The sequence below is a fragment of the Halobacteriovorax sp. RT-2-4 genome (genome assembly GCF_047085445.1).
Lineage (GTDB): Bacteria > Bdellovibrionota > Bacteriovoracia > Bacteriovoracales > Bacteriovoracaceae > Halobacteriovorax_A.
In genome coordinates this window covers 1,220,719-1,277,107 of sequence record NZ_JBKIXY010000001.1, presented here as the reverse complement: position 1 = coordinate 1,277,107, position 56,389 = coordinate 1,220,719, and the positions used below count along the sequence as shown (strand labels likewise).

General features: G+C 35.9%; 57 protein-coding genes and 1 riboswitch (2 of these 58 running past the window's edge). Of the genes, 32 read left to right on the top strand and 25 right to left on the bottom strand.

What is annotated here, in order from left to right; genetic code table 11:
- A protein-coding gene (locus tag ACMAYL_RS06055) for a cation:proton antiporter (RefSeq protein WP_412469873.1) crosses the window boundary here: on the top strand, positions 1-1,097 show its 3' portion. The gene continues 46 nt to the left of window position 1, outside the view; only the last 1,097 of its 1,143 coding nucleotides appear in the window; its start codon lies off the left edge, out of view; its stop codon occupies positions 1,095-1,097.
- Here ACMAYL_RS06055 and ACMAYL_RS06050 read toward each other — a convergent pair.
- Together ACMAYL_RS06050 and ACMAYL_RS06045 are read right to left on the bottom strand one after the other, a co-directional pair.
- On the bottom strand, positions 1,094-2,194 hold the full coding sequence (locus ACMAYL_RS06050) for a porin (protein WP_412470871.1): 1,101 nt from the start codon (positions 2,192-2,194) through the stop codon (positions 1,094-1,096). The genes ACMAYL_RS06055 and ACMAYL_RS06050 overlap by 4 nt on opposite strands.
- Before the next feature lie 85 nt (positions 2,195-2,279).
- Positions 2,280-2,750: an FKBP-type peptidyl-prolyl cis-trans isomerase gene (locus tag ACMAYL_RS06045; RefSeq protein WP_103216426.1), complete on the bottom strand. Its 471-nt coding sequence runs from the start codon at positions 2,748-2,750 to the stop codon at positions 2,280-2,282.
- Between the two features lie 84 nt (positions 2,751-2,834).
- Between ACMAYL_RS06045 and ACMAYL_RS06040 the strand changes: the two genes are divergently transcribed.
- Both ACMAYL_RS06040 and ACMAYL_RS06035 read left to right on the top strand, forming a co-directional pair.
- Positions 2,835-4,988, top strand: a complete 2,154-nt coding sequence (locus ACMAYL_RS06040; RefSeq protein WP_412469872.1) for a UvrD-helicase domain-containing protein — start codon at positions 2,835-2,837, stop codon at positions 4,986-4,988.
- A gap of 21 nt (positions 4,989-5,009) precedes the next feature.
- On the top strand, positions 5,010-6,164 hold the full coding sequence (locus ACMAYL_RS06035; RefSeq protein WP_392990974.1) for an MFS transporter: 1,155 nt from the start codon (positions 5,010-5,012) through the stop codon (positions 6,162-6,164).
- Here ACMAYL_RS06035 and ACMAYL_RS06030 read toward each other — a convergent pair.
- The 3 genes from ACMAYL_RS06030 to ACMAYL_RS06020 all read right to left on the bottom strand — a co-directional run bounded on the left by ACMAYL_RS06030 (position 6,146) and on the right by ACMAYL_RS06020 (position 9,268).
- Positions 6,146-7,921 (bottom strand): TonB-dependent receptor plug domain-containing protein, encoded by a 1,776-nt coding sequence (locus tag ACMAYL_RS06030; RefSeq protein ID WP_412469871.1) that lies wholly within the window; start codon positions 7,919-7,921, stop codon positions 6,146-6,148. The genes ACMAYL_RS06035 and ACMAYL_RS06030 overlap by 19 nt on opposite strands.
- Positions 7,877-8,003: riboswitch (adenosylcobalamin-variant (AdoCbl-variant) riboswitch) on the bottom strand. (Overlaps the previous gene by 45 nt.)
- 71 nt (positions 8,004-8,074) lie before the next feature.
- Positions 8,075-8,581: a hypothetical protein gene (locus ACMAYL_RS06025; protein WP_103216430.1), complete on the bottom strand. Its 507-nt coding sequence runs from the start codon at positions 8,579-8,581 to the stop codon at positions 8,075-8,077.
- A 102-nt stretch (positions 8,582-8,683) separates the two neighbouring features.
- Positions 8,684-9,268 carry a hypothetical protein gene (locus ACMAYL_RS06020; protein ID WP_412470870.1) on the bottom strand — a complete coding sequence of 195 codons (585 nt, stop codon included), beginning with the start codon at positions 9,266-9,268 and terminating at the stop codon, positions 8,684-8,686.
- A gap of 142 nt (positions 9,269-9,410) precedes the next feature.
- On the opposite strand from ACMAYL_RS06020, the gene ACMAYL_RS06015 reads away from it, so the two are divergent.
- From ACMAYL_RS06015 to ACMAYL_RS05980, 8 genes are all read left to right on the top strand, one after another.
- Positions 9,411-9,737 (top strand): winged helix-turn-helix domain-containing protein, encoded by a 327-nt coding sequence (locus ACMAYL_RS06015; protein ID WP_158246756.1) that lies wholly within the window; start codon positions 9,411-9,413, stop codon positions 9,735-9,737.
- A 150-nt stretch (positions 9,738-9,887) separates the two neighbouring features.
- Complete coding sequence (locus ACMAYL_RS06010) at positions 9,888-10,199, top strand: winged helix-turn-helix domain-containing protein (protein ID WP_158246757.1); 312 nt, start codon at positions 9,888-9,890, stop codon at positions 10,197-10,199.
- A gap of 85 nt (positions 10,200-10,284) precedes the next feature.
- A complete protein-coding gene (locus tag ACMAYL_RS06005; protein ID WP_103216434.1) occupies positions 10,285-11,292 on the top strand; it encodes a putative zinc-binding metallopeptidase in 1,008 nt (335 codons plus the stop codon).
- On the top strand, positions 11,289-12,323 hold the full coding sequence (locus ACMAYL_RS06000) for an ATP-grasp domain-containing protein (protein WP_412462935.1): 1,035 nt from the start codon (positions 11,289-11,291) through the stop codon (positions 12,321-12,323). Before ACMAYL_RS06005 ends, ACMAYL_RS06000 begins: the two co-directional genes overlap by 4 nt.
- Positions 12,324-12,330: 7 nt before the next feature.
- On the top strand, positions 12,331-13,173 hold the full coding sequence (locus ACMAYL_RS05995; RefSeq protein WP_103216436.1) for a LysR family transcriptional regulator: 843 nt from the start codon (positions 12,331-12,333) through the stop codon (positions 13,171-13,173).
- A gap of 81 nt (positions 13,174-13,254) precedes the next feature.
- Positions 13,255-14,388, top strand: coding sequence for an efflux RND transporter periplasmic adaptor subunit (locus ACMAYL_RS05990; protein WP_412470869.1), 1,134 nt, complete (start codon positions 13,255-13,257; stop codon positions 14,386-14,388).
- 10 nt (positions 14,389-14,398) lie between these two features.
- Positions 14,399-17,554, top strand: a complete 3,156-nt coding sequence (locus ACMAYL_RS05985; protein WP_412470868.1) for an efflux RND transporter permease subunit — start codon at positions 14,399-14,401, stop codon at positions 17,552-17,554.
- On the top strand, positions 17,547-18,947 hold the full coding sequence (locus ACMAYL_RS05980) for an efflux transporter outer membrane subunit (RefSeq protein WP_412470867.1): 1,401 nt from the start codon (positions 17,547-17,549) through the stop codon (positions 18,945-18,947). The genes ACMAYL_RS05985 and ACMAYL_RS05980 overlap by 8 nt, the downstream gene beginning before the upstream one ends.
- Here ACMAYL_RS05980 and rlmN (ACMAYL_RS05975) read toward each other — a convergent pair.
- Positions 18,925-19,971, bottom strand: coding sequence for a 23S rRNA (adenine(2503)-C(2))-methyltransferase RlmN (rlmN, locus tag ACMAYL_RS05975; RefSeq protein ID WP_412470866.1), 1,047 nt, complete (start codon positions 19,969-19,971; stop codon positions 18,925-18,927). The genes ACMAYL_RS05980 and rlmN (ACMAYL_RS05975) overlap by 23 nt on opposite strands.
- A 51-nt stretch (positions 19,972-20,022) precedes the next feature.
- Between rlmN (ACMAYL_RS05975) and ACMAYL_RS05970 the strand changes: the two genes are divergently transcribed.
- Positions 20,023-20,796 (top strand): dienelactone hydrolase family protein, encoded by a 774-nt coding sequence (locus tag ACMAYL_RS05970; RefSeq protein ID WP_103216438.1) that lies wholly within the window; start codon positions 20,023-20,025, stop codon positions 20,794-20,796.
- A gap of 51 nt (positions 20,797-20,847) precedes the next feature.
- Here the strand turns inward: ACMAYL_RS05970 and ACMAYL_RS05965 are convergent, their stop codons facing one another.
- Positions 20,848-22,101 (bottom strand): hypothetical protein, encoded by a 1,254-nt coding sequence (locus tag ACMAYL_RS05965; protein WP_412462934.1) that lies wholly within the window; start codon positions 22,099-22,101, stop codon positions 20,848-20,850.
- Positions 22,102-22,214: 113 nt separating this feature from the next.
- On the opposite strand from ACMAYL_RS05965, the gene ACMAYL_RS05960 reads away from it, so the two are divergent.
- Positions 22,215-22,601 carry a thiol-disulfide oxidoreductase DCC family protein gene (locus tag ACMAYL_RS05960; protein ID WP_392990988.1) on the top strand — a complete coding sequence of 129 codons (387 nt, stop codon included), beginning with the start codon at positions 22,215-22,217 and terminating at the stop codon, positions 22,599-22,601.
- Here ACMAYL_RS05960 and rlmN (ACMAYL_RS05955) read toward each other — a convergent pair.
- Both rlmN (ACMAYL_RS05955) and ACMAYL_RS05950 read right to left on the bottom strand, forming a co-directional pair.
- A complete protein-coding gene (gene rlmN / locus ACMAYL_RS05955) occupies positions 22,581-23,579 on the bottom strand; it encodes a 23S rRNA (adenine(2503)-C(2))-methyltransferase RlmN (RefSeq protein ID WP_412471060.1) in 999 nt (332 codons plus the stop codon). The genes ACMAYL_RS05960 and rlmN (ACMAYL_RS05955) overlap by 21 nt on opposite strands.
- A 44-nt stretch (positions 23,580-23,623) precedes the next feature.
- Positions 23,624-23,983 (bottom strand): hypothetical protein, encoded by a 360-nt coding sequence (locus ACMAYL_RS05950; RefSeq protein WP_392990989.1) that lies wholly within the window; start codon positions 23,981-23,983, stop codon positions 23,624-23,626.
- A 51-nt stretch (positions 23,984-24,034) separates the two neighbouring features.
- On the opposite strand from ACMAYL_RS05950, the gene ACMAYL_RS05945 reads away from it, so the two are divergent.
- The 3 genes from ACMAYL_RS05945 to ACMAYL_RS05935 all read left to right on the top strand — a co-directional run bounded on the left by ACMAYL_RS05945 (position 24,035) and on the right by ACMAYL_RS05935 (position 27,043).
- Positions 24,035-24,907 (top strand): RsmB/NOP family class I SAM-dependent RNA methyltransferase, encoded by an 873-nt coding sequence (locus ACMAYL_RS05945; RefSeq protein ID WP_158246759.1) that lies wholly within the window; start codon positions 24,035-24,037, stop codon positions 24,905-24,907.
- A gap of 6 nt (positions 24,908-24,913) precedes the next feature.
- Positions 24,914-25,291, top strand: coding sequence for a Kazal-type serine protease inhibitor family protein (locus ACMAYL_RS05940; protein ID WP_103216444.1), 378 nt, complete (start codon positions 24,914-24,916; stop codon positions 25,289-25,291).
- Positions 25,292-25,450: 159 nt separating this feature from the next.
- Positions 25,451-27,043 carry a methyl-accepting chemotaxis protein gene (locus tag ACMAYL_RS05935; protein WP_412470865.1) on the top strand — a complete coding sequence of 531 codons (1,593 nt, stop codon included), beginning with the start codon at positions 25,451-25,453 and terminating at the stop codon, positions 27,041-27,043.
- 7 nt (positions 27,044-27,050) lie between these two features.
- Here ACMAYL_RS05935 and ACMAYL_RS05930 read toward each other — a convergent pair whose 3' ends face one another.
- The 4 genes from ACMAYL_RS05930 to ACMAYL_RS05915 are packed head-to-tail and all read right to left on the bottom strand — an operon-like array spanning position 27,051 to position 30,162.
- Positions 27,051-27,851 carry an ABC transporter permease gene (locus tag ACMAYL_RS05930; protein ID WP_103216446.1) on the bottom strand — a complete coding sequence of 267 codons (801 nt, stop codon included), beginning with the start codon at positions 27,849-27,851 and terminating at the stop codon, positions 27,051-27,053.
- Complete coding sequence (locus ACMAYL_RS05925; RefSeq protein ID WP_103216447.1) at positions 27,851-28,648, bottom strand: ABC transporter permease; 798 nt, start codon at positions 28,646-28,648, stop codon at positions 27,851-27,853. Before ACMAYL_RS05925 ends, ACMAYL_RS05930 begins: the two co-directional genes overlap by 1 nt.
- A complete protein-coding gene (locus ACMAYL_RS05920; protein WP_412470864.1) occupies positions 28,641-29,633 on the bottom strand; it encodes an ATP-binding cassette domain-containing protein in 993 nt (330 codons plus the stop codon). Before ACMAYL_RS05920 ends, ACMAYL_RS05925 begins: the two co-directional genes overlap by 8 nt.
- A 7-nt stretch (positions 29,634-29,640) precedes the next feature.
- Complete coding sequence (locus tag ACMAYL_RS05915; protein WP_412469865.1) at positions 29,641-30,162, bottom strand: TrmH family RNA methyltransferase; 522 nt, start codon at positions 30,160-30,162, stop codon at positions 29,641-29,643.
- Between the two features lie 37 nt (positions 30,163-30,199).
- Between ACMAYL_RS05915 and msrA the strand changes: the two genes are divergently transcribed.
- A complete protein-coding gene (gene msrA / locus ACMAYL_RS05910) occupies positions 30,200-30,679 on the top strand; it encodes a peptide-methionine (S)-S-oxide reductase MsrA (protein ID WP_412462930.1) in 480 nt (159 codons plus the stop codon).
- A gap of 239 nt (positions 30,680-30,918) precedes the next feature.
- Positions 30,919-31,173 carry a hypothetical protein gene (locus ACMAYL_RS05905; protein ID WP_103216451.1) on the top strand — a complete coding sequence of 85 codons (255 nt, stop codon included), beginning with the start codon at positions 30,919-30,921 and terminating at the stop codon, positions 31,171-31,173.
- Positions 31,174-31,185: 12 nt separating this feature from the next.
- On the opposite strand, the gene ACMAYL_RS05900 is transcribed toward ACMAYL_RS05905, so the two are convergent.
- Positions 31,186-32,142, bottom strand: coding sequence for a DMT family transporter (locus ACMAYL_RS05900; RefSeq protein WP_412470863.1), 957 nt, complete (start codon positions 32,140-32,142; stop codon positions 31,186-31,188).
- 269 nt (positions 32,143-32,411) lie between these two features.
- On the opposite strand from ACMAYL_RS05900, the gene ACMAYL_RS05895 reads away from it, so the two are divergent.
- Positions 32,412-32,666 carry a hypothetical protein gene (locus ACMAYL_RS05895; protein WP_103216453.1) on the top strand — a complete coding sequence of 85 codons (255 nt, stop codon included), beginning with the start codon at positions 32,412-32,414 and terminating at the stop codon, positions 32,664-32,666.
- 34 nt (positions 32,667-32,700) lie between these two features.
- Here the strand turns inward: ACMAYL_RS05895 and ACMAYL_RS05890 are convergent, their stop codons facing one another.
- Positions 32,701-34,704, bottom strand: a complete 2,004-nt coding sequence (locus tag ACMAYL_RS05890; RefSeq protein ID WP_412462929.1) for a urocanate hydratase — start codon at positions 34,702-34,704, stop codon at positions 32,701-32,703.
- A 163-nt stretch (positions 34,705-34,867) separates the two neighbouring features.
- On the opposite strand from ACMAYL_RS05890, the gene ACMAYL_RS05885 reads away from it, so the two are divergent.
- Complete coding sequence (locus ACMAYL_RS05885) at positions 34,868-35,341, top strand: CarD family transcriptional regulator (protein WP_103216455.1); 474 nt, start codon at positions 34,868-34,870, stop codon at positions 35,339-35,341.
- A gap of 2 nt (positions 35,342-35,343) precedes the next feature.
- Here ACMAYL_RS05885 and ACMAYL_RS05880 read toward each other — a convergent pair whose 3' ends face one another.
- The gene (locus ACMAYL_RS05880) at positions 35,344-36,219 is read right to left on the bottom strand and encodes a trypsin-like serine peptidase (RefSeq protein ID WP_103216456.1); all 876 of its coding nucleotides are present in this window, start codon (positions 36,217-36,219) and stop codon (positions 35,344-35,346) included.
- Between the two features lie 190 nt (positions 36,220-36,409).
- On the opposite strand from ACMAYL_RS05880, the gene ACMAYL_RS05875 reads away from it, so the two are divergent.
- On the top strand, positions 36,410-37,699 hold the full coding sequence (locus tag ACMAYL_RS05875) for a hypothetical protein (RefSeq protein ID WP_412470862.1): 1,290 nt from the start codon (positions 36,410-36,412) through the stop codon (positions 37,697-37,699).
- A complete protein-coding gene (locus tag ACMAYL_RS05870; RefSeq protein WP_103216458.1) occupies positions 37,692-38,162 on the top strand; it encodes a hypothetical protein in 471 nt (156 codons plus the stop codon). Before ACMAYL_RS05875 ends, ACMAYL_RS05870 begins: the two co-directional genes overlap by 8 nt.
- Positions 38,163-38,198: 36 nt before the next feature.
- Here the strand turns inward: ACMAYL_RS05870 and ACMAYL_RS05865 are convergent, their stop codons facing one another.
- The 6 genes from ACMAYL_RS05865 to ACMAYL_RS05840 all read right to left on the bottom strand — a co-directional run bounded on the left by ACMAYL_RS05865 (position 38,199) and on the right by ACMAYL_RS05840 (position 42,783).
- Positions 38,199-38,702: an NADPH-dependent FMN reductase gene (locus ACMAYL_RS05865; RefSeq protein ID WP_103216459.1), complete on the bottom strand. Its 504-nt coding sequence runs from the start codon at positions 38,700-38,702 to the stop codon at positions 38,199-38,201.
- Positions 38,703-38,718: 16 nt separating this feature from the next.
- Positions 38,719-39,702, bottom strand: a complete 984-nt coding sequence (locus ACMAYL_RS05860) for a succinylglutamate desuccinylase (protein WP_412470861.1) — start codon at positions 39,700-39,702, stop codon at positions 38,719-38,721.
- A gap of 8 nt (positions 39,703-39,710) precedes the next feature.
- Complete coding sequence (gene ilvA, locus ACMAYL_RS05855; RefSeq protein WP_412469859.1) at positions 39,711-40,931, bottom strand: threonine ammonia-lyase; 1,221 nt, start codon at positions 40,929-40,931, stop codon at positions 39,711-39,713.
- A gap of 9 nt (positions 40,932-40,940) precedes the next feature.
- Entirely contained in the window at positions 40,941-41,459 is a 519-nt protein-coding gene (locus ACMAYL_RS05850) for an FxsA family protein (RefSeq protein ID WP_103216462.1), read from the bottom strand.
- A 103-nt stretch (positions 41,460-41,562) separates the two neighbouring features.
- Positions 41,563-42,312 (bottom strand): SH3 domain-containing protein, encoded by a 750-nt coding sequence (locus ACMAYL_RS05845; protein ID WP_392991008.1) that lies wholly within the window; start codon positions 42,310-42,312, stop codon positions 41,563-41,565.
- A 51-nt stretch (positions 42,313-42,363) separates the two neighbouring features.
- Positions 42,364-42,783, bottom strand: a complete 420-nt coding sequence (locus ACMAYL_RS05840) for a TerB family tellurite resistance protein (protein WP_158246760.1) — start codon at positions 42,781-42,783, stop codon at positions 42,364-42,366.
- Positions 42,784-42,987: 204 nt separating this feature from the next.
- On the opposite strand from ACMAYL_RS05840, the gene clpS reads away from it, so the two are divergent.
- From clpS to ACMAYL_RS05805, 7 genes are all read left to right on the top strand, one after another.
- The gene (clpS, locus tag ACMAYL_RS05835; protein ID WP_255407607.1) at positions 42,988-43,344 is read left to right on the top strand and encodes an ATP-dependent Clp protease adapter ClpS; all 357 of its coding nucleotides are present in this window, start codon (positions 42,988-42,990) and stop codon (positions 43,342-43,344) included.
- Between the two features lie 17 nt (positions 43,345-43,361).
- The gene (gene clpA, locus ACMAYL_RS05830; RefSeq protein WP_103216465.1) at positions 43,362-45,695 is read left to right on the top strand and encodes an ATP-dependent Clp protease ATP-binding subunit ClpA; all 2,334 of its coding nucleotides are present in this window, start codon (positions 43,362-43,364) and stop codon (positions 45,693-45,695) included.
- 379 nt (positions 45,696-46,074) lie between these two features.
- Positions 46,075-46,530: a histidine biosynthesis protein HisIE gene (locus ACMAYL_RS05825; protein WP_103216466.1), complete on the top strand. Its 456-nt coding sequence runs from the start codon at positions 46,075-46,077 to the stop codon at positions 46,528-46,530.
- A gap of 262 nt (positions 46,531-46,792) precedes the next feature.
- Positions 46,793-48,298 carry a tRNA (N6-isopentenyl adenosine(37)-C2)-methylthiotransferase MiaB gene (gene miaB / locus ACMAYL_RS05820; RefSeq protein WP_412470860.1) on the top strand — a complete coding sequence of 502 codons (1,506 nt, stop codon included), beginning with the start codon at positions 46,793-46,795 and terminating at the stop codon, positions 48,296-48,298.
- Positions 48,299-48,392: 94 nt separating this feature from the next.
- Positions 48,393-49,019 (top strand): hypothetical protein, encoded by a 627-nt coding sequence (locus ACMAYL_RS05815; RefSeq protein WP_103216468.1) that lies wholly within the window; start codon positions 48,393-48,395, stop codon positions 49,017-49,019.
- Positions 49,007-50,050, top strand: a complete 1,044-nt coding sequence (locus ACMAYL_RS05810; protein WP_412470859.1) for an aminopeptidase — start codon at positions 49,007-49,009, stop codon at positions 50,048-50,050. The genes ACMAYL_RS05815 and ACMAYL_RS05810 overlap by 13 nt, the downstream gene beginning before the upstream one ends.
- A gap of 16 nt (positions 50,051-50,066) precedes the next feature.
- Positions 50,067-51,017, top strand: coding sequence for a hypothetical protein (locus ACMAYL_RS05805; protein ID WP_392991013.1), 951 nt, complete (start codon positions 50,067-50,069; stop codon positions 51,015-51,017).
- On the opposite strand, the gene ACMAYL_RS05800 is transcribed toward ACMAYL_RS05805, so the two are convergent.
- Complete coding sequence (locus ACMAYL_RS05800) at positions 51,018-51,848, bottom strand: hypothetical protein (protein WP_103216471.1); 831 nt, start codon at positions 51,846-51,848, stop codon at positions 51,018-51,020. It abuts the gene before it with no gap.
- A gap of 121 nt (positions 51,849-51,969) precedes the next feature.
- On the opposite strand from ACMAYL_RS05800, the gene ACMAYL_RS05795 reads away from it, so the two are divergent.
- Both ACMAYL_RS05795 and ACMAYL_RS05790 read left to right on the top strand, forming a co-directional pair.
- Positions 51,970-52,392 carry a hypothetical protein gene (locus tag ACMAYL_RS05795; RefSeq protein WP_392991017.1) on the top strand — a complete coding sequence of 141 codons (423 nt, stop codon included), beginning with the start codon at positions 51,970-51,972 and terminating at the stop codon, positions 52,390-52,392.
- Complete coding sequence (locus tag ACMAYL_RS05790) at positions 52,373-52,771, top strand: hypothetical protein (protein ID WP_103216473.1); 399 nt, start codon at positions 52,373-52,375, stop codon at positions 52,769-52,771. The genes ACMAYL_RS05795 and ACMAYL_RS05790 overlap by 20 nt, the downstream gene beginning before the upstream one ends.
- On the opposite strand, the gene ACMAYL_RS05785 is transcribed toward ACMAYL_RS05790, so the two are convergent.
- On the bottom strand, positions 52,751-53,548 hold the full coding sequence (locus ACMAYL_RS05785; RefSeq protein WP_103216474.1) for a hypothetical protein: 798 nt from the start codon (positions 53,546-53,548) through the stop codon (positions 52,751-52,753). The two genes, ACMAYL_RS05790 and ACMAYL_RS05785, sit on opposite strands and share 21 nt — an antisense overlap.
- Positions 53,549-53,727: 179 nt before the next feature.
- Here ACMAYL_RS05785 and ACMAYL_RS05780 point away from each other — a divergent pair, with 179 nt between their 5' ends.
- Positions 53,728-55,179, top strand: a complete 1,452-nt coding sequence (locus ACMAYL_RS05780; RefSeq protein WP_103216475.1) for a hypothetical protein — start codon at positions 53,728-53,730, stop codon at positions 55,177-55,179.
- Here the strand turns inward: ACMAYL_RS05780 and ACMAYL_RS05775 are convergent, their stop codons facing one another.
- On the bottom strand, positions 55,180-56,389 hold the 3' portion of the coding sequence (locus tag ACMAYL_RS05775) for a ChaN family lipoprotein (RefSeq protein ID WP_412470858.1). It continues 419 nt past the right edge of the window; 1,210 of the gene's 1,629 nt are visible here — the last part of the coding sequence; its start codon lies off the right edge, out of view — the gene reads right to left on this strand; the stop codon is at positions 55,180-55,182.

Genomic DNA, 56,389 nt, shown 5'->3' with positions numbered 1-56,389 from the left:
CAATTCTTCTCATTCTTCCAAAACTTTTACTTCGATTCCAAATCCCAATTGGTATCTCATCAATCTTCTTAGGGATTGCTGCTGGTCTTGGGCTTGGATGGTTTCAAAATGATGATCTACTACTAATGCTTTCTCGCTTGGGGATCACATCTTTATTCTTATTCGCTGGTTTTGAAGTTGAATTTGAAGAACTGAAGCAGAATTGGAAAGAGCTCCTATCCGGGGTTACCCAGACTATCTCCATCACACTTATAGTTGCTTTTGGGATTCACTTCTTCTTTTCAATTAGTTTCCGTGCAGCAACTTTAATTGCACTTGGTATCATGACTCCTTCAACAGGCTTCATCTTAAACTCACTAAAGAATTATGGATTTAGTGAAGGGCAGGAGTACTGGATTAGATCAAAAGCAATTTCTAAGGAGATCTCTGCCATCTTACTGCTATTTATTACTCTTCAGTCGGAGAGCTTAGTTAACCTTGGTAGTTCTACCTTTATTTTAGTTGCCCTTAGTGTCTTTTTACCCCTTTCTTACAAATTATTTTTCAAATATATCGCTCCATATGCAAAGGATTCAGAAGTTGGTTTCTTAATTCTTACTGCACTTATTTGTGGTGTTATCACAAAGAAAATTGGAACTTACTATCTAGTAGGGGCATTCCTTGTTGGATTTATTGCTTCAGAGTTTAAGCACTTTGGAAAATCTGAGAAGTCAGAAGAAATTTTAAAGAACCTACAGATGTTCTTTTCTTTCTTCATTCCATTCTACTTCTTTAAGGCCGGTGTAGGCTTTACTGAAGATCTATTTACAATGGATGGACTATATATTGGATTAGCATTCTTAGGAATTTTCATTCCTCTTAGAATCTTCAATACATACTCAAATATGAAATTCTTTATGCAGGATTTCTGGCCAGACCGTAAAGAGATTACTGTTTCATTACTACCGACACTTATCTTTGGTTTAGTAATGGCCCAGATTGCTAAGGAGCGCTTTGAAGTTCCTTTAGAGATTATTTCAGGTCTTGTTATCTACACTCTTGTTTCAAGTGTAATACCGGCCTTTATGTTTAAAAAAGTTCCACCTGAAAATTATTAGAAATACATGGTTGCGCCTAAAATGAGCTGATTGTTCTTTGGGCGCATTCCACTGACATCGACACTATCATCAAATACATACTCAATACCTAATTCATACTGATCATTTGTATACATATATGATCCAAGAATTTTAGACATTTCATAATCATCCAGTCCATCGTCATCAGAAGTTTGCCAATTGTATCCAATCATTATCTGGTGAAATGGGTTGAAGCGCCAACCCATAATTGCCTCGAGATTATCAGTTCTTACGAATCTGCCATCAATTAATTCGAGGTCTTTTGTGTCACCGTAGACTGCGGCGATAAAAAGGTTTTTAAAATAATAATTTGCTCCAACGGTAACTGAAAGTTTCGCAATTTCAACTCCATTATTATTTGAATTTAAATTAATCGCTGCAATTCCAACTTTGTAATTTTTTTTAACAATTCTTAGAGAAGCGGCAATAGAATGCTCAAGAGTGAGGACTGCATCGTCAATTCCATCGCCATCAGAATCGTATTCGGCCGTTTCATCTCCTGTAAACTTCGTTTGGGCCCCAAAATGTAGGTCACCAATTTTGTAGCGAAATTCCAAAAGATCTACACCACGAGATGTTCCAATGACTTCACTATTAGCAGTAAAAGTAGAGGAGGCAAAGGCACCAGTGACCATAAAGATATCAGTCATTTCTGTTACGTCATACCAGACAGACCAGTTCTTTCCTATTGTGGCATTGAAATCTCCGTTTTCAATCCAAAGATAAGCTAGCCTAGTAGAAAAGGGCCGGTCGCTAGTATTGTCAACTTGAAAGCGTCCCGTGGTGTTGGGGATGCTTTGTATGCTCTGGCTCGTATTGCTGGTATTGATTCCAAACTCAGCACGAAGACCAGTGGTGAATTTCTCGATTAGGCCATCTCTCTTATATTTAAAACCAAATCGAGAAGAGTTATTATTTAATGATTGAGCTCCATCTTGACCAATGGCCGCCATGGATATTTTACCGTAGAGACTGAAGTCATCGCCGAGGTTCTTAGCTGTGATTGTACTTGAATAAAGAAATGAACTCGCGCATATAGAAAATGCGAGAGACCTTCTTAAATTATTAACCCACATAGAATCCTCACTCAAATCAATAATCGATAAATTAATTTTAGTAAGGTTCTATGCGATATTCTAACTTAAAAAAGGTAAAGATTGATTAGTGGCCACATCCACCTTGTCCATGAGCATGTCCATGAGCAAGTTCTGTTTCTGTTGCTTCTCTTACTTCAGTGATTTCAATATCAAAGTTTAGGTCTTCACCTGCAAGTGGGTGGTTACCATCTAAAGTAATTTCATCGCCTTCAATTGCAATAACTGCAAATGGAGGAAGTCCTTGGTCTTGGTTAACTTGGAATACGTCACCAATATTAAGTTGTGCATCCTCTGGGAATTGTGAGCGTTGCACAGTAATAACTAGTTCATCATTTATATTACCGTATGCGTCAGCAGCAGGTACATTGATAACTTTCTTATCACCAACATTCATTGCTACGATTTCTTTTTCAAGACCTGGGATGATCTGACCAACACCTTCTAAGAAAACTAGTGGACCATGTTCAGCAGAATTGTCTAAAACTTCGTTCTTTGAGTTCGTTAATGTGTAGTGAAATCCGATAACTTTTGGCATAATAGGGCCCTCTAATTGTTGATTATTAATATAAAAAATTAAAGGTCAACACTAACAAGCTAGATGATTAAAGGCAAATAAAGAATGAGTGAATTAGTAAATCAAGAATATATCCAAAAGATCAATGATTTCCTTGCGCAAACTGTTGATTTAATTAATAGAGTTCCAGATTTGAATGCTGCAGCATTAGCCGATATTGCAGCGAATATTAAGGCCCTTAGAGATGAATCTCTTAATTGTAAGGAAGATGACCTTCCTGGAATTATCCAGCAAATGAACCTTCTTAATCAATTAGCAGATCGTTATGAGCAACACCAGAGTTTACCTAATGCAGAGTCGCCGTTCTTTGGTCATTTTAAGATTGAACAAAATGGAAAGTTAAAAGACTTTCTTATTGGGCATACGCCTTTTTCACATAAAGAGTTAAAGTTTAAAATTATTGACTGGAAAAAGTCACCGATGGCGAGAATCTTCTATCAATTTGGTGAGGGGGATGATTTTGATTTCGACTTAGATGATCGAATTATCGAAGGGCATATATTAGAAAAATCAATCCTAACTGTTAGAGACAAGCAACTTGTGCGAATTGATCGAGAAGGAAACACAAATGTTCTAAGAGATAGAGAATGGATTTCTTTAAGTGAATCAACACAAAAACTTGCTGGTGGAGAAGGGAGTGCTAACCAGAGTCTTGGTAGTGGACGCACTGGATTTGATGGGCCAGAAGTTATTTCTCTACTTGATAAGACTCAGTACGATCTCGTTAATCAAAGTGCTAAAAAACCTCTTCTTATTACAGGTGGTGCTGGTAGTGGTAAGACGACAGTTGCTTTATATCGAATTGCAAAGCTTTGTCGTGAAGATGGAATTCGCCAAGAAGAAGTTATGGTAATCGTTCCAAATAACGGACTTGTGAAATTATCAAAGAAACTCTTAATTGAATCACAACTTGAAAAAGTACGTGTATCGACTCTTGATGATCTAATTAAAAAGATTGTCTTCCAAAATATGCGCTCGGTTCCTAAGAAGATCGAAGATAATCCTCTTGATTCAATCGTTACAATAAAAAGAAATCCAAAGCTACTAAAGCTTATTGATGAGTACTTAGCAGAAAAAGAATTAAATATTGAAAAGAAGCTTAAAGGGACAGACCTTGAGTTTTTTACTAAAGATCGCACTCGTCCACTTTATGTTCGTGTTAAGAACCTTTATGAAAATACACGTGACTCTGTTTTAAAAGTTGAAGTGAAAAAGATTTTAAATGGCTTTAAAAATGTAAGAGAAGAATTACTTAATATCTTTTCTGATTCAAAGCGTATGGAGAGGCTACCTGAGATGACAAATCGTATGGTAACGACTCACATGTTAAATGATTTAAAATTTTATACGGCCAAACAAATTCAAGGACTAGATAAAGATTCGGATTATGCAAATCATGGACAAGATGTTTCAGGATTTGTTGATAAGTATGATCTTCCACTATTTAATTACTTAATTGTTAAGCAATTTGGTCACCTTCGCTACTTTGGACGTGAGTTTAAATCGTATCGCCATATCTTCTTAGACGAGGCACAAGAGCTTTCAAAATCAGAACTAATTATGCTTGGGCAAATTAAACATCAAGAAGGAAACTTCACGATTGCAGGAGATAGTGTTCAACAAATTGATAGCACTTTTGAATTCACTTCATGGCACGATGTTTGTCATACACTTGAGCTTGATGTGGATGATATGCAAGTTGAAGAACTTAATGTTTCATATCGTTCTCCAAAAGAAATTGTTTCTTTTGCACATAATGTTCTTGGGCCATTGGCTCCAAAAGAGCTTCCTGAATCGAAAAGAGATGGAGGACCGATCATTGAAACGTCTGTGCAGCACCTTGAGCATGCTTCAATGCTCATCAGTAGTGCACTTGTAGAACTAATGAACCGTGAACCGAAAGCTTCAATTGCTATTATTTGTTCGAAAGAAAGTATTGCAAGAGAGCTATACTCAGAGATTGAAGAAGTTGGAAGCATTAGACTTGTACTTGATGAGAACTTTTCGTTGAGACCAGGTGTAGATGTGACAACAGTTGAGCAAATTAGAGGTCTTGAGTTTGATTACGTTATTATTCCTGACTGTGATAAGGATGTTTATCCAGTTAATAATACTGCAAGAAAAAGACTGCACCTTGCTGCAACTAGAGCAATTCATCAGCTTTGGATTCTATTCAAAGATAAGTCACTAATTGCTTAATTGATTTAGAAGGAAGTTGATTTGAAAAATTTTGGTTATGTCTCTTTAGGATACTTATCACTTGTGGCCTTAAGCCTTATTGATAATGGACGCGGTAGTGTTTATCCTGAGCTTTTACAATATTTTCAAATCAGACCTGATAAAGGTTCATTGATATTCTCTTTGATGTCCATAACTTCTTTCATTGCATACCTTACTACTTCATTTTGGCTTCCGAGTTTTGGCCCTGTGAGAGCAACTCGAATGGCCATGGTTATGATGGGGATAGGGACGTTTGGAATTGGACTAGGTGGAGACTTTTTAAATTTTGACTTGAGTCTCTTCTTTGGTGCGTGGGCCGGATTCGGTTTCGGTATTACTGGTATCACCATGAATTTCATGGTTGATAATGGTGCACCTTCAGAACATAAAAGGCGCTACTTATCAGGACTTCACGGTGTCTACGGTGTAGCCTCTTTATTGGCCCCACAAATTCTTTCCCTATTTTATTTCTTAAATTCTGATTGGATTCACTTCTTTAAATTCTTATTAATACCATGTGCATTAGTATTTATTTATTCTTTCTTTATTGAAGACACTCATCATGACGAAATAAAAGAGAACGATGGTTCAATGCCAAATGCTTTTTTAATGAATTTGATGATTGGTTTATTTGCTGGTTTCTATGTTGCATCTGAAATCATGCTCTCTTCTCGATTGAAATTCTATCTTGTTGAAGCTCATAATTATTCAGATATTAACGCTAATAATTATCTGTCTTACTTCTTTTTATTTCTTATGTTAGGAAGGCTAGGCTTTGCCTTCTTAAATATTAAATTATCATCGAATAAGTTAATCTACATTTCATTATTAACAAGCTTGATATGTTTTAGTTTAGGACAATTTCACCATATCTTTTATCCAATGACGGCCTTGTTCATGTCTTTTTGTTTTCCTGTTATCGTTGATTGGGTTTCAAATAACTTTCCAAAAAAGAATCACGTGGTATTGGCCCAGACGATGAGTTATATCGGAGTAAGTATTGCTATTATGCACTTTGTTTTTGGTGTTATTGCTGACAATTTTGGCGCAAAGGATGCGATTAATTTCTTCTACTTTTTAAATATTGGATCAATAATATTCTTTACCATCGCTATTGCGATGGTAAAGAAATATCATCAGAAGTCGAGCTTGTAGCCTAGGAAATAACTACGTGCCATCGTTCCGTAGTAACGAATATTTTCATAATCCTTGTCGAGGATATTAATGATTTTGAAATTAAAGTTCTGATATTCATAGTTAAGATTTCCGATTACATAAGAAGGCATACTTCCAAAGTCTTCTCGTTTTCCTACATATTGCCACCAGTTTGTAATTCTTTGAGAATCGTTTATTCTGTATCCTAACTCTACACTTGCAAGTGCCTTTGGTGTTCTAGCAAGATCCAAATTAGTAACCTTATTTGTCGCTTTCTGAATTGTTAAAGAAGTTGCGAGTGTAAATGAGTTTTGAAACTCTTGATTAAAGTTAAATTCAATACCCTGAATCTCAGATTTTGCAATATTTAGATAACCCATATTGATTGCATCGTAGTCAATTTGGTTCTTTAAATCATAGTTGAATAGTGTAAGTTCAACTTGATATGTGATTTTCTTATAAGAGAGCGTTAGTTCGCTATTAATACTGTCTGTTGGATCTAAATTTTCTAGTTGATTTGCTATCTGATAAAGAGTTGGAAGTTTATATCCACCAGAGAAATGACCCTTTAGAGAAAGTTCTCTTGTGAAGTTATAACCAAGGCCAATACTAGCGATAGTATTTAAATCAAAAGTTGAGAATTTATCAAAGCGTACACCTAGATCTGAAAACCAGTTCTTGTAAGCGTAATTGAAAGTTGTATAAACAGAGAAGAGCTCACTATAGTTTCCAAGTGTTAAGTCATCTTGTTTGAGATATTGGATACCGTAGAATGAATTTAAGCTCTTAGAGAATTCATAAGTGGCATCTAGCTTTACATCAGTTTCTTCACCGCGAAATAGTGGAGTGAAGCCTTGAGGATCCTCTCTTCTAATTGTCGAATACCTAATGCTTGGAGTAAGGCTGAATCTCTCATCTGAGCTATTATAGCGAAGCCCCAGATAGTTATTGTACTGCTTGTACTTATTTAGATCATTGTCTGCCACATCAATAGGGTTAAATGGTGGAACAAAATTGAAGCCATCAATTTCGATTTCTGAATCAATGAACTGACCTTGGTAGTTTAGTTCCATTTGATTACTTATTAGATAGCTCGTGTTTAATGAGAAGCTTAGGTTCTTATAAGAGTCATCTTCAGCATTTGTTAATCGATCTTCATTTACTGAAGAATATCCATCTGATTGAAGATATGAAAAATTAACACCGTAACTAAGCCTTTCCATGTGACCACTCGATTGGGCCGCAAGCTTTGCCGTATTATAACTTCCATACTCAGCTCTAACACTAGAGCTCTTTATACCTTTCTTTGTATTGATCTTTAAAACACCACCAATGGCATTTGATCCGTATAGAATTGACTGACTACCTTTTAGAATTTCAATACTCTCAATATTATCCAGATTAAGATGATTAATCTGATATGAATTATTGATATCAGTAGGATCAGTTAGTTCAATATTGTCGATGAGAACTTTTGAGAAACCGCTAGGCAACCCACGTAGTCGAAGACTAGAAGCAGATCCAATTTGACCTGTCTGGCCAATAAAGATAGCTGCTTTACTTTGTAAGAGCTGTTGAAGTGTTGTGGCATCAGTGTTTTCAATTTCTTCACGAGTGATTACAGTAACAGCACTCGTTATTCTTTCTGAACTTGTGTCGAGCTTTGTGGCCTTAATTGTAATCTGTGCAATTGATGTTAATGGTAAGAATGCAGTGGCGTAATAAAGTAGTGTTTTTATGATCTTCCTCCGAGACATAATAAAATTGAAGGGCTCGGACTCTAACCGTTGCGGGACAGTCTCTGAATTTCACAGAGTTCACCTTTATCTTTATAAATTATTTAGGAAGATAGTTACAAGAAGCCCATTATCTGTCAATTAAACAGATAACGGGCCAACTCAATATTTGTTTTAAATATTATGATAATACTGAGAATCAACAACGTTCTGGTACATCTTTGGATCTTTCTCTTTTAAATCAGATAGAATTATCATATCTGGTGCATCGAGATCATTCGTGTGTGTATGAATCTGGTATTTAAATAGCCAATTAAATAATTTTCGATGTTCGCGGTAAACAATAAGTTCGCAAGCGATGAGAATAATCGGTGCAATTAAATATGAATTACAAAGAAAAAGCTCAAAGAATAAAATGTTAATTACTAATGGTGCAGCGATAACAGCGGTTAGTGGAACAAATAAGTTTAACAAGAACATTGTACCTAAGACAATCTCAAGTGTTTTAATCATGTAGTATAAATATCCGGTGTCTTGAAGCGAATTAATGAAAGCTAACGCTTCAGGTGTGTATTGAGATTCTGTAAGTAAGCCAAGTCCTGGAGTAACTCCTCCCAAAAGTAGGGTGGCTCCCATAAGTATTCGCGCACCTACAAATAAGAATTTTCTTTTATTCTTCATAAGACCTCCAAATATGATCACTAACGATTATATGACTGAAGGGGCAAGCAAGTATGATAGTAATGTTAAAGAAATTTCAAAGTCTCTGATGATACTTTGGCATTAGACATTTCTTATTTTACAAATAAAGTGGTTATCTTTTTCGATAATGATATTTTTAGAAAAAGGAATACGAATTCTCATGAGTGGGTCAAAAACAACAAAAGTATCAATATCCATCTCATCAAAATTTATCTCAATATCTTTAAGTTCTTTTCCTAGAAAACGTTGATGATCTTCTCTATCCACACTTGTTAAAATTGCTCGATTAATTTGATCTTCAAGAAGCTTTGTATAAGATAAACCGAGAAATGGTGTATTTATTTTTAGATTTGCAATAATAGGATTTTTTGAAAATTTATCATTTCTTTGGCCACTATAAAAATTGTAACCCTGTTCACTCAATTTATTTAAGACCTTAGAACTTATTTCATCATTGTAGAGCCTGACAAGCTTGATGCCCATATACCTGGCTTGAAGAGATATGATTTCCTCTGGTATACCAGTATGGCCAACTTCATTACCTTCTTTTGAAAGTAGAGTAATGAGAACAATATCACTTTTGCTTGTGCCTTCTTTTATTAAAAGTTTTAAGCAACTTAGTGAGCTAAGCCCACCACTCCAAAAAAGTGCCTTCTTGTTTTCCATCAAACTCTCTTATCTTTTGATTAATAATATTTAATATAAATTAATAACTGAATATTCTTTATGTGTCTTTTTTTACCTCAAAAACATGGACTTGTTCAATGGAATAAAATTCTCTCAACTACAGTTTTAGAGGAGAATGAATATGCACGCTTATGACAATGACAAGGCCACGGGTGAAAAGCAACTTAGTTTTCGAAATTTAACTCTCGATCCACAAAATCGTTTTGCTCTAGTGGATGATCGCAAAATCGAATTAACAAAGACGGAATATAAAATACTATATTTCTTATTAAGTGGCGGAAAAAGAATCTATCCGCGTGAGCAACTAGTTGAATATATTTGGGGTGATGTGGAAGTGGCAAATAAAACTGTCAATACTCACTTAACTCATCTTCGTCATAAAACAAAAGGCGTTGACTTTAGAATAAGAATTAATCGAAATAATCAAATCTGTTTGCACGATCTCTAAAGAATAAAGCGTCAAATGGCTAAAATTGTTAGCCTAAACAAACTTATTTTAATTAGTAGCGATAAGATTCGTAACTTGTTGATTTTACAGCTTGTGTAATATCTCACTTGCCCTTAAGGTAAATAAATGAGGGGGGAGGAGAAAAGAAATATGTCATTTGTTTTTCAAAATGAGTGGATCGGATTTCGTAATTTACGAATCAACACCAACACAAAGACAGTCTTTGTTGATGATGGAGAGGTTTCATTAACTAAGACAGAATTCAAAGTTTTAAATTTCTTAATTTCAAGTCAAAAGCGAATCTATACATTAGAAGAGCTAGTTCTTGGTACATGGGGCCCTGTTGTTGTTACAAACAAGACAATTAACACGCATTTATCTCATATTCGTGCAAAGATTAAAGGCGTTGATTTTAAAATAAAAATCAATCGCAACGGCCAAGTTTGTATAAACGACTTATGAACTGATAAATAATTCATAGGTCGCTAAAATCTCTTTAATTTCTTCTGGTTAGGGCTATAATCGCCACTACTTTGAAGAGATTAATATGATTAAATTGAATTTGGACCTCGCTTGTCGTGAAGACATTCTCAACGCTCAGTTGTGGGAGCTTGATATTTGCTTTGAAAAAAGTAAATTTGCTCCTTGTTTAGATCAACTTACTGGCGAGCTCTCGGCAAAGAAATTACTCGTAAAGCCAAAAGTTTGGCTAAGTGACGAGTGGTTTTGTCCAGATTCAATCTCTGGCATTGCCGTTCCTTTCACCCTCATGCATCCAAAACTAATTGAATTAGAAAAAGAATTTACAGGTGCTTGTGAGGGGGAGACTCATGACTGGTTCATGAAGCTTTTGAGACATGAATGTGGTCATGTCATGGATAATGCATATTTTCTAAAAGACGACAAACAGAGAAAATCAATCTTTGGCGATCATGAAATCGCATATCCTACTTTTTATGAACCCAAGAAGTTCTCAAAGAAGTTTGTGTACCATCTCGAAGACAACTATGCACAAGCTCATCCAGAAGAAGATTTTGCTGAAACATTTTCAGTATGGCTAACTCCACGTTCTAATTGGAAACGAGTCTATGAAAATTGGCCTGCTCTTAAAAAATTAAAGTATGTTGATAATATGATGAAGGCCTTAAGTAATAAAAAGCCAAACGTCATTTGTTATAAAGAGATTGATAGTATTGAAGAAAGTGAATTAACAGTAAGAGAGTATCTTAAGCTTAAAAGAAAGAAATTACGTAAAAGCTCTCAAGCACGTCGTAGTATACATCATATTCAAAAGTACCTTATCCATAATGAAACGACAGGAATAGAGCTAGATAAAGTAATCGGTGGTTTAAGGAGAGAGCTCGTTAGGGATATATCCTTGCTGACAAAAGAATATCAATATAAAATAGAATCTGTTGTAAATGATTTGGAAAGTATCTCAAGTTCTAAAAAGCTTATGATTCCAAATAAGTATGGCCCTCAAATCATACAAAATATTGTGTTATCGCATGCTGATAAATACTTTAGAGAGGGGCGCGACAGGATAGTCATGTGAGCCAGAAAGAAAAAAGTCATAAAAGAAAGAAAAGAGTGTTAGTTCTTGTTCATTCTGATCTCATTCCTCCAGCTGATATATCTAAAGAAGATAAGAAAAAAGACGACTTTGAATTTAAACCGTGGATTACGGAATATAATGTTATTTCAACACTAAAAGAAATAGGTCATGAAGTTAATATCGTTGGTGTCTACTCTGATCTTATGCCATTAAGAGAGGCCATTGAAGAGTTTAGGCCACACGTTGTGTTTAATCTCTTAGAGGAATTTGATGGAAAAGTACTCTTTGATCAAAACGTTGTTTCTTACCTTGAATTACTGAAAGTTAAATATACAGGGGCCAATCCACGCGGGCTCATGATAGCAAGAGATAAGGCGTTGGCCAAAAAACTTCTTTCGTACCACAGGATTAAGACACCTGGGTTTCAGGTTTTCACAAGCCGCTCAAAAGCCAAAGTTACGAAAATATCGAAGAAATTAAAGTATCCATTAATTGTAAAATGCCTCTATCAAGATGCATCTCTTGGAATTAGTTCGGCATCTATAGTTAAATCTCCTGAAAAGGCAATTGAGCGCATTATTTATCTTATGGATAAATATGAGGAAGATGTAATTATTGAAGAATTTATCGAAGGTCGTGAGTTCTTCGTTGGAGTAATGGGAGCAAAAAGACTGAAGGTTCTTCCCATCTTAGAGCTTGCTTTTAATAATATCGATAATCCACTTGCTAAGCTTTACTCTGAAAAAGCTAAATGGAGTCTTAAATATAGACAGGATAAAGGTATTGAGACTGGAAAAGCTAAGATAACAAAAGAGCTGGAAGATAAGATTATAAAAATTTGTAAAAGAACTTATAAAGTATTAGAGCTAACAGGTTATGCACGAATTGATTTGCGAGTATGTCCAGAAGGTATTCCTTATATAATTGAAGCCAACCCCAATCCAAATGTCGCAACAAAAGATGAATTTGCCATGGCCGCAAAATTAGCAGGAATGGATTATAAAAAATTAATTAATGAATTAATAAAGTAGGTATCGAATGTCTTTGAAATTAGATGACTTAAGAAATTTTCTTATTGTTTCCAAGCTTAAGAATGTCACTAGAGCTTCAGAACAACTTGGGTTAACACAACCGGCATTAAGTTATTCAATTAAAAGATTAGAAGAGGAACTTGGTGCTCCTGTTTTTATTCGACTTAAAAGCGGAATTGAACTTACTAAATTTGGTGAAGAATTTCATCATCGTGCAAATAAGCTTTTACAAGACTGGCAAGATGCTAAGAATATCTTTAATCAAGAAGGTGGAGAAATTATTGGAGAGTTCAAGGTTGGTATTCATCCTTCAGTTGCAATATATTCTCTCCCACATATTCTACCTTCGATATACGAGAAGTATCCTCGTTTAAATTTCAATTTAATTCACGATTCTTCACGCATCATTACTGGAAAAGTTATTGATTTTGAAGTTGATTTTGGAATTGTCGTTAATCCTATAAAACATCCAGACCTTATTATTAATGAGATGGGTCTCGATGAGGTTAAGCTTTTTGAGTCGAGCCGACCAAAAAGAAAAAATAATAAATTAATTTTTAATCCTCAATTAGCACAAAGTCAGGACTTACTAAGAAAGCTTAAAAATGACTCGATTGAAATCGATGGTCATGTTGAAAGCGATAACTTAGAAGTGATTGCCAAGCTCACAAATGAAGGGTTTGGTATTGGTCTTCTTCCAAGTCGTGTGGCCTCTAATTATAAGAACCTCGTTCCTGTAAATAACTCACCGATAGTTAAGGACCAAATTGCGTTAGTTTATCGAGTAGAGAAGAAGAACTCTTTGCTTGTTAAGGATATTCTTGCACTTGTTAAAGACTCTTTAATTTAATTTACTATAATTTGAACTAAGCATACTTTAAGAAAGTAGCTGTTCTTTCGATAGGCTCATTTGAAACCAAAGAGGTAACAAGTGAGCAATCCGTATAAAATAATTTTACTTCTTTCTGTTTTGAGTATTCTAATCTCATGTCAGAAAGAGAGAGTGAACTTTTCTCCTCCTGTCGTTGAGGTTTACCAAGTAAAACCTGAAACTGTCTCTCTTTATAATAGCTTTGTCGGTCAAGTATACGGTGAAAAAGATATTATTATACGTGCCCGTATAGAAGGCTATATTCGTTCGATAAAATTTCGTGAAGGAATGTTTGTTGATAAGGATCAATTACTTTATGAAATCGAATCTGATAGTTATAAGGCCGCTGTACAAGAACAAATGGGGCGAGTTGCAAAAGCACAAAGCCAAGTTGTAAAGACGAGAAATGATCTACGAAGAGTTCGTCCACTTGCTGAACAAAATGCTGTTGCTCGCTCTGATCTTGATGCGGCAATCGCAAGTTATAATGCTGCAAAGTCCGCCTTAAAAGCAGAAGAAGCTAATTTAGAATCGGTTAAGGTACGTCTTGGTTATACAAAAGTTTATTCTCCGATTAAAGGTGTCATCGGAAAAACAAAGTTTAAAGTAGGGGATCTCGTTGGAAGCTCTTCAAATAATAGTGACTTAAATACCGTCTCTTCTCTAGAAAATGTTAGAGTCGAGTTTTTTATTTCTGAAAATACGTATTTAGATGTTATTCAATTAAGAAGAGATAAGGCCAGTGTTAATAGTACTCGAAATATTGAATTAACTCTTATTCTAGCAAATGGGGTTGAATATCCATATAAAGGAAAAATTGATTTCCTGGATAGAAATGTGGACCCATCAACAGGAACAATACTTATTCAATCTACATTCCCAAACCCTGATGGGATTTTAAGGCCTGGGCTATTTGCTACTGTTAAGGCCAAAGTTGCGACTTCAAATGATAGTATCTTGGTTCCACAAAGATGTATTACTGAGCTACAAGGGATCTATCAAGTTGCCGTGGTTGATAAAAATAATAAAGTTAAAATTAAAAATGTAGAAGTCGGACGAAAGATTAGTGCCTTCTGGATGATTCTAAATGGTTTAGATGATGGCGATATGATCATCTATGAAGGTCTACAAAAAGTTCGTGACGGCATGCTAGTTGCACCAATGCAAGCTTCTGTAGAATTCAAGCAAGAATAAGGCGCTGCTTATGAATAGTAATGATCATAAAAAGCATATCTTCTTTGTCAGACGGCCAATATTTGCATTTGTTATCTCTCTTTTTACTCTCATACTTGGCGCTATCTCTATTCTCGATCTGGCCACTGAGCAATATCCTGATATTACACCTCCTGTCGTTTCTGTAACAACTGCCTACACAGGTGCAAATGCAATGAATATGGAAAGCTCTGTAGCATCTCCTCTCGAACAAGAGATTAATGGTGTTGATAATATGCTCTATATGAAATCAACGAATGCAAATGATGGAACAATTAATATCTCAACATCGTTTGAAGTTGGTAGTGACCCTGATATGAACACTGTTTTTACGCAAAATAGAGTTGCTTCTGCTACTGCTAAGTTACCTGAAGAAGTAAAGCGCTTAGGGGTTAATACAAGAAAATCATTGCCAACCATATTAATGATTATCACATTAACTAGTGATAACAATCGTTACCCTAGAGAATTTCTTTCTAATTATGGAATATTAAATATCAAGGACGTCATTGCAAGGCTTAGAGGAATTGGACGAGTTGATATGTTAGGTTCGAGTGATTACTCAATGAGGTTTTGGATCAAACCCGAACTACTAGCTAAATATGGACTGACTGTACCTGAAATACTAAATGCCGTAAGAGAGCAAAACGTAATTGTTCCAGGAGGTAAGTTTGGCGCAGAGCCAGCACCTAAGGGGACAGATTTTACTTATAGTGTAAAAATGCAGGATCGACTTCAAACTCCAGAGGAATTTGGTGAGATTGTTGTTCGAACGAATGAAAATGGTTCTCAAGTATTTCTAAGTGATGTTGCTCGAATCGAGTTAGGAGTAGAGAATTATGAATCATTTGCTAGGGTTAATGCCGATCCATCGGCACTCATTGCAATCTATCAGGCACCTGGAGCAAATGGAGTAGAACTTGCAAACCGAGTAAAAGAAACGATTGGACAGCTAAGTCAAAAATTTCCACCAGGAATGAATTATCAAGTCTCTTATGATTCTACATTACCAATTACTGCTGGTATTAAGGAAATTGTCATCACATTAATTGTGGCCTTATTACTTGTAATATTTGTCGTCTTTATCTTCATTCAAGATTGGCGTGCCTCTTTAATTCCTACTATTGCTATTCCCATATCACTCATTGGGGCTTTTATATTCTTTCCATTTCTAGGTTTCTCAATCAATACCTTGTCATTACTTGGTCTCGTCTTGGCCATTGGTATTGTCGTTGATGATGCAATTGTTGTCGTTGAAGCAGTACAAGTGAATATTGAAAATGGGATGGATGTGAAAACGGCTACAACTGAGGCCATAAAGAAAGTAACCGGTGCCGTCATTGCAACAACTTTAGTTCTTGTGGCAGTATTTGTTCCTGTTGCTGGCATGGCCGGCATAACAGGATTACTCTATCAACAATTTGCTATCACAATCGCCGTATCTGTTTGTATTTCATCAGTGAATGCTCTAACTCTTTCTCCTGCACTATGTGTTTTATTACTTAAAGAACGTAAAGAATACACAGGACTTTTAGGGGGATTTTTCAGGTTATTTAATAAAGGCTTTGATCGTTCTTCTAAGGGGTATATGAGTCTAACTGAAATCTTTGCAAGGAGAACTAAGAGAGGTTTCATTTTTATTTTAATTCTAACTGCCTGCATAGGTGTCATTGGAAAATATCTTCCATCCGGCTTTATTCCAGTTGAAGATATGGGCTACTACTTCATTAATGTGCAACTACCTGAAGCCGCTTCTCTACAACGAACAGATGATGTTGTTTCAAAAGTCGAAAATACACTTTTGAAATTTGAAGAGATTCAATTTGTCACATCTGTTATTGGCTTTTCAATTCTCTCTGGTGCTAAGTCGACAAATTCGGCATTTGTCATTGCACAATTGAAGGATTGGAGTTCGAGAAGTATTGATCTCAATATGGCCGTAAGAAAAGCTAATGGAGTCTTTTTTACAAAATTTCCGCAAGCTCAAATCTTTGCGCTAAGTCCTCCTGCTATTCCTGGCCTTGGTAATGGATCCGGCTTTACTTTTATGTTACAAGATCGCCTCGGAACATCAGTTGAAAAATTATATTCAAATGCACAAAAACTTATCTTGGCTGCCAATAAAAGACCTGAGTTGTCGCAAGTTTTTACAACATTTAAAGCGTCAGTCCCACAAAAGTTAATTGAGATTAATCGTGAAAAGGCCTTGAAAATGGGAATTCGTCTCAATGACATCTATGTCACGCTTTCTGCTTTCTTAGGAGGATCCTATGTTAATGACTTTAACCGCTTTGGGAAATTATATAAAGCTTATATACAAGCTGAACCACAATATCGTCTTGATGGATCAAAGTTATCGACTTTCTATGTTGTGAATAAAAGCGGGGATAAAATTCCACTATCTTCAATTGTGACAATAAAAGAAAGCAGTGGCCCTGATTATATAACACGCTACAACTTATATCGTTCAATTGAAATTACTGGGAGTCCTGCTGCCGGCTATTCGTCCGCACAGGCCTTAAAGGTAATGGAAGAAGTCGCTCGACAAACCTTAGATGAAGGGATGGGTTATGAGTGGTCAAATATGTCTTATCAAGAAAAACGTTCGCAAGGATCAGGTGCAATTGTTTTTATATTTGCACTGATCTTTGTTTACTTAATTTTGTCTGCGCAATATGAAAGTTGGTCTTTGCCATTAAGTATTCTACTTGGAACGCCTTTTGCAATATTCGGAGCAATGCTTTTTGTCTATCTTGCTCGAATATTCAGTAATACTTATGAGAATAATGTCTTTATGCAAGTATCACTTGTTATGTTAATCGCCATGGCGGCCAAGAATGCAATCTTAATTGTCGAATTTGCAAATATTAATTTTAAAGAAGAGGGAATGAATCTCTTTGACTCTGCGATGGACTCAGCAAAACAACGTCTAAGGCCAATACTTATGACAGCAGTTTCTTTTATTTTAGGAGTCCTGCCTCTTGTCTTTGCTACAGGAACTGGTGCTGAGTCTCGAAAAGTAATGGGAATGGCACTACTTGGAGGTATGACTGTCGCTACCATTATTGGAATCTTTCTATATCCAATGCTCTTTGTTTTTATCGGTAAGCTATTTGGTTATGAGAAAAAGGAGCGATCTGATGAATAGAGCGTCTTTTCTTATCTTTTTCATTACGGTCATTAGCTGCGCTGTAGGGCCTGAGTATAAGAAACCTGATATGCCTTCTCCTTCTAAATATCGTTATGATAATAGCAATGGTGAAGTCCTAATCAATGAGAAATGGTGGGAAGTCTTTGATGATAAGCAATTAACTAAGCTCATTACAATTGGTCTTAAGCAGAATTTTGATATTAAAATTTCACTGGCCAGAATTGAAGAAGCAGCAGCGTTCTATGGTTTTAAAAAGAAAGACTTGTATCCTATATTTAATTATCAAGGTAGTTTTCAAAAAGGTAATTATTCGCAAGGTACAGTCTATCCGGATTCTGTCGAGTCATCATTCTTAGCGGCATCTGTTCAGTGGGAAATTGACTTCTGGGGTAAGCTTAGAAATGCGAATGAAGCCGCTAGAAATCAGCTTCTTTCTTCAAGGTATAGTTATGATGCTGTAAAATTACAGGTTAGTGCGGCCATTGCGACGGCCTATTTTCAATTGTTAAAGAATAAAGTGTCTTTGAAAATTTCAAAAGGGACAGTAAAGACAAGAGAAGAATCGTATCGCATCGTAAAGGCACGCTTTAACAAAGGAACGGTGTCAAAGTTTGATCTCAATCAGGCACAAGCGCAGTTATCATTTGCAAAGGCATCAGTGCCTCGTTTTGAGAGGGCCATAATCGCTAGTGAAAACCTCATCCGTATACTTTTAGGCTATAATCCCGGCCAGCTAAAAATCTCTATTACTGATGATATTACACAGGCAATGATTGTTCCTAGTATTCCAGTTGGAATTCCTTCTGATGTATTGAGAAGAAGGCCAGATGTTGCTCAAGCTGAAGCAACACTAAGAGCACAAAATGCTCAGATTGGAGTGGCCGAAGCAAATTTATTCCCTACGATTAGCCTAACAGGTATTACCGGAGGAGCTGATAATAGTTTTAATCCATTTGGTGGAGAATCGATTTGGAATCTAGGTGCTAATCTTATAGGACCTCTCTTTCAATGGGGAAGGAATCTTGATTTGATTGATGTGGAAAAAGCACAGTATAAACAAGTTCTTTACTCCTATAAACAAGTCGTACTAGGAGCATTCCGTGATGTTGAAGATTCTTTAGTTGCTGTTAATACGATAGATCGTGAATCGATAAATTTAAGAGAGCAAGTCTTTGCTCTTCGAGAAGCCAAAAAAATATCACTAAGTCGCTACAATAGTGGAGTCACTAGTTTTCTAGAGGTTCTTGATAGTGAGCGGGCATTATTTGAAAGTGAACTAAACTATATTAGCATCAAACAAGATAACCTCATTGCCTATGTGAATCTTTACAAGGCCCTTGGGGGAGGCTGGGAGCTAAAAGAAGAAACTACTTCTGAGAAGGAAGATTAAGCTTTTCGTATTGTGTTTTCAGTTGACCACAAGCTGCTAGAATATCATCACCCTTAGTTTCTCTTACTGTACATGTTAGTCCTGCCGCTTGAAGAGATCTTTGAAACCATTCAATATGTTCGTTACTTGGACGTTTAAACTTACTTTCAGGATACTCATTAAATGGGATGATATTAATCTTTGATTCCTTCTTCGGAAGGTTTTCTATCAACCCATCAATATCTTCTTGCGTATCATTAAGATCTTTAATTAAGAGGTACTCATACATTATACGACGAGAGTTCTTAACTGGAATTGATCTAAGAGCCTCAAGAAGATCATCAACTTGGTAGCGTTTATTAATTGGCATCAGCTCACTACGTAGATTATTTCTAATTGCATGCAAAGAGATGGCAACATTCACATCTGGTAGTTCTTCCCATTGTTTGATCTTTGGTACTAAACCTGATGTTGAAATTGTAACTTTATGCTTACTTAGTGCAATACCTAGTGGATCAGTTAATAGATAGCAGGCCTTCTTCACATTCTCGAAGTTATGAAGTGGTTCACCTTGACCCATAAAAACAATATTAGAAATCTGATATTTTGGATCGACATTCTCTTGCATCCATTTAGAGACAGTTAAAAATTGTCCGACTATTTCAGATGTTTGCAGATGTCTTATTAGGCCTTGTGTGGCCGTATGACAAAAAGTACAACCAATGGCACAACCAACTTGAGAAGAAATACACAGAGTCGATCTTAGACGCTTATCATTTTCACTTTCAATAAGAACCGCTTCAATTGAGTTCTTATCACCTAAACCAAGAAGAAACTTACGTGTTCCGTCCTTCGAAAGTCCCTGCCAAAGAATTTTTAGCAGTGATAGGTCATATTCTTTTGCCTTTTCTCTAACTACACGTGGAGCATTCTCCCAGGTGTCAGGATTAAAATTTAACTTTTTATAGACCCACTTTCCCATGATTTTTGCTTCATCATATGGGAAACTTTCTAAAGTTAAATTATATAGGCTTGTTTTTGTCATAATGCATAATTATCTGATTGCGTTGTGGCAGTCAATATTTTAGGAGGAAAAATGAGAATTTTACTGCCAATTTTTATGATGATGGGCTTTGTAAGCTGTTCATCTGTTACAACGGAGAATGTTGATTACACAGTAGGGGATAAGACTTTTAAGGGCTATATGGCCCTGACTGGAAATGAGAATGATAAGAGACCTGGAATAGTCGTTGTTCATGAATGGTGGGGACATAATGAATATGCTCGTAAGCGAGCAGATCAACTTGCTGAGCTTGGCTACAATGCTATTGCACTGGATATGTATGGAGATGGAAAACAGGCAAATCATCCTAAGGATGCAATGAAATTTGCTACTGAAGCTTTTAAGGATCCAACTCTTCTAAAGGCCAAATTTAATAAGGCCATGGAGCTTTTAAAAGAGCAGCCAAGTGTCGATGCTGAACGAATTGGAGCGATCGGTTACTGCTTTGGTGGTGCTGTGGTTCTTTTCAATGCTACCCAAGGAGCAGACTTGAAGGGAGTTGTCTCTTTTCACGGCTCGTTAGGTGGGATTAAAAAAGTCACAAAGAACTCAAAGGCAAAGCTACTTGTAATAAATGGTGCAGATGATCCGTTAGTGTCAAAAGACGATATCGCTAATTTTAAGAAGGTTATAAGAAGATCGCAGCTTCCTATGAGATTTGTGAACCTACCAGGTGCGACTCATGCCTTCACGAATCCTAAGGCCACTGAGAATGGGAAGAAATTTAATCTTCCATTGGCCTATAATGAAAAAGCAGATAAAGAGTCTTGGGAATTAATGAGAGAGTTTCTACAAAATACACTTTAAATAAAAAAGGCCGCTGATTGAGCGGCCTTTATATTTTTTTCTTTTTACTACTTATTCACAAGCTGGAATTTCTATCCAAAATCTATCAGCGTGGTATCCATCCAAAGTATAGTCTTCAAAGCTAAATTGTCTTGTTAGCTTCTCATCAATTTTGATTGTTTTCCAATTTGTTGTCACGGCGTTGTCACAATCAAGTGCGACATTTGCAAGATCAAGAGTTGAAAGGAATTTGTTCTTAAGTGGTAAGTTTACCTTACAAGCTTGGAAGCTTCCTTTTTCACCTTCTGTTGCACAAGTCGTTGCTTTTTCAGTTGCTAGAACCATTAGATTTGAATCTTTTCTAAAGATTGTAATATCTTGAGTATTTGCATCAAAAGCTGTCCCATTATTAACAAGGGCATTTTTTAGAGTCTTTTTTAGGCTGTTAATTTTATCTCCAAGCTTATGAAGATCACAAGCAGCTGGAGTATTAGCGTTAAACTTAGTTTGACATGCAAAGTTTTCAGCAACTGCAACACCATCTCTATCACTCACTTTTGTTCCAAAATCTGCATCACCTTCGATTTTACCATGAAGCATACCAGCAACTTTTCCATCAACTAGAACTGGAGAACCAGTTGAGTTCCAATCAATTGCACAATTTGAAAGGACAAAGTTCTTAGAATCTTTTGATCCGTTAATTGTTGTTAGAAGTGAATCTGTAAGTCCATTACACTCTTTCTTTGCTCTCGTGTATTTACCTTCTGATAAAGCATAGTTAATTTCAAAACCTTTTTTAAAGCTTGTAAGTTCAAAGATTTGGTTCTTTCCACCAAAGTTAATACCTTCATTAGTTGTTTCAAGAAATCCAACTTTTGACTTTTGCTTTGTTGAGATTAGAGCAATTTCAGAATATTTTTGATTTTCAATTGATGAGCAAGTATATGTGAAACCTTTAAGGTCTTTGAAAGCAACTGCCGAACAAGCTGAGTCAAGCCAGTCAGAGTACGACTGATCTTTTTGCTTGCTTGGAAGACATTTCTTTGCTGTCGCAATTAAATTTTCACCAACAAAGAAAGCTGCACATGTTTGAAGTTTTCCACGATTTAATTTACCCATAAGTAGGACTTGATCAATACATCCATTTTTTGAAAATCTGTCACAAACAAAGTTTGCATTTGAAACTTCTGAAGCAACAGCATCACCTTTTAGGCCTTGACTGTTAATAGTTGGTCCCTTGTCGTCATAAATACTTGAACGATTCCCACATGACGTAAGATTTAAAAGGGTTATGGCACTAACACCAAGAAGTAGAATTTTCTTCATAGATTGCTCTCTCGATAATAGGGTAAAAGTTGGCAAAATCTAACATACTTAATATGAACAATGTAGTTCTAACTCAGCAAATATAATTTTTACAATTTGGCAGATGGTGTAGAATGGATAGTATGAATATCATCTTCATCGACGGTAAGTGCTTAATATGTAATAGGCTCGTCAAGTTTATTTATCGAATTGACCACAAGAAAAAGGTCAAATTCTGTAATTTACAGGACCCAAAGGCCTTGAATTATCTTCAACAAGATTTTGTTAAGAATCTGTCGACAGTAGTTTTTTATCAAAATGGTAAGCTTTCTACTAAGTCGGATGCGGTCATTGCTGTGATGGATGTGCTTGGCCATGGGTATTTCAATATATTTAAGATCGTTCCCAAGGTGATAAGAAATTGGCTATATGAACTAGTTGCTAAAAATCGATATCGAATTGGTGAGGAAATGGATACTTGTCCAATTCCTGATATTGAATTAGCTAAGCGTTTCTTGTGATGTTAATTGGCCACAAGCTGCTAGAATATCATCGCCCTTAGTTGTGCGAATCATTGCATGAAACCCCAACTCCATAAGCCCAGCTTTAAACTCTTCGACTGCTGCCATCTCTGGCCTCTTATAGGGTGCACCTGGAAATTCATTAAAAGGAATTAGATTGAAAATTACAGGCATATCTTTTAATAGCCTTCCAATTTCTTCAACGTGTTTTCTCGTATGATTTAAGTCGCGAATAATTAAATATTCAAAAGTTAGAAATTGTCGCTTCATGAGCTTTATAGACTTAAGCTCTTCGATGAGGTCCGCAATAGGGTAGGCTTTATTTAATGGAATAAGCTCATTTCTTTCTTCATTAAATGGAGAGTGAAAGCTTAGGGCAAAGTTAACGCTTCCTAATTCACTAAATCTTTTAATTCCTGGAAGATAGCCGGCCGTTGAAAGAGTAATTTGCCTTGGACCTAGTCCCATGCCCTCTGTGGTTTTTAGAATCTCAATGGCATCTGCAACATTATCAATATTATGAAGAGGCTCTCCTTGACCCATAAAAACAATATTAGGAGCTGCTTGGTGGCCCTCAAATTTCTCTTTGATATAGGCATATGCTTGTATGTATTGCAGAATAATTTCATTCTTTTCTAAAGAGCGTGTTAGTCCTTGAGTTCCAGTAAAGCAGAATGAACACTTCATTGCACAACCAACTTGTGAAGAGAGGCAAAGAGTATACTTCTTTTGAAAAGGGACACAGACTGTTTCAACTGTGCGCCCATCGCTTAACTTGAATAAGAGCTTAACTGTTTTATCATCAACTGATTCTTGAATTTTGGCGATCTCAAGAAAATCAAAGCAGTACTTTTTTTCTAATAACGAATAAAGCTTTTGTGGTAATCCAGAAATTTCTTCAAAGGATTTTGCACCGTGCTTATAGATCTGAGTATAGATCGTTTGAGCATGAACTCTTGTGAATCCATGCTCTGTGATGAAGTCTTCTAGACTTGAAAGTGGAGTAGAAAAAAATGATTCTATTAGATCATCCCCATTTTCTTTGCTTGTTCCATCATTTGTTCACGCTGCTCTGGAGACATGTTTTGAATCATATCTTGCATTTTTTGTAGCTCTTCTGGTGACATTTGAGACATCATCTCTTGTGCCTTAGCGTACATATCTTGTTGATTTTCAAATTTTTGCATTGAAAAGACGATCTTTTCTGGACCGATTTCACTGTCGATCATTTTCTTTTCTCTTAATTCTTCGAGAACTTTATTAAGGCTTAAACCTTTATTATCTGCAACTTCATACATTTTTTCAGTTGGAAGTGAGACTTTCTTTTCAGGGAAGCCATTGGCACTTAAATTTTTGATAATTTGATCAATAAATTTTTCCATTTCACGATCCTTTACTTTGCTGTTTAGGCCTTATTTAGTAACATGATGCGCATGAAAAACCAAGCTGCACCAACGAAAGGCCCAGAGGGCTTTGAATATTTTTACTCACAAATGTGGGGCCAGAGATGGCCTTCATTAAAGGACTCTTTCACAAAGAAAGAGGAAAAAGCCTATCGTCGTAATATTTGGTTTGAAGGTGATTTTATTGATTCCGATGAAATCATTGCAGGAGTTTATGCTAATGGCGAAGTGAGTGAAAATCAGCAAATTAAATCCCACTATATCATGGATGCTGCTAGCGTTATCGTTGCTCGTAATCTAAATCCAACTCCGGGATCCAAAGTTCTTGATATGTGTGCGGCCCCTGGAGGTAAGAGTTTAGTTCTTTTTGAAGAAATGCAAGGAAAGGGACATCTTGTTTTAAATGAGCTTTCTCGAAATCGAAAAGAGCGCCTACGCCGTGTTATTTCAGAGTATGTGCCAGAAGAGATGAGGGATGTCATTGATATTCGCGGCTTTGATGGCAATAAGTATGGCCTAAACCTAAAAGATGAATTCGATTTTGTTCTTCTCGATGCACCATGCTCCGGAGAGCGTCATACTTTAAATGATCAAAAATATCTCAATATGTGGTCTAAGAAGAGAACTAAGAATCTTGCGGCCACTCAATACTCGCTTCTGTGTTCGGCCCTTTTGACCCTTAAAAGTGGTGGAGAAGTTCTGTATTCAACATGTTCTATATCTAGTCTTGAAAATGATGAAGTTATAGCTAAGGTTCTTAAAAAAAGAGCTGACCAAGTTGAGCTTGTTCAAGAACTAAATACTTTCGGTTTTGGAGAAAAAACTGAATATGGTACAATATTTCTACCTGATGCGAAGGGAGAAATAGGTCCTTTGTACATGTGTAAACTTCGAAAAAAGTAGGTAGATATGAAATTCTTTTTAGCGATTGTTCTAACAATTAATAGTTACGCATTTAAGTGTACAAAAGAATTTAGTCCTGTTTGTGGGAATGGGAAGACTTACTCAAATCGTTGTATGGCACAAGCATCAGGGGCCACTGAAATCTCTGACGGTGCATGTGATAATAAAGAAAATAAGACTACAAATAAAAAACAACTAAGGCCCGACGCTACTTCTCCGATGAAGCCTCATCATCCACAGGGGAAAGCACCATGTATCTGTCCGATGATTTGGATGCCAGTGTGTGGAGTTGATGGAAAGACTTACGGTAGTGCTTGCAACGCAAATTGCCAAAAAGTGCAAATAAAACATCAAGGCGCGTGCGAAAAAATTGAGTCCCACTAATTTTACTTTTGATTTTTTTTGATTTTTTTTTATTGCTTAAATTGTTAGAATTCAACATATCCAATTCTATTTATTTTTATTCTGTATAGGTTTAGTTTAAATACTAAACTTTAATTAAACTTGCCTCTGTACGATACTTCAAGTGGTTATGGAGGATAAATGAAGAATAAGAATTTTAAAGTTAAGTTAATTCTACTATGTTTCTTTTTATCAGTTGTCAGTATTGTTATAAGTACTGTTTCTTACTTCGGTGTAAGTGAATTGAGTGAGCAATCAAGCTTCTTTAACGAGAATATTATTCCTCGAAATTCATTACTAAGTGAAATGGACGTTAGTTATCAGAAAACGCGAATTCAAGTTAGAACTCTTGGGCTTGAGGACTTGGATCGAAGAAATAGAGAAAGCGCTATTTCTAACACTCTAAAGATGATTGATAATTATGAATTAGCTGCTAATAAACTAAGTCGTCTTATTTCTAATGCAGAAGAACAAAAAATATTTAATGAACTTCAAGTGCAGTGGAATGACTTCAAGAAAGTTGGTGGTAGAGCAGTTGAACTTGCAAAGATTAATAACGAGAAGGCGAGATCTGAACTTCAAGAAATTTTCTTAATTCACTGTCCAGAAGCTGCTGAAAATTACCAAAGAGTTTTAGATAAATACAATGAACGACTGTCTAAAGAAGTTCTCACTTCCGCATCAGTGGTTAGTTCAACAGCTCGTAGCTTACAAATTACATTAGTCGTCGTTTCTTTAATTGGAATTATCCTTGGCTTCTCTATCGGTGTTGCTTATGCATCTAATATATCGCAAAAAATAAAGGCAACGATCACTGCTCTAACTAATACATCTCGATCACTGACAAAAAGTGCAAAGAGTATTGCATCGACATCTAATGAACTATCGCTATCTAGTGAAAGACAAGATTCATCATTACAAGAATCTTCAAGCTCTCTAGAAGAGATTAGTTCTATGGTCAGGATGACTGCTGATAATGCTAAGGTTTCAAATAATTTAGCACAGGAGAGTTTAGGCAAGGCTGCAGTCGGTAAGAAAATTGTTAAGAAAATGATTCATTCTATGAATGGTATTGATAGTGATATTGATGTGATGGTTGGTGAATTTACGGATAACAATAAGAAGATGCTTCATATCGTTGAGTTAATTAATCGCATTGAGGAAAGAACTCAAATTATTAATGATATCGTTTTTCAAACAAAGCTTTTATCTTTTAATGCTTCTGTTGAAGCTGCAAGGGCAGGAGAAGCTGGAAAAGGGTTTGCCGTAGTTGCTGAAGAAGTCGGTAAATTGGCCCAAATGAGTGGAAATGCTTCAATTGAAATCTCAGATATGGTTAGCACAAGTGTTAATGAAGTAAACTCAATTGTTGAAGAGTCTAATATGAGGCTTACTGATCTTGTTCAAAAAGTTAGAAATAGTGTGACTTCTGGCTCTGAAGTAGCAAATCAGTGTGGGCAAATTCTTGAAGAAATTGTCGATAGTGTTGAGAATGTTACTAACTCAATTACAGAAATTACTACTGCAACGTATGAGCAATCAAAGGGGATTTCTGAGTTACAAAATTCAATTTCAAATATCGATGTCTCTTCTAAGTCAAATACTGGAATTGCTAAAGGTGCATCAAATATCGCAGATCAGCTTTTAAATGAAGTTAGCTTTGTGAATCGTTCAATTGGAGAGATCGAGCTTGTCTTCTTGGGTGAAGAAAGTGAAAGAAGACAAGCTGCTTAAATATGGCCTATGAAGAAGCCGAGTCGTAGACTTGAAGTCCACGTTCCCAAAGCTTTAACAAGATAAACCAAAATACACCAGTGGCAACTACCATTAAAAGTAGGTAGTGCCACTTACTCATATCTAGTAAGAAATGAATAGGGGCCGAGCCTACAAGTAAAATTGGAACAAGAGTTGAAAAGACTCTCTTCGTTGCGGCACCATATATCAGATCCGGCCAACGCGAAAGTTGCTGCATCTGCATTCTAAAGAAGTTAATACCTACACCCTCTACCAACCAAAACATTGCACAGCTTATGACAAACTCGACAACTGCCAGTAGGGCCAAAGATAGGATTAACAGCAGAGGAACTAATAACCACTGAAAAAGAGAGAAATTGTTTATGTTTGCATAATAACTAAATACTACAATTGCAGGAATTAAAGTCGGAATTGAGGAAGGCCTTACATTCCTAAAGAAGACACTAAAGATAGAACTTAGTGGCCTTAAGATTGTGTAGTCTAGCTGACCTGATTTTAAATCATCACTAAAGCGCCAAAAATTCTGACTTAAAATAATCATGTGGAAGCCATCAACTAATAAGACATATGAGAGAAAGAGCATGAATTGGTTTCGATTCCAACCCATGACCATATCCACGTGATCAAAAATAAAATCAACAGTGAAGTAAGCCGAACCAAAGAACATAAGATCCATCATAACCATAAGAACAAAGCTCGTACGAAAGCTCATGGCCACGGCAGTACTTGTAGAGATAAATTTCTTATATACTGAAAGATAGTGTTTAATTTCCGAACTAAAACTCATTACATCCCCGCCGCTGTGTAAAGTTTAATCCCACGACGCCACGTTAATGCACTGATAACACTAACAAGGATTAGCCATGGAGATAGGACACTAAAAAAAGTTGCATAGCTTACGGCTTCTCCCATGAAAACCTTAATTGGATAGTAAGTTAGATAGGGAAATGGTGTATACATAAGGATTTCTCTAAAGAAGTCCGGATATAGTTCTAGCGGAATAATTGCACCTGATAAGAAAACTGTGATCATCTGAAGCATAACTCTCAATATCCATGTTTCTTCTAACCAAAATGCCATAACACCCGTTAAGTATTGTAGCGAGAACCAAAAGAGGCTTACAAAAAGACAAACCCCAACACCATTTAGTAGTGTCGGTAAGTCGACACTTGGTAAAATACCAATTATCGAAAACAAGAATATTGCAAAACCTGTTACAAATAATTGAATAATTTGAAAGCCAATAAATGAAGCGGTATGAAACTCCCAAAAATTAAAAGGGTAGATTAGATATGTTGAAATCCTTCCCATTCGAATATCAAGGGCCAAGTTAAGTGCAGTATGACCTTGGGCAAGTTGTGAAACCACAAAGGCCCAGACGTGGTACGTAAGCATCGCCTTAAGCGTATAGCCCTTAATTGTATCACTTCCTGTACTTTCAAAAATTGCCGTCCACAAGTTGTATTTGATAAAGAGAAACACCAGTGCCGGTCCAATTATTTGAAGGAAGAAATTTAGGCGGTATGCCGTGTACTTTACAATGGAGATCTTAATGGTTTGCCACCATTTTATAAGATTAGACATTACTTAGAATCTCCGGATTCTCCATGATCTTCTTCATTACTTTCTCAATTGGAAGTTTTTCCGTATGAAAATCAACAACTGGATATTTTGAAAGAATTGCCGAAGAAATCTCTGAAAGCTCTTCCTTATCAACTCTTAACTCTACACTTGAAGCATTATCTAAGAAGTCGCAATCAAGCTTTGACCAGAACTCTTCTTTTGTATCAATGGCCCTATCAAAGCTGAAGTATACTGATTTCTTATCTCCAAGGATCTTTTCAAGATTCTGAAGTGGGCCATCATATGCTTTTTGACCTTTTGAGATTAGAACGAGGTCTTTGCAAAGCGCCTGAACATCGGCCATGTAGTGTGATGTTAGAATAATCGATAGCTCATTTTTTGCGTGATATTCTTTTAAGAAATTTCTCATATTCTCTTGTGCTACTAAATCTAGTCCAATCGTTGGCTCATCTAAGAATAATACTTCTGGTTCATGGAGTAGAGATGCCATTAACTCAAGCTTCATTCTTTCCCCAAGAGAAAGCTTTCTTACGTGAATATGAAATAATTCTGTTACATCTAAAAGTTCACCCATGTAACCAAGCTTCTTTTTGAATTGGTCGTCTGGGATTTCATAATACTTTTGAAGTAATTGAAAAGAGTCCATGGCCGGAATGTCCCACCAAAGTTGAGATTTTTGCCCCATAACTAGAGCTATCTTCTTTCTGAACTCTTTGTCACGTTGCCAAGGTTTGTAGCCTGCAATTGTAACTTCTCCGCTTGAGGGAACAATAATTCCCGTAAGCATTTTCATAAGTGTTGTTTTTCCTGCTCCGTTAGGACCAAGTAAGCCTTTAATTTCACCTTTTTCAACTTTGAAGCTAAAGTCATTAACGGCATATTTTGTTATAGGGTTACGATTAAAGAACGATTTAATACTTCCTTTAAATCCTTCTTCTTTTTTATAACTAGTAAATTTCTTTGTGAGGTTATTTGTTTCAATCATTTTTACTTTACTCGCTAGCGTGTTGGTTAGTGTATTCGTACATGACAATACTTGCAGCAATAGAGACGTTTAAAGATTCTGTCATTCCATATTGCTTGATCTTTAGTCTTTCAATTCCAGGCATTTCTTTTAGTGGACCAAATTCTTCATGGCCAAAGATAAAGGCAGACTTCTTAGGAAGTTCACTTTCATTTAAAAATGTCTGTGCATTTGAATCGAGAGTAAGAGGAGTGTAGCCAAGTTCATTAATTCGCTCAATCGAATCTTCAATATTATCATAGAAGAATGTCTTTACTCTTTTGAGTGCACCTTTGGCAATGGTTACATCGAAGAACTTTGTTCCAACAATGTGAACTTCGTGAACACTATAGATCTCACATGACCTGAGTATCTTTCCAATATTAAAGCCACCCTTTAGATGATCTAAAATAATGATGATCTCATGTTGTCCGTGAACGGCCTTTTCTTTTGCTATTTCTAGTTCTTTTTCAAATTTCTTTTCTAAGAATTTTCTTGTTTTCTTGCTCATATGTCGGTTAAATTACGAAATAAATCGGAGGTTTGCAATGAACAATATCGAAGTCGCAGTTTTTGGAGCAGGGTGTTTTTGGGGTGTCGAAGAAACCTTTAGAAAGCTTGCGGGAGTCATTGAAACTGAAGTTGGCTACGCAGGTGGAAAAAGCGACCAAACGACTTATGAAGAAGTCTGTACTGATACAACTGGTCACGCTGAAGTAGTTAAAATTACTTATGATCCATCAATAATAAAGTTTGAAAACCTATTAGATATCTTCTTTAATAACCATAATCCAACTACTTTAAATCGCCAAGGCGTTGATGTTGGATCTCAATACCGTAGTGTGATTTTTTATAGTAACGAAGCACAAAAAGAAGCTGGAGCAAAGGCCATTAAAGAGCTTGAAGAAAGTGGTTGCTTTAAAAATCCAATTGTTACTAAACTTGAATTGTTGAATAATTATGTCGTTGCCGAAGAGTACCACCAAAAGTACTTGAAAAAGAAAGGACTTACGAGTTGTTCGCTATAAATTTACGTGAATTTATAAGTCTATGTTTTTATTGAAGCTGGCATATTACTATGGCACTTTTAAATTACCTAATTCAATAAAATCACTACGATTGACCCCTTTGTTCATATTTTAACTATCTGAAATTAGATCAAATTATTTTTCTCGTTAGAGTTTAGCGAAACCTTTGCATAATAGCTAAATAGCCAAAAGGGTTCCAGAGAGGGTTGCCCCTTGGTTAAATGACGAGGAGAACACAAATGAATATTGAAAACTTTAGAGAGACGTTTATTGCCCATGCAAGAGATGAGATTAAATCAATCGTTTCTCAATCGAAAATTAAAGGCGAGTTTAATTGTAATGTCTTTAATGAAAAATTAGAAATCATTTGGTCAGAGGCACAAATCAATGGCCTCACAGAGGACGAGTTCGCAACTATCGTTGAAGAAGTAATCCCAACTCAAATAGATAACGTTATTTTTCCATTTTCAAACGATATACCATTAGCGGCTTAAGGTCGTTATTACTTATGCTCGGGTATCGTTGACAACAGACGATGCCCCGGTATTTTCTAATAATTCTTCAGATTCACTTTCATCTTTTCTAATATTAGTAAATTTTGGAACAAGTGCGACAGATATAACAATTACCACCGATCCAGCAATCGCTGTAGGATCTAGCGTTTCCCCAAATAAAATATAACCAAATAAAGCTGCAAAGATTGATTCACTTAAGAAGACTAACCCTACAATGTGAGCAGGGATACTTCTTTGGGCCGTTATTTGCAGCGAGAATGCAATCAAAGAAGAAAAGATCGAAAGTATTAAGAATCCCCATAGTGGTGATGGGAAGTTAAATGGTGAGTTTGTATAAAGAACAGATAAGCTAGTCGGCCCTTCATAGATCAGAGCAAATATTAGGCCCATAAGTCCCATAAAAATACACTGCAGAAAATTGAAGCGAACAGCTTCAACATCATTAGCGTAGCGATCTGTAGCAATAATATGAAGAGAGAAGAAGACTGCCGAAGCAATAACAAAAATATCTCCCATATTAAAATTACTAAAGTCCATTCCGTTCATCATCATAATTCCAAGCATAGAAGTTGATAGTAGAAGCCAGAATGTTTTACGAACTCTTTGACCAAGAAAGAGAACGGAGATAATCGGCGTAATAATAGCGTAGAAAACAGTAAAGAAGCCGGCCTTTGCCATTGTTGTCATGGCAATACCAACAGTTTGGAGCTGAAGGGCCATCATAAGAAGTGCAGAGCAAATTAGACCACCCATAACTTCTTTTTTATTACCCGCTAGTTTTTTGAAATCATTTCTAAAAAATAAAATCACAAAGGCAAATGAACCAGCAAAGATATAGCGTAGTGAATTTGACCAAACAGGAGAATAGTCAGTTAGTGTAAATCGAGTTCCAGCAAAGCCAAGACCCCAGATTGCACAAGCAATACTTAATAAAATGATACCTTTCATGGCCTCAATATAGTTCGCTTTTAAAAAGAACACAATGAAGAGTTTCGACAGATGGACGAGTTCATTAGTTTTTATTTATTGCCAAGGAAAGCTGACAATAATTCACGATAATATCATGTATTTTTATTCATCTGAGTTAATTTAAGTCATTGAATTTATTGAATTGCATGAATTAATTCTTAGAAATTCAAAATTGCTGCAAAATGGATGAGTAGTAATAAAGTACACGTTACTTTTCTTTGTTACTTACCTTTACGGGGGACGTTCGAATGCAAAAAGACAATTTTAAACAAACTTTTTTAAATGAAACAAGAAATGAGGTGCAAGGGATTTATTTAGAAACAACATCAGACGGAGATTTCAATGCAGACCTTTTTTCTGAAAAATTATCGCCAATTTGGACAGCGGCTTCATTAAATGGCCTAGACGAATTTGAATTTATATCCTTGGTCGAGGATATTATTAATAAAGATGCCCAGGAAATTTACTACCCCTTTAGTTTAAACTACAAAACTGCGGCATAAGAGTAAGCTCCCATAGTGGGAGCTTTTCTTTTTCTTATAATAAAGAATCATCAACTAAATTTGGAAGCGTAACTTTTAAAAGAGGCTCTTTTTCCATAGCTCTCTTAATTGCAAAAGTCGCTCCTTCATTACGGGCCCAACTTCTACGATTAATCCCATTGTTTACATCCCAAAAAAGCATCGACTTGATTCGACGATCGCAATCTTCACTACCATCTAGAACCATTCCAAAACCACCATTGATTACTTCTCCCCATCCGACACCTCCGCCGTTGTGAAGAGAAATCCAAGTAGCTCCTCTAAATGAGTCACCAACAAAGTTTTGTACGGCCATATCTGCTGTAAAACGTGAGCCGTCGTAGATATTAGAAGTTTCTCTAAAAGGAGAGTCTGTTCCTGAAACATCGTGGTGGTCACGACCTAGAACAACTGGTGCTTTTAGTTTTCCTTCGCGAAGTGCTTTGTTGAAAGCAAGAGCGATTTCAATTCTTCCATCACTATCAGCATAAAGAATACGTGCTTTTGAGCCAACAACTAGGTCGTTCTCTTTTGCACCTTTAATCCACGTGATATTGTCTTGCATCTGTTGCGTGATTTCACTTGGAGACTCTTGCATTAGTTTTTCTAGAACTTGTGTTGCCAGTTCATCTGTTAGATCAAGATCTTCTTGTGTGCTTGATGTACAAACCCATCTAAATGGTCCAAAGCCGTAATCAAAGCACATTGGCCCCATAATATCTTGAACATATGAAGGATACTTGAAGTCTTCAGTGCTTCCTTCTTTCATAATATCAGCACCTGCGCGAGATGCTTCTAGTAAGAATGCATTTCCATAATCGAAGAAGTACATTCCTTTATCCGCAAGTTTGTTAACAGCGTTTACGTGTCTCACTAAACTTTTTTGAACTTCTTTCTTAAATTGTTCAGGGTTACTTGCCATCATCTCATTTGATTCTTCAAATGAAAGATCCGCTGGGTAGTAACCACCGGCCCATGGATTGTGAAGAGAAGTTTGGTCAGAACCAATGTCAATATGCAGATCACTTTCTGCAATCTTCTCCCATAGGTTAATAATATTACCCTGGTAAGCAAGAGAGACAGCTTCTTTATTTTCTTGAGCTTTCTTAATGCGAGCAATGATTTCGTCTAGGTCAGTGAAAACTTCATCAACCCATCCTTGCTCATGTCTTGTTTTAACCGCTTTTGGATTTACTTCAGCAACGACACCAATACAACCTGCAATAACCGCAGCTTTTGGTTGTGCTCCCGACATTCCACCAAGTCCTGCTGTAACAAAAACTTTTCCGGCCGTTTCAGTAATAGCTTCTTTAGAAATTTTTCTTAGAGCATTGAGTACAGTAATTGTTGTTCCGTGAACAATTCCTTGTGGCCCAATATACATGAATGACCCAGCAGTCATTTGTCCGTATTGAGTTACTCCTAATGCATTAAACTTTTCCCAGTCATCTGGCTTAGAGTAATTAGGAATCATCATCCCGTTTGTGACAACAACTCTTGGTGCATCTTTGTGCGATGGAAATAATCCTGCTGGATGCCCAGAGTAGAGAACAAGCGTTTGTTCATCAGTCATTGTTGCAAGGTATTGCATCGTTAATAGATATTGTGCCCAGTTTGAAAAAACGCCGCCGTTTCCACCATAAGTAATTAACTCGTGCGGGTGTTGAGCAACAGCGTAATCAAGGTTATTTGAAAGCATCAACATAATGGCCGCTGCTTGTTTTGACTTATGTGGATATTCTTCAATTGAGCGTGCGTGAATTTTATAATCAGGGCGGTATCGATACATATAGATACGGCCGTATTTTTCTAATTCTTCTTTAAATTCTGGAAGTAGTTCAGCATGAAGCTCACTTGGAAAATAGCGAAGTGCATTTCTTAACGCTAGCTTTTCTTCTTCTTGAGATAGAATTTGTTTACGTTTTGGAGCGTGGTTAATATCCTCTTCATATTTCTTATATTTTGGTAAAGTCTTAGGAATACCCTCTAATATAGCTTCTTTAAAACTATTAGTACTCATTCTTAAATCCCCTTAAAATAAAGTATTTTAGAAGGTTTATACCACCAATGTAATGAAGTAAAAAGGATTGAGCGTCAATTGACGCTGCTTATTAACGAATAGATTGCCTTCAAGAAATTCTAACTTACTTGTGCTATAATACATATCTAACGAAAGGGGATTTATGCCAAAATTAGAAATAGGACAAGAGGTAGTATCGATTAACTTTGGAGTTGGCGTAATTACTGAAATCAAGGATATGAGCGGTTCAGAATTTTATATTATTGAATCATCTCAAGGTCGTTCAACAACAATGATTCCAACTGTTAAGAAGGATGCGTTTAGACCATTGAGTAGTCCAACAGAATTAGAAGAAACTCTCGATAAGCTTTCGCAAGACAGAGAGATTAGGCAGTTTGATTCTAAAAAGGATCGAATTAATTTCTTTAAATCAAATATTCAAAAGCAAGATATTGAAACGTTCATTGATAATATCCAACAATTACTTCAGATAACGGACAAAGGCTCGGCCGAATCAAAGTATTTAGAAATGCTTTTAGAGAATTTAACTGTGGAAGTTGGGGCAGTCTTTAACGAAGATATCAACCAAGCAAAAGAACGAGTGAACTCTTGCTTGGATGGTAAATTTAGTTTTTAAAATTAGTCTTGAACTGGATCTCTTAAGAATAGAATTCTTGTGATTCTGAAAACGTCTTCTCCACCGCAACCGTTCATGTGACAGTTGTTTGCTTCGTAGCACTGTTTTCTTGGATTATAGTTATAATCTTGATCACCACGAACAAGGATTCCTTCAACAAGACCTGTCTTTTCATTGAATACTGCTGAACCAGAGTTTCCTGAAAAAGTATCTAGGTTAGTTGAAAAACTAAACCATTCATTTGCCTTGCGAACAAATGCACCATCAGCAACTTTTGATGGTAGACCAGAAGGGTGACCGATAACATATACTTGTTCACCTTTTTGGATTTCATCTCTTTTACGATATTCAAGAGGCTTGCGATCAGTTACTTCACGATTAAGTTCGATAACAGCAAAGTCTTCACCACTTGTGCGTCCAAGTCTTTGAGCAACAATTCTCTTACAGCTATAAACATTTTTTTCTAGAATTGTTCTAGCATCATCTTTTGGAGATTTTTTTGAATAATCAAATACCCAAAAGTTATCATAACAGTCTGCTTTTGAAGTCATACAGTGACCAGCAGTTACAACATACTGCTTATTATCTTTTTCTACTAGAAAGCCTGAACAGTCAGCAACATCAACTTGCTTATTAAATCTCTCACCATCACATAATTCAATTTTTGAATCATCAGCAAGGTAAGTGTTTTCAGTCTTTTTTGTTAATTTAGACTTAGGGATCATCGCTAAAGTAGACATTTGAGCATCTAATTTGTTTTGATCCGTTACTTCGAATTGATCAAGGCGATTATCTTCACCGTAAACAACTTTATCAATGGCCATCGTTGAAAAGTTAACAGTAAAAACAGCAGCTAGCAGGGCAAGTGAAAAGTTCATTTATTTATCCTTATTATGTGAGTGGCGCATTAAATCAATGACACATTAAAAAGTACAGAAAAGGGCCCTCAATAAAAAATTACAAATCCTTACATTATATGTAAATTATTTATGCTTGCTTATAACTATCTAAAATTACGTCTAAAGTTCAATGAACGAGAAGCCGATAAGTCCTTGAGATGAGAGACTTATGAAGAAAAATACAATTTTAACTTTTATATTTTTAGCTAGCTTAAATACATCATGTCAGTTAACTAGTGGTGATTTTTTAAGTGGAAAGGCACAGGGAATGGCAAAGAGAGTCTCACGTGAAAGTGATATCCTTGATGTTGTAGACGATGTCGTGCGTGAAGAAGAAGGCCAGGGTGTTAATGAAGACCTACGTGGCCTCACTGATAATTATACAAACTTTCCAACTTCTTACGATATTACAGATTACATCAATGGCAATGTCAGTGCACTAGGAACACAGTGTGCAATGACTGATCATGAGCGAGAGTGGTCATTTGTTAGAAGTGTTGGAACAGGATCTATTGGAGCACGTAAAGTCTTGGCAACGATTTATCAGTCATGTGAGCCAATTGATACAGTTATTGATTCGCGCACTCCTAGCTTAAGTGGTGTTTCAACTCAAGAAGCGACTTTCAGCGATGGAACAGATTTTAAGCAAAGAGTTGTTCATGATGTAGGAGCAATGGTTCGTTCTCATGAGGTTTTAAGAAAACTTGATGAAGACCCAGGCTATCCTGGTGAGGGTTGTATTGATGCAACTAAGGTTCCACCTGTTTACGGTTATGGCTCACGTAAAGGACTGCGCAGTAATGAGATTAACCTGTTCACTCGAGGCCAAGGGGTATCAAGAGAAGGTGCTAGGGCATCAGGAATTGATTGTTCAGAATTCATCTCAGCAGCATATGCAGCAGAGGGGCTTAAGTTTACTAGTAACGATAGAGACTATCGTTCACTAACGACAACTTCTTTGCATGATACTGTTAGAAGTAAGAACTCATGTATTAAGCCGGTTAAGTTTAAATTACCATATTCAATTCGATCAGGTGATATCATTAATGTGAAGGGGAGCCACGTAATTATGGTTGATACGATTGGGGAAGACCCTCTGGCCATTAGAAAGTTTTCTGAACTCGGTCGATGTGATGATATTACAATCAGTGACTTTAATTTCACTTATATTCATAGTGGGGCCTTAAAGAATTATGGCCCGGCAAGAGTTGATGCAAGAACTCATGCAACTCATCGTTCGACTATGTTTGCTAATTTAAGAGCACAAGCAGTTGCCTCATGTAAGGCGATTTTATCTGAACAAGAATATTCAAATGAGATGATGTCTGGACGTTTTAGTATTTTAAGACATAATTCTGAAGACGCTGCATGCTACTATGATGAACCGGCAAAACTTAAAGGTGAGAGCTGTATTAATCAGTGTCTTCAAGACAAATTAAAAGAGGCAAAAAATGTTTAGGTTATTATTTGCTACATTTATATTAGCTCAATTTGCTTTTGCTAACGATATTTGTCCATCTAATAAGGATGTTAAAAAGGTCGCAGCGCAATTAGTAGAGATTGAGATGAGCGGTATCAGGTTAATAGATGGTGCTAAAGATGATTGTCTGAAATCAAAGTATCAAAAATATTATCGTTTCAATAAAGACCCTGATTACGATGCGCCAAAATCATTACAATATTTGGCCACGTCAGAAAAAGCAATAAAGATTTCAGATGTGAAGCTTATTGATAAAGATGTTCATGCATATGAAGCAAATTACTCTGTTAATGTAGAAGATTTAAAAGGGAAGAAGAGTGTCGTGAAAGATAGCATTCGTTTCTACATTAATGTCTCAAAAAGAGCACAGCAAGGTGATGGTTGTGCGTCAGTCATAGAGCCTGCAAAGAAATTAATTTTATTAAAATCATGTAAGAAATAAAAAAGCTCCTTTCGGAGCTTTTTGTTTATCAGAAATTTAAGCAAGCTTTACTAGGCTAGCTAGTGCATCTCTTGCACCATCTTCATTTAATTGTTTACTGTAGTTTGTTAGAAGTTTACGTCCAACAATATGTAGACCAATAAATGACAGTTGATTTTGCATTGCCTGAATAACGTATTGACCACCGCCACCAGAGTGAGTTCCTAATACTGCTGGCTTATCAACAAATGCCTCACGCCAAGATTCACCACCTGAGCGAGATATCCATGCAATTGCATTAATAAATGAAGGAGTAACTGATCCATTATACTCCGGAGTTAAGAAAACAAATCCTTTTGCAGCGATAAATTTATCAGTAAGCTTTACACCGTCGGCCGGGATTCCATTCTTTTCTTCTTCAGCTGTATATAGAGGTAACTTATAGTCACTTAGTTTTACGATTTCAAATGACTTCCCCGTTTCTTGTGCTAGCTCAAGAATCTTATCTGCCATCTTAAGGTTCATTCCGTCACTTGAAGTGACGATTAAAAAATCACTCATTTTCTCTCCTGATTCGTTATTCTAATTCTTTTATAAGTAATAATGCTCTTTGCCCTAAGATAACCTTAGAGTTTGGAAAAATCATTCGTAAATTGTCTTCCGGAGCTTTGTACTCTTCGTTATTTTGGGTAAAAATATGATGTCCTTTTTTAAAAGGCGTAAAATTTGCGCTCTCTTCTTCATCAAATGTGAAACTAAAGTCATCATATTCTTTATTGATTGATTCATAGATTGAAAAAGCTTTAGGAAAAGGTTTCTGCACGAGTTCTTTTGAACTTAAAAGTTTTTCAATAGTTTCTTGTGCTGCTTTAAATTTACCTTCTGGATTTTTGCCAAAAGGATACACTTTTCCAAGTTCAACTGTTGCACTAAAAGCATTGAATTTTTCGAAAGTAAACGAACTAAAGACTGTCGACTCTTTATGTGAAAATAGAGATGCTTCAACTTCCATATTGGCCAGGGCCAGATTAAACTCTTCATCTCGTTTACGATCTTTAGACTTTGGCACTAATGCAAAGCGCTCCATTTCACTCTTCTTTAAGGCGCAATGTAAGTCAAAGTGAAAGAGCTGTTTTTGTTTATACTTGGCTACAAATTGATAGCAACGTTGCTCAATCACATTGGCTCTTCTTACTTCATAATTATCAGATAACTTCTTATAGGCTCCGTTAAAGCAGCGATTTAGATTATATTCACTAAAACGCTCACCAATATTCATTGCTCTCGGATTACCAAAGATAATAAGAGTAGGGGAAGTAAGTACGATCTCGTCATTGTATATTTTCTCTAATATCTCATTCGTAAATTCGATAGGGGCCGTTTCATTTCCGTGAATTCCACATGAAATAATATAAGTATCATCTGTCTCAATAGACTTTGGCGTAACTTCAATAATACCCGTATCATGAATTTCAAATTCACTAAATTTAGAATTAAATGACTTTGGCGCAAGTCCATTTTCATTTTTTCGAGTAAGCTTTAAGAAATTTAATTCATTCATTAGAATTCCTAGACTCTCTTTGCACTAAAGCCCATTGAGGTTAGTTCATCAACGATTTCTTTTATATGAAGATGTCCTCTGGTTTCAAGTGAAAATTCAACTTCTGTTTCTCCAAGTACACTAGTCGTAAATGCTCTATTGTGGTGAATTTCAAGAATATTAGCTTGTTTAGAACCAATAATATTAGAAATTTTAGCAATTGTTCCTGGCGTATCTGGAACATTGACAATAATCGAACATGAGCGACCAGAAGTTATAAGACCTCTTTCGATAATTCGATCTAAGATATTTAAATCAATATTTCCGCCGCTTACGACGAGGACAACTGTTTTACCTTTAATATCCTTGAATTGATCATATAAAAGGGCCGCTACTGAAGTTGCACCAGCACCTTCGCAAAGAACCTTCTCATACTCAAGGAGTGTAACAATAGCATGTGAAATTTCGGTTTCTTTAACCGTTACAATTTCATCTACATATTTTTTTACAGTATTAAATGTATTATCAAGAACTGTCGTTACAGCAATTCCATCAGCAATTGTTTTTCTCTTATCAATTGTAACAATTTTATCTTGTTCAATTGATGTTTTCATTGCTGGCATTTCAACTGCTTCAACGCCCACAATTTTTGCTCGGCTACCACTTTCTTTAAGGGCGGTTGAGATTCCCGAGATAAGGCCACCTCCACCAATTGGAATGGCTACAAGATCAACATCTGGTAGTTCATCAAAAATCTCTAAACCGATAGTTCCTTGACCTGCGATAATATCTTTATCATTGAAAGGATGGATGAAGACCTGGCCGGATTCTCTTTGAATCTCCAAGGCTTTTTGATAAGCATCATCATAGAAATTTCCGTGTAAGATAACCTCAGCACCAAATTTCTTTGTTCCTTGAATTTTTGCAAGAGGAGTGGACTCTGGCATAACAATTGTTGCTTGAATCCCAAGCTGCTTTGCCGCAAGAGCAACACCTTGAGCATGATTTCCTGCTGAAGATGCGATGACTCCCTTATCTTTTTCCTCTTTTGTAAGCTTAGAAAGACGATTAAGGGCCCCTCTGATTTTATAGGCTCCAGTTAACTGTAGATTTTCTAGCTTTAAATAAACCTGGCAATCAAACTTCTCACTTAAAGTTGTCGAGTAGGTTAGTGGTGTTTTTATAATACGATTTTCAATTGCAAGTCTTGCATCTTGAATATCACTTAGCGTTACATTGGTTGTTGTCATAAGGAGATCTTACTTCTTTTCGTAATCAACTTCAAATGTGTTCTCATCAATTTGAATAGGGCCATTTTTAGTCCCCTCATGACGGGCCTGAGCATTATAGGCGTTGCCAGAATAAGACGAGAAACCACCACCATTTTTAAATGAATAGAATTGAACATTGCCACTTTCGATTGAACTCATAAAGAACTTCTTTAGGTAGATCAGCCAAAGATGGCGAGTTAACGGAAGTACCATTGAAAGACCTAGAACATCTGTTAAAAAACCCGGAGTTAAGAGCAGTAGTCCACCTCCAAAAACAAGTAGTCCATGGATAAAACTATTTGCTGGAACTCGCCCCTGAGAAAGTTCTCCTTGAATTTTTGCGAGAAGGGCCGCTCCTTGTGACTTCGCTAGTGCTGCTCCAATTACACCTGTAATCAGAACTAGTAGAAAAGTATTTCCTCCACCAATTTGACCACCTATCGAAAAGAGTAGGTAAATCTCAATTGCTGGAATAACTGTGAATAACATTACTAATATTGGAAACATGGTACCTCATTTATTTTTGTGTACCTATAAGATGGGATGAAAGAAATTATTGTCAAGGTTGGGAATTTCGAAAGCTCGAAATTCCCTTGTTATCTTATTGAAATTAAATAGATTTTAAGTTCTTTGAATCGTAAACCCAACCTTTATGAGTTGAGCCTTTAAGATAGTTTTTGAATTCAATTTGAACCCAATCACCATCAGTTTTTATGATTTCTACGCGTGTATTTGGTGCGACAACCTCTAGTTTTTCACCTTTTGTGCTTGGGATTGCTCTAAGGTTAAGATACTTAACTGGCGTATGATATTTTTTTTCAACAGCTGCTACTACTGGCTTAACTATCTCTTTGGTAATAACTTGTGTCTTTGGTTCAGACTTAAAGATCATTGCACTAACCAATAGCGAAGTCGCAATGATTGAAGCCGCTATATAAAGGGGCTTTTGATCTTTTTGGCGATTTGAAGAATCAGCTTCTTGAGCTGGCTTCATCTCAATTTGCTCACGAACATTCTTTTGATTAATGATAATAGATTGAAGAAGCGACTCAAGTCTTTCAAATTTTTCATTTACTTCTTTTGTTTCGAATCTTCTTTCTAGGTCTTCGATCTTTTTATAGAGATTATCTTTCTTATCTTCTCTATTTATATTAGCTACATGAGTTTCAACATCTGAGGCGATTACCGTTTGTGTTGTGGATTGTAATAGATTAGAAATTGGGCCACTTGATGCTTTCTTCTCATTCTTTTCAAGCAGGCTTGAAAAGTTGAAATTCCCTTGAAAATCATCATTCATAAATTGTGCGGCTTTTTTTAACGAGTTTTCTAGATTTCTCTTAGAATCAACACTCTCTTTCATTAAACTTCCTTGTCATAAATTTTAATTACTTAAAGAGTGTAGAGAATAGTTTTAAACTTGAAAAGTTTTTAAATACTCTTTCACATCCGCTTGCGCGCTTAAGAAATATTTCTTTTCTAGAACGAGTGCATTGGCAATATAGCTAATCTCATTTGATTCAACATTATCAACTTCACCGTCAGCTGCAGCAATTGCAAATAGGGCCTTTAGGACTTGGTAGCGCTCTTGTTGAGACATGATATCCACAAGAGGCTTACAGTAACTTCTCGTATCAAGGCCCGAGAGCTCTTTCATTTTTTCAATTGAGTATTCAGTTATTAACTCAGCTTCTTGCGAGTTTAATTGAGTCATTCCTGTAATGATCTTTTGCATTTTCGTTTTCTCACTCTGACTAACGTGAAAATCAGAGTAGGCAATACGAGCAAGTAATCCACAAATACAAGATATAATAACTTTCCTTTCATCGTTCATTGTAGGAAATTTCTTATTTAAATAGGAATGTATCTGATTAATCGAATTTGATTCGTGATCGGCCTTCAGAGATTTGAAAAATTCGAAGAAGTTCATTATGGACCTTTTTTAGAGATTTTCAGTCGTATATACCTTGTAAAGAGTAACACAGATAGGCGATAATGGAAAAAAAGAAAATAAATTTAGCAAAGTCGAGGAAGTAATTTGAATAAGTTTGAAGTTGGCGATATTGACATTAGAAAAATGAATACCATCTTTAGTACACAAGAGGATGGTGATGTAGCACTAGAAGATAAAGTAAAGGTAAAGAAGCCTTCAAAATATCATGTCATCCTACATAATGATGACTATACGACAATGGAGTTTGTCATTTGGGTATTGATGCATGTCTTTAACAGGAGTCAAGAAGAGGCCATGAAGATAATGTTAGATGTCCACAATAATGGTCGAGGAGTATGTGGAACCTACTCATACGAGGTTGCTGAGACAAAGATGAATAAGGTTATGTCAGAAGCAAAGAAAGAGGGTCACCCACTGCTTTGTACTGTTGAGCCTGAATAGGCACAGGAGAAATATAAATGATGTCAAAAAAGCTAGAAACCATCATTAATGAGTCAATTCAAAGAGCAAATTCTTTGAAGCATGAATATTTGACTCTAGAGAATGTTCTTTTATCTCTTCTTGCAGATGAAAATGTAAGAGAAGTAATTGAATATTGTGGTGGCGATCTTGAAGAAATTGAAAGTGAGCTAAATGAATTTATCCACGATGATTCAAATTTTAGTATTCTATCAGATGATCAAATTGAAACACTTTCTAAACAACAATTCGTTAACGATGAGTTAAGAGAGTTGGCACGAGAAAATGGTATTGTCTATCAACCAGAAATATCAATGTCACTTCAAAGAGTGATTCAAAGGGCCGCGATTCATGTGCAATCAAGCGGAAAAAGTCAGATATTAGGAATTAATTTATTAGTTTCTCTGTTCCAAGAGAAAGAAAGTTTCGCACTTTACTCTCTTCAAAAGCAGGGTATTGAAAGATTTGATATTGTTAAGGCCATCTCACACGGTCTTGGCCCTGAGGATGAAGAAGAAGTTCCTCGCATTGAATATGTTGAAGGCGAGGAGCCTCAATCACGAAATAAGAAAGGCGACTCTTTCTTAGCTAAGTTCACTGTGAATTTGAATGAACTTGCCAGAGAAAATCGAATAGATCCTCTTGTTGGTAGAGAAGAAGAAGCTTTAAGAATTGTTCAAATTCTTTGTCGTCGTCGTAAGAATAATCCTCTTTTAGTTGGTGAAGCTGGTGTTGGGAAAACAGCAATTGTTGAAGGACTGGCCCAGAGGATTGTAGAAGAAAAAGTTCCAGATATTTTAAAGGGAACAACTATCTTTAATCTTGATATGGCCGCCTTGGTTGCAGGTGCAAAATTTAGAGGTGATTTTGAGCAAAGAGTAAAAGGTGTCATCAAAGATCTAGAGAATTTAGATAAAGATGGTAAGAAGGCCATACTTTTTATCGATGAAATGCATACCGTGATGGGTGCAGGTGCTACCTCTGGTGGTAGTATGGATGCATCTAACTTGTTAAAGCCGGCCTTAAGTCGTGGAGTTGTTAGAATTATTGGTTCCACTACTTACGCAGAACATAGAAAGTTTATTGAAAAAGATCCTGCTTTTAATCGTCGTTTTCAAAAAATTGATGTGGATGAGCCTTCAAATGAAGACACAATTGCTATCTTAAAAGGATTGCGTCCAAAGTTCGAGTCTTATCACGGAGTTAAAATCTCGGACAGTGTCATTAAAGAAGCCGTTGCTTTAACATCGCGCTATCTTATGGATCGTAAAAATCCTGATAAATCGATTGATGCCATTGATGAAGCAGGTGCTTTAAACCAAATTAGACCTGAAAATAAAAAGAAGTCTTCAATTACAAAGAAGGATATTGAGGATGTTGTCGCTAAAATGGCCAATATTCCAAAAATAACAGTTGAAACTACTGAAAAAGATAAGCTAAAGGATCTAAATAAAAATCTTAAGATGCTTATCTTCGGACAAGATCATGCAGTTGATGAAGTATCACAGGCCATCTATATGTCTAAGTCAGGTCTTGGTGATGAAGGCAAACCTATTGCGAGTTTCCTATTTGCAGGGCCGACTGGAGTGGGTAAGACAGAACTAGCGAAGCAGCTCTCAATTCAGCTTGGTTGTCACCTTGAACGCTTTGATATGTCAGAATATATGGAAAAACATTCTGTCAGTAAGTTAATTGGTTCTCCTCCGGGCTATGTTGGTCATGATCAAGGTGGATTATTAACAGATGCTGTTAAGAAAAACCCACATTCTGTCCTTTTACTTGATGAAATTGAGAAGGCCCATGTCGATATTTATAATATTCTTTTACAAGTTATGGACCATGGATCACTAACAGATTCACAAGGTAGAACAACAGACTTTACTAATACAGTCATTATTATGACTACAAATGCTGGTGCAAAAGAGATGGATAGTGGCTCTATTGGCCTTGCCAAGACATCTTCAAAGAATATTGGAAAGAGAGATCAGACCATTAAGAACTTTTTTAGCCCAGAATTTCGTAACCGTTTGGATGGAATTGTCCATTTTGAGAAACTTTCTACAGAATACATTGTTAAAATTGTTGAAAAATTCGTTTCACAACTAGAAATTAAGTTAGCGGCCAAGAATATTGAGATCGTTTTAAGTGAAGATGCAAAAATTTGGCTAGCAGAAAATGGTTTTGATGAGAAAATGGGTGCTAGACCAATCGCTCGAATCATCGATCAGAAGCTTAAAAAGCCAATTTCTACTGAGGTTTTATTCGGAAGTCTAACTCAAGGTGGAAAAATAGAAGTCGTCGTTGAAAATGATGACTTAAAATTGAAATTCTAATCTTTTTAACATTCTAAAAACAATCAAACTTACATTTTTTAAATGATGAAACTGCCCTGAAAGGGCAGTTTTTGCTTATTCTTTGAAAAAAAAATGAAAAAAAATTTCGCTTAATTTTTTTATAAGAGTAAGCTCGAAACTAACGTCTATCAGGAAGATTTGAATGTTTTATCTTTTTATGAAAAGCCGTGCTGTCGGCTCGTTTCGACGTTTTCTTTAAAAATAATGTAAAGTAATTTCAAATTTAATCCGAAGTTAAAAAAGAACATAGGGAAATAAAAAAGATGCTTATGCTTATCAAAAAGTAATTTTTTATTTGCACACAAATAAAATTATGTTTACCATAAACATAAGTATTGAAAAAACCAGGAGGATGTCAATGGCAGTTAAGAAAACTACTAAAAAGACAACTAAGAAAAAAGTAGCTAAAAAAGCTACAAAAAAAGTAGCTAAGAAAGCAGCAAAGAAAACTGCAAAGAAAGCTACAAAAAAAGTAGCTAAAAAAGCTACTAAGAAAAAAGTTGCTAAGAAAGCTACAAAGAAAGTAGCAAAGAAAGCAACTAAGAAAGTTGCAAAGAAAGCTACTAAAAAAGTAGCAAAGAAAGCAACTAAGAAAGTAGCAAAGAAAGCAGCAAAGAAAACTGCTAAGAAAGCTACAAAAAAAGTAGCTAAAAAAGCTACAAAAAAAGTAGCTAAGAAAGCAACTGCTAAGAAAGCTACAAAAAAAGTTGCAAAGAAAGCTACAAAAAAAGTAGCTAAGAAAGCAACTGCAAAAAAAGCGACTAAAAAAGTAGCTGCTAAGAAAGCTACAAAAAAAGTTGCTAAAAAGAAGTAAGAAGCACTTTTCTTAATTCAATAATGAGTGGGCCCGCTTATAGCGGGCCTTCTTATTTTCAAATCTATTTACATTCCACCTAAAAACATCTAAAAAAAGACCATATTATCGCCAGATTTTACAGCTGTTACGATAAAAAGAACTCAATGATTTCAACATGTTACAACTTTTAACGTTGTAGTATTTTCCTTGGTTTTGTCGTTATTTCAGCTACTTATATGTATTTCATCTCCTCATTTTGCCCGTAGGTAGGGCAGGGAAAATGAAAAGAAAGGCGATAGAAGGAAAATTCATGACAACAGATATTTCTCCAACTGGTTTAGGCGTAAGTAAGCAAAATCACGTAGCTTCATCATTTATAGATGAAAAGTCAGGTGATCGCATTGTTCAACTAGGGGATGTATCGTTTCCTCCACGTAAGGTTTGGATGAAAACTTACGGTTGTCAGATGAATTATCATGATACTGAACGTATTCTTTCTCACTTAAAAAACTTAAATTTCTCTCATACTGAAGAATTAGAAGAGGCCAGTCTGGTTCTTTTCAATACTTGTGCAGTTAGAGAACTAGCAAATAATAAATTTTATTCACAATTAGGTGAACTTAAACATCTAAAGCAGCAAAAAGGTGATGACCTGGTTATTGGAGTTGGTGGATGTGTTGCCCAAACAGAGGGAAAAGATCTTGTAAAAAAATTCAAGCATCTAAACTTCGCCTTTGGTCCAGATACAATTGATACAATTAACGATATGGTTTATCGCACTTATGCAGGTGATGATAAATTTTCAGTAAATACTTGGGATCGTTCTAGTAACTTTTCCATTGAAACAAAAATTAATCATGGAACTCCACAAGCATTCGTTAATATCATCAAGGGCTGTGATAAATATTGTACTTACTGTATTGTTCCTTATACTCGTGGACGCGAACGCTCAAGAAAGCAGGCCGAGATTGTTGAGGATGTAAGAAGACTTGTTGAATATCAAGGTGTTCAAGAGGTGATGCTTCTTGGCCAAAACGTAAACTCGTTTGGAAAGGAAAATGGGGAGCGTCTGTCTGATTTAATTATGGATCTAGATCAAATCAATGGCCTAGAGATTTTAAGATATACAACATCACATCCTTACGATGTATCTGATGATCTAATCGCAGCTCATGGGGCGGCAAAGAAATTATCAAAACATTTACACCTTCCAGTTCAATCTGGTTCAAATACAGTTCTTCAAAGAATGAATCGTGAGTACACAAAAGAGCATTACCTAGGTCTTTTAGAAAAACTACGTACCGCTCAACCAGATATCGTTCTTTCGACAGATATTATCTGTGGTTTCGTAAATGAAACTGATGAAGAACACAGAGAGACTTTAGATCTTTTAGAAAGAGCACAATTTGATTTCATTTACTCATATGTTTACTCTCAAAGAAGTAAAACTCGTGCAGCTAAGATGGAAGATTTCCTAACTCAAGAGATTCGTAAGTCACGTCTTCACGAAGTACAAGCTTTTCAACTTGCTATTCAAGAAAAGATTCGCGCTAAGATGGTTGGTAATGAGTACCGCGTATTAGTCGAAGGCTCAAATACAATGAAAGGCGAGACTAAATGGAAGGGAAGAACGAATTGTAATCGTCTGATTCACTTTAAAGGTCCTAAGGAAAATGAAGAGTTAAACCTTAAGTGGCACTGGGTTGATGTTAAGTGTACGTCGACTACTGCACTTTCTTGTCAGGGTGAACTACTTCAAGATCATGGCCGTCGCTTAAGTAAGTAGTTGTAATTACGAAGTGAAATGGAGTTCTTTGCCTAAATAAGCATTAGTAACTTCCTAAGTTGTAAAATATCCTTGAGTATTTTTTGGGGATATTATGAAATTACGCTTACTTTTACTTTGCAAAATGACGTTCTTAGCTTTGTTAACGATTAATTCACAGGCCTTAACAGAACTTGATCTCGACTTTAATTACAAGAAGAATATTTTTGGTCTCGATCGTGAGTCTTACGAAACGACTCGTATGTATGCAGGCTCTGTTACTTTCTACTTTCTTTCAAAGACAGGTATCGAACTTAATATTTCTCAGTCAGAAAATGAAATTATCGGAAAATATGATAACTCAGGTCTTTCAACAGGACTTGTAATTGAAAATGAATACACCAATATTAAAACTCAAAGCTTTGGTATCGGGATAAGACAAGCTCTTTCAAGTCGTAAATCATTTCTTCAACCGCTAATCTCTCTTGGTTGGAGTCGCCAGCAGTATACTCTTTATTCAACAACTTTAGTTAAGGACTTAGATACTTCGACCGAATATCTCATCAAGTCCGGAAAAGAGAAGTCTAGTTACGATGCAATGTTTGGGGCATTTGCTTTAAAGGTCATGCTAACAAGAACTTTCTCAATAAAGGGCTCAGTAAGAACGGTCTTTCGTGCTTTTGAATTTGAACAAGCGAGAGATCAGTTAAGTTACAATGCTGGGATCTCATGGTTGTTCTAAACAGACTTTTTCTTCTCTCAATTTTATTCACGAGTTTATCTTGTGCCAAAATAAGTTATCTAACTGAGCAGGGCATAGGACAAGTTGATATTCTTTGGAGTGCTCGAGCTAATCAGGATGTCTTAAAAGACCCGAAGGTTAGTGAAGAATATAAGAATAAAATTAAACAAATCGAAACCTATAAAAAGTATTTCTATGAATACTGGAAAAGGCCTACTACAGATATTTATTCTAAGACGACACTTTTAAAATCTCGTGCAGTTACTTATCTCGTTATAGCTTCTAGACCTAATGAGATAAAGGCCCGCAAAGAGTGCTTCACTTTCTATGGATGCTTTCCTTATCTTGGATTTTTCAAAGAGGAATCTGCAGTGGAGTTTGCAAAGGAGCTTGAAAGAGACGGTTATGAAACTTATACAAGAGATGTACTGGCCTATTCGACACTTGGAAATTTCAATGACCCAATACTTTCTTCTTTTTTTGAATATGGAAAGTACAGCTTAACTGAAACAGTCTTTCATGAACTATTTCATACAATCTTCTTTGCTAAGAATGAAGTCGACCTAAATGAAAACCTTGCCAACTACTTTGGTGAGCAAATGCTTATTGAGTATTACAAGAATGATAAAGAACTGGTCAAATATTTCAAGAATCTCGAGTTAAATGCAAAGCTCAAGAAGGCCGTTACGATTCACGCTAAAAACCTCAAGGAAATTCTTAAACAAGATGCCTGGGAGAGTAAGAAGAAAGATTATCTTACGATAACAATGCCCAAAGAACTAAGTATGCTTTGTTCTAGTCTTGAGGTCACAAATTGTTGGCCTGCAAAAATGGAGTGGAACACAGCATCTTTGGCAGCTTTTATGACTTATGAGAAAAGTCAGTCTCAAATTGGCGAATATGCTAAGAGATTTAATGGTGATCTAAAAGCACTCTTTGCAAATATTGAACAACGCTATCAAAAGTACCTTGAAGATGACGTGGAAGGTAGCTTTGAGGACTATCTTTTTAATTTCAAATCGCTGAATTAATGTTATCTTTCTTGATATGAAAAACAAGAAACACTTATTCTTTATTGATCCAATTGAAAAACTTGTCACAAAGAAAGATTCGACAATCTTAATTGCTCTAACGATGCAAGAAAGAGGCGAGGATGTTTATGTTCTTTTTGAAAAAGACTTCTTTGTCCAAAATGCTAATGGCATTCAGTTTGACTGTTACCGCATTAGTGGAAAGATCAATGAAAGTTTCTATGTTGAAGATTTCAAAGTAGAAGATGATTCACAAGTTGTTTCAATTGATTCAAATACAGCAATTCATATGAGAATTGATCCACCATATGATTCGCGCTATCAGCGCTACCTTTGGATGCTTAATTTCTTAACTGAGATGTATGGTGTTCAGGTTTTAAATAATCCATTAGGAATTATGAAACATAATGAAAAGCTTTCGGCCTATACAAGAGAGCTTAGCCTTGATAGCTATGTAGGAACTTCTCTTGCTGGTGCTAAAAAGTTTGTTGCAACTCTTGCTTCTCGTGGGGTCCAAGAATTGATTTTAAAGCCTCTTGATCTTTATCAGGGTATTGGTGTGCAAAAAGTAGGCTTGGACGGATTTGAAGGGCATTTTAAGGCCAAATGCGATGAGTTTAAAGGGCCAGTTGTTGTACAAGAGTTTGATGCTTCTGTTATTGAAGGTGAAATTCGCACAATTTTCTATCGTGCTAACGAACTGGGAACAATCCTAAAGGTCCCAAAAGAAGGCGAGTTCCTTGCCAATATTGCTCAAGGAGCAAAGTATTCTGCCGTCGAATTAGATCCTGAAGTAAAAGCAGAATGTCAGCATATTTGCGAAAAGCTTATGGCCGACGGAGTTGATTTAATTGCTTTTGATATTCTTGGTGGAAAGATTTCGGAAGTAAACGTAACGTGTCCGGGATTAATGGTGGAGGTTTCTTCTGCTATGAAAAGAAACCTCGCACTTGAATTATTTAGATAATTACATTCTTGGAGCTGAAGCCGGAAAGTCTTTTGTATAGTCAGTTGAAAATTGAAGATCGAAGCCTACACAGTCATTATCCCATACTCGGGCCATTGGGCAGTAACCATTCACTTCAGCGCTACTTTGACTATAACCTTGATTTAAATAGAACTGACAAGACCAGTCCCATTGAACATCAAGAACATCCACAATGATTGGGCCTGTTGTTGTTGGAAGTGAGTAGCTAGAAAACTCTTTAACTTTCGAAACTTCTTCGTTTGCGATATCACCAAAAGTTACACTTCTAATCATATTTGATTCACAGCTTTCACCTTGAGCGCGAATACATAACTTAATTCTTAATTTCTTATATTGTTGTGGATTATAGTGACATTTTTCTCCATAGGCATCTGTCGTTCCCTGTGTAGGAGCTGTTCTTGGACGTACACGAATATTAAATCGAGAGTCTGTATAGAGCATGGCCTGACCATTTCCAAGAGAAGTCGAAGACCACATCACATTTGATCCAGAAGATACACGTGAGCTACCACGAAGAACAATAGTTCCTACAGTGTAGAAGTTTGTCGTCTGGCCATCGCCATCAGCTGTTCCTTCTTCGTTACCGTCTCCATAACCATCACCACTATCGGTTTGCTCATTATTGCCACTATCATCGCTGTCACTTCCACCGTTACCCCAGTCCCAGCCGCCATTTCCGCCGCTTCCTGAGTTACCGTTATCCCAACCATTTCCGTTAGAGTTATTATAATTAGCTCTAGAATTAGTCGGTTGAGTACAACTCGTTAATGTCATGAGTACTAAAGTTCCCAATAATATAAATTTTCTCATGTAATCCTCGTTCTTACATTTCCTCACTATTTTATCGGTAATCTATTGAATATACTTTAATCTTCACTTAAGTGTTTAAAATCGCAGTAGCATTTTTTCTAAAGCTTGCTAAAATTATTATGTGTTAGTTAAAAAAGAACTTATTCGAAAATTAGTGGATGAATTTTATCAAGTGGCAAATTACTTGATTCAAGATCAATTGCAGGCAATGCAACTTATTATTGATGTGGCCACTGGCCATGTTCAACAAGGTAATCAAGTTCTATACAAGATAGATAACGAATATTTTGAACATCAATTTCTAATAAAATTAATTGGTCTAGCTAAACAACGAAGTGAGCAAATCTTAAATAAAAAGAATAGCGAAATCGATAGTGTTGAGAAAAGGGCCTGTGTTTATCTTTTTGAGTTCAAAGGGGAGAGTGTTGAGAGTATTGCACAAACTCTTAAGATATCTCAACAAGAGGTTCTATCTTATATTGATCAATTATCCCATAATAGAATACATTTAAATGAGAGCTTTGATGGAAGAACAATTAATTAATAATAATTTTAAAAAGTGCTTCTTCTCAAAGCAAATGACTTATTTAGAAAGTCGTGACTTTGTGAAAAATGAACAACATCTTTCTCAATGTCTAGACTGTCGCCAAAAACTTCTTGAGTACGATTTAAAAAAACAAGATTTGATCAATGATTTTAATTCTTATAAAGCTAACTCTGAGGTTGAGGAGCTGCTTTTTAGAGAGTTAGATGAATTGATACCTGATTTAGAAGAAGAACAAATAAAGGGGAGTCCTGTCTTAAAAAAGCGTCAGTACAAACTCTCAGTAAAAGACTTCTTTATCTTTCTTACTTTTGGTATTCCAAGAAAATTACAATTGATTATCGTGGCAACGATAATCTTAGCGGCGTGTATTTACTGATAGAGTGAAGATAGCATAGTACTTTCCATCTTCGTCTTTTAGATCTTTTACAATATTAGGAATCTTATTCATTTTCCCTAAAGCTGTTTCAAAGATTTTATGGATATCATCATCTTCTGATGACTTAAGAATTTTTACAATTTCAGCATTTCCTTCTTCATCGTAACGTACAACGGCCCTTAATTCTTGAGCTGAAGCTGAGCGTAGACTCTCTTGAACATAAGGCCTTTCTGTTACTCGATTTCTCACCGAAATTTGAACAGAGTTGATATACTGAACAGCAACACGCTTATAGAAAGCATAGAAAACCTTCTCGAACTCATTCAGTTTGTCGGGGCTAATACCTTTAGGCGGTAGAAAACTTACTGTTGCTTCTTGAACGTGTGATAGTTCATTAGTCCAATTAGCTTCTTTGAAGCTTTCTTTTGAAATCCTTCTTTGGGTAATCTGATTCTTTTGAACGGATTCCTTTTTAACTGTTTCAACAATTCTTTTTTCTTCTTTCTTTGATAGGGCAGAAGATCGACTTTTTACTTCCTGATCAACGCGTTTGATTTCTTTTTCAGTATAAGAAGGTTTTCCATAGGCAAGTTGACCAAAAAGGTTTTGGTTATCCTGGGCCTTATCGAGTCCAATCTTTCTAACTTCAATTTGTTTGAACTTGAGCTTAATTGGTTCTTCCTGGGCCAGTTTCTTCGAATTGTCAGCATCAAGTACTAAACTTAGTACCAATGCATGTAAAACGAGGGAAAATAGGATTGTAATATAGTTGATCATTTTTCTCCGGCCGGATTTATCTATAAAAATTGTACCATTTTACTTGGTTTGGGACAAAGGAATCTCCTTTAAACTGGTAAAATTTGTCTACTCTTTCTTCTAGTTGAATCAATAGGTAGAATTAAAGTGTGCTAATTGGCGCAAAAGTAAATGAATTACGCAATTTTAAGGACTTATGGATGAGTAAACCAGTTCAATACAAATTTTCAAAGGTGAGATTAGGAATATTAGGTCTATCTTCTGTCTCAATTTTAGTCATTGCTTATATGCTAAGTGGTGTATCGAATAGTTATAAACTGGTCTCAACAATTCAAAACGGAATTCAAATTTGTAGTACAAGAGTTCAGCAAACCTACACTGCTGCAGTTGCAGGGGATATGAATTCAACATATTTAGATAGTAATTTTACGGCGCAAACAGGAGAATGCTTTGCTCAAGTCTCTGACCTAATGACTGAGTATGGAAAATTCTCTTCAGCAATCGTTAAAAAATTTAATACAGTAAGTTCAAATGTTCACTGGTTTCATGAGAGTCTTAGAAGTACAGGGAAGGGATTTTCTGTAACAGACAAGAATTTCTCTAGCAATATCGACGAAAAGTTCTCTCAGTTTGAAGATGCTGCAGATGCTGGCTCAATTCTTATTGAAAATCACTTCGAAACGATTTCAAGTTCACTTTCAAATATTAAAATCTCTCTTGCTCTTGTTGCAGGAGTGTTCTTATTTACTTTTGCATGGGAATTAATTTTCAAGAAGATTGTTATGCAAAGAAGAAAAGAACTTGAAGATGAGGCGTTAAGTCTTCTTATGCTTAATCAAGAAGATAACTTCGATGAGATTGAAAGCGTTATCATTAATGCTCTTGAGCTTAATGAGATGAAGCATTGCTCAAAGCTTTACTCTGCACAAAAGCAAAACTTCAGAAAAGAGAAGAGAAAAGCGACGATCTCTTCTAATGAAAATAAAACTTTCGGAATGGTTCTTTCTAATGATGATCAAGATGCAAAACAAGTTGCGGATCAAATTTGGTCTATGAGTGAATCAAATGAAAGTAGTGAAAATGAAACTAATGTACCAATGGTACAAAGTTGTGAGATTTCTTCGGTAAACCGCTTTATTGCTTGTAAAGTACAAGATCAGTACAAAGAGCAGGGGATCGAATTTAAAATTGATACTAATGAAAAAGAAATCATCGGTGAGAGAGAAACGATTGAGCAAATTCAATATAATATTCTCTTAGATGCAGCTAAGAACTCAATTAATGCTGATGAAGATAAGAGAACGATTGAAGTTCAAGGTAAGACACTTGGAGCAATCTACTATCTAAGTATTTCTTCGTACGGTGAGAGTAAGAATTCAACTGAACTTGAAACTTCAGTTCAAATCGTAAGAGAGCTTTTAAAAGACATTTCGGGACGTCTAGAGCTTGCAAACCTTTACAATGACGATCTACAACCAGTTGGACGTAAGTACAAGATAATCTTTAAAACAAAAGATGTTGTTACTGCTGCTCCAGTAGCTGAAGTAGAAAGTGCTGATAAAGTGACTGAAGAGGTGAAGGAAGATACTTCTAAGAAAGTTACTCGTATTGAAAAAGGTACTAAGCGCGAGATTATGCAAAGACTAATGTAATTAGAATTCGCGTTTTTTTAGCTTTTTAATATCTACTAAATTTCCAATTTCATTCAACAGGCTTTGATAGTTTTCATTTGAGTAATCATCTGATGCTACAAGCCTGTATACATCTTTATACTCAACTCGATTAGCAGCGAAGAAGTAGTCAAAAATAATATCTGCAAGCATGTGTGATACTTTACGTGAAGCTTTATGAAGCTGGTAGAGATTTAGTCCTTTTAGTTCTTCATTAACATTAGCTCGTTTATTACAAAGCTTTAAACATGCTTTAAAGACCATCTTATCAGTCTTCTTAAGTTGTTTATTATTACGTGCCATGTATTGAAAGTCTTTATACATATTACACTTTCGATAGGGGTTAAAAAGCTTCGAACAGAAGTAAGCACTAATATAATTATGAATAAGATAAACAAATAAATTCGTACGATCTCTCTTATTAAAGAAGTCAACAATCTCTTTTTCCGGAATCTTTAACTTTGATTGATGAATATGAATCCCTGCTAGGTACGAGATGCGATTAATTGAATAACTTGAACAGTAATAAGCTTTCTTACATGGAAGTTTAAACGTCTTACCATGTTCGATGAGCTTATTGTAAAAACTAATGGCCTTCTTTGACTTTAGTTTATTGATTGTTGTTTTTACTTTTTTTAGGTTTTGCTGATCAAAGATTCTAAAATCTTCAATCTCACCAATTGGTATATCAAGATTAAGGGTATTATTAATTTCATGACAAAAGTATGCAAAGTTATCCAAGATATTGTCTGAAAACTTAAGTGCACCTGTCTCTATAATATACTCGTGAATGTCAAAGTCAGGATCATCAGCTAAGTGCTCATACCAGTAAATTTGAGATTCATACTTTAACCAAGGAGGAGAGTTTACCAGAACAAATTCTCTCATATTGTACTTAACAATTTGATCAGATCTTAGCTTGTTGGCTTTAACTAAATTCCAGTAAACTTCATCAGTATTTTGATGAATGATTGTTTGAACAATATCCTTATTGGCCAGATCAAAAACTTTTTGTGGCAGTTTATTTGGAACAATGTGAAGTTCTCCAAATAAAATAAGTAACTTTTGTTCTGGGTTTTCTTTATGATAAGTCGCAATTTTCTTTGCGGCCTTCTTGTCTCTTTGCTCCAGATTTCCCTTAGTATTAAGCGCAATTATTGAAATATTGTGATCCTTAGCAAGATCAAAGAAG

Excerpts from the sequence above, each read along its gene's own strand:
- ACMAYL_RS06050 (WP_412470871.1), bottom strand. The coding sequence starts at position 2,194 with ATGTGGGTTAATAATTTAAGAAGGTCTCTCGCATTTTCTATATGCGCG.
- ACMAYL_RS06045 (WP_103216426.1), bottom strand. The coding sequence starts at position 2,750 with ATGCCAAAAGTTATCGGATTTCACTACACATTAACGAACTCAAAGAAC.
- ACMAYL_RS06040 (WP_412469872.1), top strand. The coding sequence starts at position 2,835 with ATGAGTGAATTAGTAAATCAAGAATATATCCAAAAGATCAATGATTTC.
- ACMAYL_RS06030 (WP_412469871.1), bottom strand. The coding sequence starts at position 7,921 with ATGTCTCGGAGGAAGATCATAAAAACACTACTTTATTACGCCACTGCA.
- ACMAYL_RS06025 (WP_103216430.1), bottom strand. The coding sequence starts at position 8,581 with ATGAAGAATAAAAGAAAATTCTTATTTGTAGGTGCGCGAATACTTATG.
- ACMAYL_RS06020 (WP_412470870.1), bottom strand. The coding sequence starts at position 9,268 with ATGGAAAACAAGAAGGCACTTTTTTGGAGTGGTGGGCTTAGCTCACTA.
- ACMAYL_RS06015 (WP_158246756.1), top strand. The coding sequence starts at position 9,411 with ATGCACGCTTATGACAATGACAAGGCCACGGGTGAAAAGCAACTTAGT.
- ACMAYL_RS06010 (WP_158246757.1), top strand. The coding sequence starts at position 9,888 with ATGTCATTTGTTTTTCAAAATGAGTGGATCGGATTTCGTAATTTACGA.
- ACMAYL_RS06005 (WP_103216434.1), top strand. The coding sequence starts at position 10,285 with ATGATTAAATTGAATTTGGACCTCGCTTGTCGTGAAGACATTCTCAAC.
- ACMAYL_RS05995 (WP_103216436.1), top strand. The coding sequence starts at position 12,331 with ATGTCTTTGAAATTAGATGACTTAAGAAATTTTCTTATTGTTTCCAAG.
- ACMAYL_RS05985 (WP_412470868.1), top strand. The coding sequence starts at position 14,399 with ATGAATAGTAATGATCATAAAAAGCATATCTTCTTTGTCAGACGGCCA.
- ACMAYL_RS05980 (WP_412470867.1), top strand. The coding sequence starts at position 17,547 with ATGAATAGAGCGTCTTTTCTTATCTTTTTCATTACGGTCATTAGCTGC.
- rlmN (WP_412470866.1), bottom strand. The coding sequence starts at position 19,971 with ATGACAAAAACAAGCCTATATAATTTAACTTTAGAAAGTTTCCCATAT.
- ACMAYL_RS05970 (WP_103216438.1), top strand. The coding sequence starts at position 20,023 with ATGAGAATTTTACTGCCAATTTTTATGATGATGGGCTTTGTAAGCTGT.
- ACMAYL_RS05965 (WP_412462934.1), bottom strand. The coding sequence starts at position 22,101 with ATGAAGAAAATTCTACTTCTTGGTGTTAGTGCCATAACCCTTTTAAAT.
- ACMAYL_RS05960 (WP_392990988.1), top strand. The coding sequence starts at position 22,215 with ATGGATAGTATGAATATCATCTTCATCGACGGTAAGTGCTTAATATGT.
- ACMAYL_RS05950 (WP_392990989.1), bottom strand. The coding sequence starts at position 23,983 with ATGGAAAAATTTATTGATCAAATTATCAAAAATTTAAGTGCCAATGGC.
- ACMAYL_RS05945 (WP_158246759.1), top strand. The coding sequence starts at position 24,035 with ATGAAAAACCAAGCTGCACCAACGAAAGGCCCAGAGGGCTTTGAATAT.
- ACMAYL_RS05940 (WP_103216444.1), top strand. The coding sequence starts at position 24,914 with ATGAAATTCTTTTTAGCGATTGTTCTAACAATTAATAGTTACGCATTT.
- ACMAYL_RS05935 (WP_412470865.1), top strand. The coding sequence starts at position 25,451 with ATGAAGAATAAGAATTTTAAAGTTAAGTTAATTCTACTATGTTTCTTT.
- ACMAYL_RS05930 (WP_103216446.1), bottom strand. The coding sequence starts at position 27,851 with ATGAGTTTTAGTTCGGAAATTAAACACTATCTTTCAGTATATAAGAAA.
- ACMAYL_RS05925 (WP_103216447.1), bottom strand. The coding sequence starts at position 28,648 with ATGTCTAATCTTATAAAATGGTGGCAAACCATTAAGATCTCCATTGTA.
- ACMAYL_RS05920 (WP_412470864.1), bottom strand. The coding sequence starts at position 29,633 with ATGATTGAAACAAATAACCTCACAAAGAAATTTACTAGTTATAAAAAA.
- ACMAYL_RS05915 (WP_412469865.1), bottom strand. The coding sequence starts at position 30,162 with ATGAGCAAGAAAACAAGAAAATTCTTAGAAAAGAAATTTGAAAAAGAA.
- msrA (WP_412462930.1), top strand. The coding sequence starts at position 30,200 with ATGAACAATATCGAAGTCGCAGTTTTTGGAGCAGGGTGTTTTTGGGGT.
- ACMAYL_RS05905 (WP_103216451.1), top strand. The coding sequence starts at position 30,919 with ATGAATATTGAAAACTTTAGAGAGACGTTTATTGCCCATGCAAGAGAT.
- ACMAYL_RS05900 (WP_412470863.1), bottom strand. The coding sequence starts at position 32,142 with ATGAAAGGTATCATTTTATTAAGTATTGCTTGTGCAATCTGGGGTCTT.
- ACMAYL_RS05895 (WP_103216453.1), top strand. The coding sequence starts at position 32,412 with ATGCAAAAAGACAATTTTAAACAAACTTTTTTAAATGAAACAAGAAAT.
- ACMAYL_RS05890 (WP_412462929.1), bottom strand. The coding sequence starts at position 34,704 with ATGAGTACTAATAGTTTTAAAGAAGCTATATTAGAGGGTATTCCTAAG.
- ACMAYL_RS05885 (WP_103216455.1), top strand. The coding sequence starts at position 34,868 with ATGCCAAAATTAGAAATAGGACAAGAGGTAGTATCGATTAACTTTGGA.
- ACMAYL_RS05880 (WP_103216456.1), bottom strand. The coding sequence starts at position 36,219 with ATGAACTTTTCACTTGCCCTGCTAGCTGCTGTTTTTACTGTTAACTTT.
- ACMAYL_RS05875 (WP_412470862.1), top strand. The coding sequence starts at position 36,410 with ATGAAGAAAAATACAATTTTAACTTTTATATTTTTAGCTAGCTTAAAT.
- ACMAYL_RS05870 (WP_103216458.1), top strand. The coding sequence starts at position 37,692 with ATGTTTAGGTTATTATTTGCTACATTTATATTAGCTCAATTTGCTTTT.
- ACMAYL_RS05865 (WP_103216459.1), bottom strand. The coding sequence starts at position 38,702 with ATGAGTGATTTTTTAATCGTCACTTCAAGTGACGGAATGAACCTTAAG.
- ACMAYL_RS05860 (WP_412470861.1), bottom strand. The coding sequence starts at position 39,702 with ATGAATGAATTAAATTTCTTAAAGCTTACTCGAAAAAATGAAAATGGA.
- ilvA (WP_412469859.1), bottom strand. The coding sequence starts at position 40,931 with ATGACAACAACCAATGTAACGCTAAGTGATATTCAAGATGCAAGACTT.
- ACMAYL_RS05850 (WP_103216462.1), bottom strand. The coding sequence starts at position 41,459 with ATGTTTCCAATATTAGTAATGTTATTCACAGTTATTCCAGCAATTGAG.
- ACMAYL_RS05845 (WP_392991008.1), bottom strand. The coding sequence starts at position 42,312 with ATGAAAGAGAGTGTTGATTCTAAGAGAAATCTAGAAAACTCGTTAAAA.
- ACMAYL_RS05840 (WP_158246760.1), bottom strand. The coding sequence starts at position 42,783 with ATGAACGATGAAAGGAAAGTTATTATATCTTGTATTTGTGGATTACTT.
- clpA (WP_103216465.1), top strand. The coding sequence starts at position 43,362 with ATGATGTCAAAAAAGCTAGAAACCATCATTAATGAGTCAATTCAAAGA.
- ACMAYL_RS05825 (WP_103216466.1), top strand. The coding sequence starts at position 46,075 with ATGGCAGTTAAGAAAACTACTAAAAAGACAACTAAGAAAAAAGTAGCT.
- miaB (WP_412470860.1), top strand. The coding sequence starts at position 46,793 with ATGAAAAGAAAGGCGATAGAAGGAAAATTCATGACAACAGATATTTCT.
- ACMAYL_RS05815 (WP_103216468.1), top strand. The coding sequence starts at position 48,393 with ATGAAATTACGCTTACTTTTACTTTGCAAAATGACGTTCTTAGCTTTG.
- ACMAYL_RS05810 (WP_412470859.1), top strand. The coding sequence starts at position 49,007 with ATGGTTGTTCTAAACAGACTTTTTCTTCTCTCAATTTTATTCACGAGT.
- ACMAYL_RS05805 (WP_392991013.1), top strand. The coding sequence starts at position 50,067 with ATGAAAAACAAGAAACACTTATTCTTTATTGATCCAATTGAAAAACTT.
- ACMAYL_RS05800 (WP_103216471.1), bottom strand. The coding sequence starts at position 51,848 with ATGAGAAAATTTATATTATTGGGAACTTTAGTACTCATGACATTAACG.
- ACMAYL_RS05790 (WP_103216473.1), top strand. The coding sequence starts at position 52,373 with ATGGAAGAACAATTAATTAATAATAATTTTAAAAAGTGCTTCTTCTCA.
- ACMAYL_RS05785 (WP_103216474.1), bottom strand. The coding sequence starts at position 53,548 with ATGATCAACTATATTACAATCCTATTTTCCCTCGTTTTACATGCATTG.
- ACMAYL_RS05780 (WP_103216475.1), top strand. The coding sequence starts at position 53,728 with ATGAGTAAACCAGTTCAATACAAATTTTCAAAGGTGAGATTAGGAATA.